The sequence below is a fragment of the Dermacoccus abyssi genome (assembly GCF_003515945.1).
Classification (GTDB): domain Bacteria; phylum Actinomycetota; class Actinomycetes; order Actinomycetales; family Dermatophilaceae; genus Dermacoccus; species Dermacoccus abyssi.
Window position 1 is genome coordinate 1 of record NZ_QWLM01000010.1, and the last position, 57,671, is coordinate 57,671.

The 57,671-nt window shown below is 68.9% G+C and carries 51 protein-coding genes (1 of these 51 running past the window's edge); 30 read left to right on the top strand and 21 right to left on the bottom strand.

Annotated features, from left to right (window positions below):
- Nucleotides 1–553: 553 nt before the first annotated feature.
- From D1832_RS09330 to D1832_RS09350, 5 genes are all read left to right on the top strand, one after another.
- Entirely contained in the window at nt 554–1,021 is a 468-nt protein-coding gene (locus tag D1832_RS09330) for a hypothetical protein (protein ID WP_147362662.1), read from the top strand.
- Nucleotides 1,022–1,068: 47 nt separating this feature from the next.
- Entirely contained in the window at nt 1,069–1,560 is a 492-nt protein-coding gene (locus D1832_RS09335) for an SMI1/KNR4 family protein (RefSeq protein ID WP_118913626.1), read from the top strand.
- Between the two features lie 68 nt (nt 1,561–1,628).
- Entirely contained in the window at nt 1,629–3,131 is a 1,503-nt protein-coding gene (locus D1832_RS09340) for a MinD/ParA family ATP-binding protein (RefSeq protein ID WP_147362663.1), read from the top strand.
- A 477-nt stretch (nt 3,132–3,608) separates the two neighbouring features.
- Entirely contained in the window at nt 3,609–4,643 is a 1,035-nt protein-coding gene (locus tag D1832_RS09345) for a hypothetical protein (protein ID WP_147362664.1), read from the top strand.
- A 392-nt stretch (nt 4,644–5,035) separates the two neighbouring features.
- A complete protein-coding gene (locus D1832_RS09350; RefSeq protein ID WP_118913629.1) occupies nt 5,036–6,220 on the top strand; it encodes a serine/threonine-protein kinase in 1,185 nt (394 codons plus the stop codon).
- Nucleotides 6,221–6,319: 99 nt separating this feature from the next.
- Here D1832_RS09350 and D1832_RS09355 read toward each other — a convergent pair whose 3' ends face one another.
- The 5 genes from D1832_RS09355 to D1832_RS09375 all read right to left on the bottom strand — a co-directional run bounded on the left by D1832_RS09355 (nt 6,320) and on the right by D1832_RS09375 (nt 13,556).
- Entirely contained in the window at nt 6,320–7,636 is a 1,317-nt protein-coding gene (locus D1832_RS09355) for a hypothetical protein (protein ID WP_118913630.1), read from the bottom strand.
- Between the two features lie 62 nt (nt 7,637–7,698).
- The gene (locus tag D1832_RS09360) at nt 7,699–8,361 is read right to left on the bottom strand and encodes a Maf family protein (protein ID WP_118913631.1); all 663 of its coding nucleotides are present in this window, start codon (nt 8,359–8,361) and stop codon (nt 7,699–7,701) included.
- A 21-nt stretch (nt 8,362–8,382) separates the two neighbouring features.
- Entirely contained in the window at nt 8,383–10,131 is a 1,749-nt protein-coding gene (locus D1832_RS09365) for a Na+/H+ antiporter (protein WP_241510957.1), read from the bottom strand.
- 205 nt (nt 10,132–10,336) lie between these two features.
- Nucleotides 10,337–11,716 (bottom strand): carboxylate--amine ligase, encoded by a 1,380-nt coding sequence (locus D1832_RS09370; RefSeq protein ID WP_147362665.1) that lies wholly within the window; start codon nt 11,714–11,716, stop codon nt 10,337–10,339.
- A gap of 154 nt (nt 11,717–11,870) precedes the next feature.
- Complete coding sequence (locus tag D1832_RS09375) at nt 11,871–13,556, bottom strand: DUF885 domain-containing protein (protein ID WP_118913700.1); 1,686 nt, start codon at nt 13,554–13,556, stop codon at nt 11,871–11,873.
- Nucleotides 13,557–13,616: 60 nt separating this feature from the next.
- On the opposite strand from D1832_RS09375, the gene D1832_RS09380 reads away from it, so the two are divergent.
- On the top strand, nt 13,617–14,303 hold the full coding sequence (locus D1832_RS09380; RefSeq protein WP_118913633.1) for an MOSC domain-containing protein: 687 nt from the start codon (nt 13,617–13,619) through the stop codon (nt 14,301–14,303).
- 87 nt (nt 14,304–14,390) lie between these two features.
- On the opposite strand, the gene D1832_RS09385 is transcribed toward D1832_RS09380, so the two are convergent.
- Both D1832_RS09385 and D1832_RS09390 read right to left on the bottom strand, forming a co-directional pair.
- Nucleotides 14,391–14,666 (bottom strand): acyl-CoA carboxylase epsilon subunit, encoded by a 276-nt coding sequence (locus D1832_RS09385; RefSeq protein ID WP_206609382.1) that lies wholly within the window; start codon nt 14,664–14,666, stop codon nt 14,391–14,393.
- Nucleotides 14,663–16,291, bottom strand: coding sequence for an acyl-CoA carboxylase subunit beta (locus D1832_RS09390; RefSeq protein WP_206609383.1), 1,629 nt, complete (start codon nt 16,289–16,291; stop codon nt 14,663–14,665). The genes D1832_RS09385 and D1832_RS09390 overlap by 4 nt, the downstream gene beginning before the upstream one ends.
- A gap of 77 nt (nt 16,292–16,368) precedes the next feature.
- Here D1832_RS09390 and D1832_RS09395 point away from each other — a divergent pair, with 77 nt between their 5' ends.
- The 6 genes from D1832_RS09395 (at nt 16,369) to D1832_RS09420 (ending at nt 22,120) form a co-directional block, all read left to right on the top strand.
- Nucleotides 16,369–17,181, top strand: a complete 813-nt coding sequence (locus D1832_RS09395; RefSeq protein ID WP_118913634.1) for a biotin--[acetyl-CoA-carboxylase] ligase — start codon at nt 16,369–16,371, stop codon at nt 17,179–17,181.
- Nucleotides 17,181–18,182 (top strand): adenylate/guanylate cyclase domain-containing protein, encoded by a 1,002-nt coding sequence (locus D1832_RS09400; RefSeq protein ID WP_118913635.1) that lies wholly within the window; start codon nt 17,181–17,183, stop codon nt 18,180–18,182. The genes D1832_RS09395 and D1832_RS09400 overlap by 1 nt, the downstream gene beginning before the upstream one ends.
- Nucleotides 18,183–18,271: 89 nt before the next feature.
- Nucleotides 18,272–19,042: a winged helix-turn-helix domain-containing protein gene (locus D1832_RS09405; protein WP_118913636.1), complete on the top strand. Its 771-nt coding sequence runs from the start codon at nt 18,272–18,274 to the stop codon at nt 19,040–19,042.
- A gap of 38 nt (nt 19,043–19,080) precedes the next feature.
- Nucleotides 19,081–20,277 carry a 5-(carboxyamino)imidazole ribonucleotide synthase gene (locus D1832_RS09410; protein ID WP_118913637.1) on the top strand — a complete coding sequence of 399 codons (1,197 nt, stop codon included), beginning with the start codon at nt 19,081–19,083 and terminating at the stop codon, nt 20,275–20,277.
- A complete protein-coding gene (purE, locus tag D1832_RS09415) occupies nt 20,274–20,813 on the top strand; it encodes a 5-(carboxyamino)imidazole ribonucleotide mutase (RefSeq protein ID WP_118913638.1) in 540 nt (179 codons plus the stop codon). Before D1832_RS09410 ends, purE begins: the two co-directional genes overlap by 4 nt.
- A gap of 137 nt (nt 20,814–20,950) precedes the next feature.
- Complete coding sequence (locus tag D1832_RS09420; protein ID WP_047311874.1) at nt 20,951–22,120, top strand: acyl-CoA dehydrogenase family protein; 1,170 nt, start codon at nt 20,951–20,953, stop codon at nt 22,118–22,120.
- Between the two features lie 124 nt (nt 22,121–22,244).
- On the opposite strand, the gene D1832_RS15815 is transcribed toward D1832_RS09420, so the two are convergent.
- Entirely contained in the window at nt 22,245–23,804 is a 1,560-nt protein-coding gene (locus D1832_RS15815) for an LCP family protein (RefSeq protein ID WP_241510958.1), read from the bottom strand.
- 171 nt (nt 23,805–23,975) lie between these two features.
- Here D1832_RS15815 and D1832_RS09430 point away from each other — a divergent pair, with 171 nt between their 5' ends.
- The 3 genes from D1832_RS09430 to D1832_RS09440 all read left to right on the top strand — a co-directional run bounded on the left by D1832_RS09430 (nt 23,976) and on the right by D1832_RS09440 (nt 26,749).
- Nucleotides 23,976–25,016, top strand: a complete 1,041-nt coding sequence (locus D1832_RS09430; protein WP_338067314.1) for a glycosyltransferase family 2 protein — start codon at nt 23,976–23,978, stop codon at nt 25,014–25,016.
- An 88-nt stretch (nt 25,017–25,104) separates the two neighbouring features.
- A complete protein-coding gene (locus D1832_RS09435) occupies nt 25,105–25,971 on the top strand; it encodes an ABC transporter permease (RefSeq protein ID WP_118913640.1) in 867 nt (288 codons plus the stop codon).
- A gap of 1 nt (nt 25,972) precedes the next feature.
- Nucleotides 25,973–26,749, top strand: a complete 777-nt coding sequence (locus D1832_RS09440; protein ID WP_118913641.1) for an ABC transporter ATP-binding protein — start codon at nt 25,973–25,975, stop codon at nt 26,747–26,749.
- A gap of 59 nt (nt 26,750–26,808) precedes the next feature.
- On the opposite strand, the gene D1832_RS09445 is transcribed toward D1832_RS09440, so the two are convergent.
- From D1832_RS09445 to D1832_RS09460, 4 genes are read right to left on the bottom strand one after another with little or no spacing between them, the layout of a single operon-like run.
- Nucleotides 26,809–27,561 (bottom strand): TIGR03089 family protein, encoded by a 753-nt coding sequence (locus D1832_RS09445; RefSeq protein ID WP_118913642.1) that lies wholly within the window; start codon nt 27,559–27,561, stop codon nt 26,809–26,811.
- A complete protein-coding gene (locus D1832_RS09450; RefSeq protein WP_182434738.1) occupies nt 27,558–27,983 on the bottom strand; it encodes an aldo/keto reductase in 426 nt (141 codons plus the stop codon). Before D1832_RS09450 ends, D1832_RS09445 begins: the two co-directional genes overlap by 4 nt.
- Complete coding sequence (locus D1832_RS09455) at nt 27,923–29,092, bottom strand: cytidylyltransferase domain-containing protein (RefSeq protein ID WP_118913644.1); 1,170 nt, start codon at nt 29,090–29,092, stop codon at nt 27,923–27,925. Before D1832_RS09455 ends, D1832_RS09450 begins: the two co-directional genes overlap by 61 nt.
- 47 nt (nt 29,093–29,139) lie before the next feature.
- Nucleotides 29,140–30,222, bottom strand: a complete 1,083-nt coding sequence (locus D1832_RS09460; RefSeq protein ID WP_118913645.1) for a PseG/SpsG family protein — start codon at nt 30,220–30,222, stop codon at nt 29,140–29,142.
- A gap of 172 nt (nt 30,223–30,394) precedes the next feature.
- On the opposite strand from D1832_RS09460, the gene pseB reads away from it, so the two are divergent.
- Together pseB and D1832_RS09470 are read left to right on the top strand one after the other, a co-directional pair.
- Nucleotides 30,395–31,384, top strand: coding sequence for a UDP-N-acetylglucosamine 4,6-dehydratase (inverting) (gene pseB / locus D1832_RS09465; protein WP_118913646.1), 990 nt, complete (start codon nt 30,395–30,397; stop codon nt 31,382–31,384).
- Nucleotides 31,385–31,394: 10 nt separating this feature from the next.
- Nucleotides 31,395–32,525 (top strand): DegT/DnrJ/EryC1/StrS family aminotransferase, encoded by a 1,131-nt coding sequence (locus tag D1832_RS09470; protein WP_118913647.1) that lies wholly within the window; start codon nt 31,395–31,397, stop codon nt 32,523–32,525.
- A 75-nt stretch (nt 32,526–32,600) separates the two neighbouring features.
- On the opposite strand, the gene D1832_RS09475 is transcribed toward D1832_RS09470, so the two are convergent.
- On the bottom strand, nt 32,601–34,493 hold the full coding sequence (locus D1832_RS09475; protein WP_118913648.1) for a glycosyltransferase family 2 protein: 1,893 nt from the start codon (nt 34,491–34,493) through the stop codon (nt 32,601–32,603).
- Between the two features lie 193 nt (nt 34,494–34,686).
- On the opposite strand from D1832_RS09475, the gene D1832_RS09480 reads away from it, so the two are divergent.
- Both D1832_RS09480 and D1832_RS09485 read left to right on the top strand, forming a co-directional pair.
- Nucleotides 34,687–35,526 (top strand): hypothetical protein, encoded by an 840-nt coding sequence (locus tag D1832_RS09480; protein WP_118913649.1) that lies wholly within the window; start codon nt 34,687–34,689, stop codon nt 35,524–35,526.
- On the top strand, nt 35,526–37,163 hold the full coding sequence (locus tag D1832_RS09485; protein WP_118913650.1) for a class I SAM-dependent methyltransferase: 1,638 nt from the start codon (nt 35,526–35,528) through the stop codon (nt 37,161–37,163). The genes D1832_RS09480 and D1832_RS09485 overlap by 1 nt, the downstream gene beginning before the upstream one ends.
- Before the next feature lie 73 nt (nt 37,164–37,236).
- On the opposite strand, the gene D1832_RS09490 is transcribed toward D1832_RS09485, so the two are convergent.
- The 5 genes from D1832_RS09490 to pseH are packed head-to-tail and all read right to left on the bottom strand — an operon-like array spanning nt 37,237 to nt 43,509.
- Nucleotides 37,237–38,784 (bottom strand): hypothetical protein, encoded by a 1,548-nt coding sequence (locus tag D1832_RS09490; protein ID WP_118913651.1) that lies wholly within the window; start codon nt 38,782–38,784, stop codon nt 37,237–37,239.
- Entirely contained in the window at nt 38,777–39,532 is a 756-nt protein-coding gene (locus tag D1832_RS09495) for a hypothetical protein (protein ID WP_118913652.1), read from the bottom strand. Before D1832_RS09495 ends, D1832_RS09490 begins: the two co-directional genes overlap by 8 nt.
- Entirely contained in the window at nt 39,532–41,883 is a 2,352-nt protein-coding gene (locus tag D1832_RS09500; protein ID WP_182434739.1) for a glycosyltransferase family 2 protein, read from the bottom strand. The genes D1832_RS09495 and D1832_RS09500 overlap by 1 nt, the downstream gene beginning before the upstream one ends.
- Before the next feature lie 19 nt (nt 41,884–41,902).
- On the bottom strand, nt 41,903–42,967 hold the full coding sequence (gene pseI, locus D1832_RS09505; protein WP_118913654.1) for a pseudaminic acid synthase: 1,065 nt from the start codon (nt 42,965–42,967) through the stop codon (nt 41,903–41,905).
- A 47-nt stretch (nt 42,968–43,014) separates the two neighbouring features.
- Nucleotides 43,015–43,509: a UDP-4-amino-4,6-dideoxy-N-acetyl-beta-L-altrosamine N-acetyltransferase gene (gene pseH, locus D1832_RS09510; protein WP_047311886.1), complete on the bottom strand. Its 495-nt coding sequence runs from the start codon at nt 43,507–43,509 to the stop codon at nt 43,015–43,017.
- A gap of 266 nt (nt 43,510–43,775) precedes the next feature.
- Between pseH and D1832_RS09515 the strand changes: the two genes are divergently transcribed.
- The 7 genes from D1832_RS09515 to D1832_RS09545 all read left to right on the top strand — a co-directional run bounded on the left by D1832_RS09515 (nt 43,776) and on the right by D1832_RS09545 (nt 49,926).
- The gene (locus D1832_RS09515; protein ID WP_118913655.1) at nt 43,776–44,030 is read left to right on the top strand and encodes a phosphopantetheine-binding protein; all 255 of its coding nucleotides are present in this window, start codon (nt 43,776–43,778) and stop codon (nt 44,028–44,030) included.
- A gap of 2 nt (nt 44,031–44,032) precedes the next feature.
- Entirely contained in the window at nt 44,033–45,319 is a 1,287-nt protein-coding gene (locus D1832_RS09520) for an AMP-binding protein (RefSeq protein ID WP_118913656.1), read from the top strand.
- Nucleotides 45,312–46,064 (top strand): SDR family NAD(P)-dependent oxidoreductase, encoded by a 753-nt coding sequence (locus tag D1832_RS09525; protein WP_118913657.1) that lies wholly within the window; start codon nt 45,312–45,314, stop codon nt 46,062–46,064. The genes D1832_RS09520 and D1832_RS09525 overlap by 8 nt, the downstream gene beginning before the upstream one ends.
- A 424-nt stretch (nt 46,065–46,488) precedes the next feature.
- Complete coding sequence (locus tag D1832_RS09530; RefSeq protein WP_118913658.1) at nt 46,489–46,971, top strand: hypothetical protein; 483 nt, start codon at nt 46,489–46,491, stop codon at nt 46,969–46,971.
- A 69-nt stretch (nt 46,972–47,040) separates the two neighbouring features.
- Nucleotides 47,041–47,943, top strand: coding sequence for a glycosyltransferase family 2 protein (locus D1832_RS09535; protein ID WP_118913659.1), 903 nt, complete (start codon nt 47,041–47,043; stop codon nt 47,941–47,943).
- Between the two features lies 1 nt (nt 47,944).
- A complete protein-coding gene (locus D1832_RS09540) occupies nt 47,945–48,949 on the top strand; it encodes a polysialyltransferase family glycosyltransferase (RefSeq protein ID WP_118913660.1) in 1,005 nt (334 codons plus the stop codon).
- Nucleotides 48,946–49,926 carry a DNA-3-methyladenine glycosylase family protein gene (locus D1832_RS09545; protein ID WP_118913661.1) on the top strand — a complete coding sequence of 327 codons (981 nt, stop codon included), beginning with the start codon at nt 48,946–48,948 and terminating at the stop codon, nt 49,924–49,926. The genes D1832_RS09540 and D1832_RS09545 overlap by 4 nt, the downstream gene beginning before the upstream one ends.
- 61 nt (nt 49,927–49,987) lie before the next feature.
- On the opposite strand, the gene D1832_RS09550 is transcribed toward D1832_RS09545, so the two are convergent.
- Nucleotides 49,988–50,830, bottom strand: a complete 843-nt coding sequence (locus D1832_RS09550; RefSeq protein ID WP_182434740.1) for a 2-phospho-L-lactate transferase CofD family protein — start codon at nt 50,828–50,830, stop codon at nt 49,988–49,990.
- Nucleotides 50,831–51,168: 338 nt separating this feature from the next.
- Between D1832_RS09550 and D1832_RS09555 the strand changes: the two genes are divergently transcribed.
- The 3 genes from D1832_RS09555 to D1832_RS09565 are packed head-to-tail and all read left to right on the top strand — an operon-like array spanning nt 51,169 to nt 56,120.
- Complete coding sequence (locus D1832_RS09555) at nt 51,169–51,429, top strand: WhiB family transcriptional regulator (RefSeq protein WP_182434746.1); 261 nt, start codon at nt 51,169–51,171, stop codon at nt 51,427–51,429.
- Between the two features lie 4 nt (nt 51,430–51,433).
- Nucleotides 51,434–54,706, top strand: a complete 3,273-nt coding sequence (locus D1832_RS09560; protein WP_118913663.1) for a glycosyltransferase — start codon at nt 51,434–51,436, stop codon at nt 54,704–54,706.
- Nucleotides 54,707–54,719: 13 nt separating this feature from the next.
- Nucleotides 54,720–56,120 carry a DUF5719 family protein gene (locus tag D1832_RS09565; RefSeq protein ID WP_147362667.1) on the top strand — a complete coding sequence of 467 codons (1,401 nt, stop codon included), beginning with the start codon at nt 54,720–54,722 and terminating at the stop codon, nt 56,118–56,120.
- 52 nt (nt 56,121–56,172) lie between these two features.
- Here the strand turns inward: D1832_RS09565 and D1832_RS09570 are convergent, their stop codons facing one another.
- Both D1832_RS09570 and D1832_RS09575 read right to left on the bottom strand, forming a co-directional pair.
- Nucleotides 56,173–56,991 carry an SDR family oxidoreductase gene (locus D1832_RS09570; RefSeq protein WP_118913665.1) on the bottom strand — a complete coding sequence of 273 codons (819 nt, stop codon included), beginning with the start codon at nt 56,989–56,991 and terminating at the stop codon, nt 56,173–56,175.
- Nucleotides 56,988–57,314, bottom strand: a complete 327-nt coding sequence (locus D1832_RS09575) for a metallopeptidase family protein (protein WP_047311896.1) — start codon at nt 57,312–57,314, stop codon at nt 56,988–56,990. Before D1832_RS09575 ends, D1832_RS09570 begins: the two co-directional genes overlap by 4 nt.
- Before the next feature lie 234 nt (nt 57,315–57,548).
- Here D1832_RS09575 and D1832_RS09580 point away from each other — a divergent pair, with 234 nt between their 5' ends.
- On the top strand, nt 57,549–57,671 hold the 5' portion of the coding sequence (locus D1832_RS09580; protein ID WP_047311897.1) for a DUF3499 domain-containing protein. It continues 315 nt past the right edge of the window; the window shows 123 of its 438 coding nt (coding positions 1–123); the start codon lies at nt 57,549–57,551; the stop codon falls past the right edge of the window.

Below are 57,671 nucleotides of genomic sequence, written 5' to 3' on the forward strand. Positions count from 1 at the left end.
GCGTCAGCGCAATCTCTGAGGTGGCCCATGAGTGCTGGGGTGTTGTGTGCGTTCGCTCTCGATCGCCCGCGTGATGTGCAGGTGGGCGGCTTGGATGATCCGGAGTCGAATATGCAGTGGTTGGAGCGTTCGGTGAATCGTAGTGTTGGTGCGCAGTTGCGTAATCAGGGGCGGCGAAATGTCCAATCCCCTTCTTCAGGAGAAGAGAGTACCGAGGGCGGGGGAGAGGACCCGTTCAGCGAACGGCATTCGAGGTGGAGGTGAACGCTCGTGCGACGAGTGGCCGGCTCAACGCGGGAAAGATCCGATTGCTTCCTTGGTCCGGTCGGGCGGCGAATCTGTCCCGGCGTGTGGGTGCCACCCTGCTAGTGTCGGCTTTCCGGCCCAGCGGCGTTCCGAGTGCGCCCGGCCGACCCAACTGCCCGCAACACGAGAGGTTCTCATGTCGTTGACACTCACGGCTACCGACGCCGACACGCGACCTTACGAGGCGACTCTCCTCGACGGGGTTCTCTCCGAACGCAACGTTGCTGGAGCGACGTTCAACAACGGGTTGCTCCGCTTCCACAACGCGGCGTCTGCCGAACTCGCGCAGCAGAACCTGTACGAATTCTTCGGCGATCGCGCGAGTGAGCTCACCCCCTTCGCCTTCGACTGGCGCGGCCGTCACTTCTGCCGGGTGCAGCTCGACGGCGAAGACATGGCGCTGCGGGCGGACAGTGCGTTCAATGAAGCGAGCCCCCTCACCGACTACGCCGGTACCGTCGCTTTCCTCCTCGACGACCCCGGGGCCGTCGAATTCCTTGAAGAAGCAGTGATGCAAGAAGCCTTCGCAGCCCTGCAGATCTTCGGCCTGCGATTCACCGACTGCATCGGCCTGAAGGTTCCTGCGTTCCTCGGAGGCGAAGAAACCATCGCCAACATGGAGGTCAACGACATGGACGTCTACTGGAGCTTCAACGCCCAGGTGTACAACCAAGTGAAAGACACGCCTCCCGGAACGCCGATCCGCCTCGGGTGACCGGCGCTCCAAATGCCCACACATCACGTCGACGAGGAGATACCAGCATGACCGACGACCAGCAGCTCCTGGCCAACCTTGAGCGGATCGCGACGCGCGAGGAGCTCGTCTGGAACGATGCTGCCGATCCGGATGAGCTCGAGAGCCTGGAGGCATCCCTCGGAATCGAGGTTCCGAGCGCGTACCGAAGGGTTCTGGAGTGGCACGACGGCACCGACGATCGTGAATTCTGCTCGATCGAGGAGTCCGTGGAGGCAGCCGAAGAACTCCTCGAGTTGTGGGAAGACGTCGTCGAGGAGGGCAACCTCGACCCGAGCGAGCGCAACATCGAACCCGGCACCGGACGCGTCAAGGACGGTGACTTCGTCAAGGGGTGGGTGCCGTTCTACGACTACGGGACCGGAGCGTTCGACCTGCTCGACTGCAACCCCGGCCCGAACGGCTCACACGGTCAGGTCATCCACTACGACCCGGATGGCACGAACGCTGTCACTCACCCTACGCTCGCAGCCTGGGCAGCTGAGCGCGCCGCACACTGACGGCGACCCCCACCTGCGCATCGCCCGTGCTTCGTGGCGATGCCGTCACCACACTGGAGAACTGCACCATGGCGTCGCACCACCTAACCGTCTTCGGTAACGAGGTTGCCCTCGACGGCCGCTCCATCGATGTTCCCGCGGGAGCCAACCCGCACACCATCGCCGTGCGAGCCGCCAAGGAGATGGCGAGTGCTGAATCGAAACCCGGCGAGAGCGTGCACATCGAAGTACGCAACGATCAGGGAGTGTTTCCCCTCGTCATCACGGATGGTGAAGTGAGCGCAGGCCGCGTCGAACCGACCGCGTCCGACGCAGGGTCCGCGGACACGGGCGAACCTGCCAACTCGCGCGGGATCGAATCTGCCATCGAGCCTTCCCGAGCAGAGCCAGCCGCCGGCACTATGCAGAGTCTCCACTCGGCCGAGGGCGCGAGTACGCCAAGAGCACCAGAACCGGCGGATGATGACGCGCCGGCGGCCACTGGCTGGAAGGACGGTGGCGACATCGTGACGTCCCTGCGCTCGGCGTGGGCGGCCAACGCCGAAGTCCGCCCCCTGCCAGGCCCGCAGCCGGCCGCGAAGGCGTCCGACGTATCTCAAGCGACACCTGTGTTCGCTCCGCCAGAGCCGCGCGCGCCTGAGGCACACCAGCCCTTTGAGCACACGTTCATCGAGAAGCACCGCACCGAGACGCCCACCCCAGCCCCCGTCGGCGGATTCGCGGGCGTGCTCGCCCAGTTCGGCATTGGTGGCCCGAGCCAGGCACAGCAGGCCGAGGAAGCGGACAAGATCGCCGTCTCGAAGGTGTGGACCCGACCCAAGGGCATTGCCGTCGCCAACGGTAAGGGCGGCTCAGGCAAGACGCCGACATCGCTGTACCTTGCTGCGATGTTTGCTCGCCTCGGGGGCGGCATGGTGTTGGTCGACGACAACAACACCTTCCGCGGTGCCGCCGGCTGGCAGACGGAGAACGCCGCGCACGGTGCCACGAAGGAAGACCTCATCGCCGCGCTACCCACCTTTGACGGGTCGGAGCGCGCGGCTGACATGGCGCGCTTCACCCACCACCAGACGACGGACCGTTACGACGTTCTGCAGTCCCGCCCGCAGAAGCTGGCGCGCGACCAGGCGCTCGACGACGCTGAGTTTGATGCGATCCAGGAGTTGCTTCGTCGTTTTCATCGGGTTGTCGTGTTCGACTCCGGCAACGACGAGTCGGCACCGAACTGGCTGCGCATGATCCATCACAGCGACGCGCTCGTCGTGCCGACTGCCACCACGCCGAAGCACTGCGAATCAGCGAAGCTGCTGCTCGAGGCGCTCACGGCCGCCGGCGGGCACGGAGCCGAACTGGCGCGAAACGCGGTCATCGTCGTGTCGCACGCCTCGACGAACGACCCAGCACCCGAGCAGGTCGCCCCGCGGTTCGAGGGCATGGCCCGTGAGGTGCTGACCATCCCGCACGACCCGGCGATGGCGCGCGAATGGTTGAGGTGGGACGACCTGGCTCCGCGCACGCAACGCGCGTGGCTCGCCGTTGGTGCAGCAATTGCCCGTGGCCTCGAGGATTGACCTGTGACGCGTCTCGACCTGGTCGTCGAGGGCGGGCGAGCCCTCGTTGACGGAACACCGCTTGAGCTTCCTCCCGGCGCGGATCCAGCCGCGGCCCTCGTGGCTCACGCGCAGGACCGAGCTCGAATCGAGGGGCCGGTGTTGGCGCACCTGCGCGACGGAGCGGGCACGGATGTGTGGGTGAACGTGGGTGCGGACGGTGCAGTGACTCCGGCGGAGGAGCCGAACCTGGACTCTGACCCGGTGTCGGCACCCCCGACAGCCCTGAGTGCGTGGAGCACCGAGCCGCGGCAGCCGGGCGGGCGTGGCTGGAGCAATCGGTTCAAGCGCGATGACGTGGCACCTTCGCGGCGCGCCCTGCTCGTCGGCGGCAGCGCGATCGGTGCGCTTGCACTGGCAGGCGGTGGGTGGGCACTCGCCACTGCAGGCGATGACGAGCGGCCCCCGGAACCAGCCTCGTCGACACCCTCTCGCTCGGTGGTACTTCCTAACGGGCAGAACGCACCTGCGGGATGGCTGGAGCAGGCAGTTTGGTCGGTCGAAGATGTCGCCGATCCGAAGCCGCAGGTCGATGTGCGTGACGGCATGTTCGCCGTGCTCACCCAACCTCCGGGCACCGGAGCCGTCGAGGTCGTGGTGGCAGGTGCGCGCGATGGCCGCAGACGGTGGAGCAAAACGCTCGAAGTAGGCGAGATCGTCACGGACGGCCCGTTCATCCTGAACCGGGACGGCAAGCTCATCGTCTTCGTGGCGACGCCGAAGCGCCTTCTCGGCTGGGAGCTTCGAACCGGTGTTTCCTTCGCGGATCACGCCTTCACCACGGAGGACGCGAGTGTCGGTTTCGGCTTGTTGGGTGCCTGGATCGGCACCGGCGGACGGCGGTTCTACGGGTTGACGAAGAAAGGCCTGGCTCCGTTCGACATCCCGGACAAGGCATCGTGCTTCGGCACAATCGGTGACCGCATGTTGGTGGTCGATTCCGGGGCGCAGGCATGGAAGCTCGAGTCCGGGAAGCCAGAGCCCGAGCCCGTCAAGTTGCAGGGCCCCAAGGACGCCACGCCCGGCGGGGTGGTCGCTGTCACGGACGAAGTGCTCGTTCTGGCGTGGAACACGTGGCGGAACGTAGCGCTGCGGGCGTACGACCTCGAGACGCTCAAGCCCCGCTGGACGACGCCGTCGGAGCCGCGCTGGGAGGCATACCTCGGTACGGCTCGGATTGCGCCTGACCAGACTTGGGCCACTGTGGGAAACCGCCGTGTTGATCTCACCTCGGGCAAGGCATCCGTCATCGCAGCCAAGTGGACGCCTGTCGCCATCTCGGACGGCTTCGCGTGGGGTGACGATGGTTCATACATCCTCGCCTGTGACAGATCGGGCGAGCTCGTGTCGGGGAAGCCGACACACCGGTCCAACGAGACCGTCATCGTTGTGGCCGGGTACGGCGATCAGGCGTTCGCCACGTCCGCTGCATACGGAACGCCGACGTTGTATTCGTTGAACCGCGCTGTGTGACGGGTCGATGCGTGCGTCGGCCGACTGATGGCGCAGACAAGTTTCCAGCTCCCGAGTCCATCGATGGGTTCACGAGAGCTGGGACGGACCCGGCGTTGGAGACGTCTCCATGCGGCGAAAGGTAACTCGGTCGTCGCGTGCACCAAGCCACCGAGACGTAATTGACCGACGCGAGGGGCGTGTCCGGCACCGATCGGTTCGTCAGCTTACGTTTGGTGGTGAACAAGCACGGCTCGACGTGAGCAGCATCTGTGCCACACCGCAGCATCGCTCAAGGGAACCCCGCCGCGAGCGACGACGTCGTAGGTCGAGACCGCAAGGAGAATCACAGCTGCGCTGCACGCCCGCGCCCGTGATCCGTATCCTTGACTCGACGCAGGGGAGGAGTAGGCATGGGTGAGATGTTCGCGGGCCGGTACGAGCTGGTCGACCAGATCGGCGAAGGCGGCATGGGGTCCGTCTGGCGCGTCCACGACCACAAGTCGCGCCGTCTCGTCGCCGCCAAACTGCTGCGCCAGTCCGACGCCGGCTCGCTCCTGCGTTTCATGCGCGAGCAGGGCATGCGCATCGAGCACAGCCACGTCGTCACGCCGCTCGGCTGGGCCGGTGAGGACGGGCGCGTCATCTTCACGATGCCCCTCATCGACGGTGGCTCCATCTCCGACCTCATCAAGGATCACGGCGCGCTGCCGTACCCGCTCGTCGCCGAACTCATGCGCCAGATGCTCGACGGCCTCGACGCCTGCCACAGCGCCGGCATCGTCCACCGCGACATCAAGCCCGCCAACATCCTGCTCGAAGCCACCGGAATGGGCTTGCCCTCGGCCTGGATCACCGACTTCGGCATCGCCGTCAGCGTCGACGCGCCCCGCCTCACGAGCAACGAGATGGTTCTCGGCACACCGGGCTACATGTCGCCCGAGCAGGCCACGGGCGACGATCCCGACCCCCGTCAGGATCTGTACTCCGCCGGTATGATGGGCATCCACATGCTCACCGGCGTGCGCCCGGGCAACACCACGCGCACCCGACGCGACGACCTGCCCCCTCGCCCCGCGGGCGTGCCGGACTCGCTGTGGAACGTCCTCGTCGCACTGGCCGACCCCGTCGCCAGCAGGCGTCCCGCCAACGCTCGCGACGCCATGTCCTGGCTCCTGCTCCCCGAGAACGCCTGGCACGACGCGGCCGCCCGCAACATCCCCGACCGTCTGCCCCCGATGGAGTCCTCGGGCGACTTCGTCCAGCTCCACGCCGAAGCCGCAGCCCGCGCCCTCGATGGCTTCACTGACTCCTCCGCCGCGCCGCAGACGCTCATCGACGGCGCGCCGGTGCCGCAGCGCCGCAAGGTCAAGACGTGGATGGCGGCGCCCGCCGGCCTGCTCGCCGCCCTCGTCGCCGGCTTCGCGCTCTGGCAGCCCTGGGGTGCCGGCGACGGCGCGTACGACGCCAACCACGCCAGCACCGGGGGCACCTGCTACTTCAGCGACGCAGGCTCCGTGGCGACGACATCCAGTGGCAACGAGCTCACGTGCACCTACCAGGACGACGGCTCGTACACATGGCAGAAGGCCGACTGATCGCGCGCACCGCACGCATCACGGGACCCCATCGACCACACGGAAACGGCGCCCGGGGTGAGGACTCACCCTGGGCGCCGCCGTTCGTGAGGGACGTCGTCAGGCGCGCTCGCGACGCCACAGGACGTAGGCCAACCCGGCCACCGCGCCGAGGCCGAGCACCAGCGCTCCACCCCACAGCAGGGGATTCGAGCCGGATGTTCCCTCGGTGCTCAGCGTCGCTGGATCAGGCTGCGCGACGTCCATCGCCGGCCCCTGGTTCGCGGTGCCCTGCACACGTACCGAGACCGCCGACGGAATCGTCTTGGAGTCGTCGAGCTTGTCCGACGACGACGATGGCGTGATGTCGAGTGCCACGTAGTACCAGCCCGGCATGGCCTGCCACTGGACGCCGTCATCGCCGCTCGTCTCCCGATCGGCGTTGCCGTAGTCGATGGGGGCCGTGTACGCGCCGAGCTGCTTCGGGTCGGTGCCCGAGGAGGTCGACTTGAACAGGTACCCGGTGTTCGAACCGGAGCCCGAGACCGTCACCTCGGTGAGCGCGGGGTTGTAGACCTGCAGATCGAGGTTCATGTCCTGCGTCGGGTTGTAGCCGCTGCCGTTCTTCGGCACTTCCCAGACCACGGACATGCGCTGGCCCCAGCTGAGGTGAACGCGGAAGAACATGCGCCGCCCGGGCTGCGCCTCCACCGTGTACCCGCCGTCGGAGCTGGGAAGCGTCGTGGCGTTCGCGAAACCGGCGCCCGGTTCCATCGCCTGCGAGGCGTCGAGCGGCTGGGTGGAGAGGGCCTCGACGTCACCGCTCGGTGTCTTGACCTCGCCGTTCACCTTCGGGGTGCGAACGACCGCGATCTGCACCGGCATCGGGGTGGAGTTGTCGCCGCTGTTGGTGCGCTTCACCTCGAGCCGGTAGGACGTGGCCTTGCGGCACGCGTCGGCCGAATCGCCCGAGTCCGTGATGCGCTTCGTGGCCTTGGGGTCGACGGCGACGTTCGTCTTGAGCAGGCCCGGGGCGCCAGTGGTGGAAAGGGAGTCGGCGGACGTGGCGCAGGTCGTCTCGCCGTCCGGCGTCGTCAGCTTGATCTCGAGGCCCTGCGAACCGTCGGAAACGCTCCACGCGTCGTTCTTCCAGGTGGCCGAGCCGAGCACGCCGATCTCAAGCCGCTCGCCCTCGCCGCGGGAAATGGCCGCGTAACGCGAGGTCTCGTCGACGGGCAACGTCGTCTGGTACATGCCCGGGTCGAGGGGAGTGCCGTCGCCGGAGGCCACTCGGAGGTCGATGCTCTTGCCGCCCGTGGCAAAGCCGTTGCCGTCGGCCAGCTTCGGCGCGCTCCACGCCGGTGCGGCGCTCGTCGTGGCGAGCCCGACGGTGACGGCGGTCGCTGCGAGCGCCTTCCTCGCGCGTGATGTCGTCATCCTCGTCCTCCCCGAATGTGCTGGTGACAGTGTGCCAAACCGGCGGGCCCGCCTGGGACGTTTCAGCCGCGCGGTCGGTTCCACAGGGTGTGCCACTCGACGCCGATCTCGGCGAACATCTCACGAAGCAGCGGCAGACCGATGCCGACCACGGTGTGCGGGTCGCCCTCGATGCGTTCGATGTACGGGCCGGCGAGGCCGTCGATGGTGAAGGCGCCGGCGACGAACAGCGGCTCACCTGTCGCGACGTACGCCTCGATCTCTGCGTCGGTGATCTCCGCGAAGTGCACCCCGGTGCCGGAGACCGCCCCGAACGTGGCGCCCGTGCCATCGGCTCGGTCGTCGATGACCCAGTGCCCCGTGTAGAGGGTTGCGCTCTTGCCGCGCATCGCGCGCCAGCGGGCCGTGGCGTCATCCGCGTCGAGGGGCTTGCCGAGCGTTTGCCCGTCGAACTCGAGCACGGAGTCACAGCCCAGCACGAGCGCGTCGTCGGGGGCGTCGTCCGGCACCTCGCCGGCGGCCAGCCGGGAGGCCACCGCCTGAGCTTTCGCGTTGGCGAGCAGAAGGGCGACGTCCTCGGGCGCCAACTCACCGTGAGCCTCGCATGCCGCGGCGAGGGCAGCGTCCTCGTCCACCTCGGAGACGAGGACGTACGGCTCGACACCGGCCGACCTCAGGGTGGCGAGACGGGCGGGCGACTGCGAAGCGAGGACGAGTTGGGTCATGCGGCCAAGGCTATCGGGCGCTCAGCCGGGCAGGTTGTCGACGAAGCACCAGCGCCACTCCTCGCCAGGTTCGAACGAGCGCATCACGGGGTGGCCCGTCTCGCGGTAGTGGGCGCTCGCGTGTGCTCCGGGGGAGGAATCACAGCAGCCGACGAACCCGCAGGCAGTGCACATGCGCAGGTGCAGCCAGGCCATGCCCTCCTCGAGGCAGGCCTGACAGCCCTCGTGGGACTGGGGGGCAGCGCAGGAGTTGTCGGCCTCGACGAGGTGCTCGCACCCGCCACGGCGGGCCTCCGGGGTAAGGAGGGGCTTGGCCTCGCCGAGAGCTGCGTCGCGATCGTCCGCCGTGAGAAGCATTGACTCCTCGATGTCGAGCTGGTACAGGATGTTGTCGATCACCTCGTGGTCGACGAGGCCGTGGTCGCGCATCTCGAGCACCTTGTTGCGCTCCGCGGCGAGCATCTGCTGACGGATCTCGCGGTACTGCTGCGTCGGGCCGAGAACATCGCTGCTGCCCAGGCGCTCCCACATGAGGTTGGCGCGGCGCATGCCTTGCTTCTCGAGCGACTTCACGATCGGCTCAGGGGTGTCGGCGAGTCGCGGATCCTCGAGTGCCTTGCGCATCGCCACCTCACCGGCGTCGATGGAGGCCTGGACGACCTGGGCCGCGGCGAGGGCGTCCTCGCGAGGATCGGGGGCGTGCAGCTTCATGGCCTTCGCCACCGTGCCGAGCGTGAAGCCCTGGAGGACGAGGGTGCCGATCGTCACGGTGAGCGCGATGAAGATGAGCGTCTCGCGATGCGGGGTGGCGCCCTCGGGGAGCAGGAACGCGGCGGCGAGCGTCACGACGCCGCGCATGCCGGCCCAACCGGCGACCGCACCCTCACGCAGGGAGAGGGGACGCGAATCCCATCTCGCCACGCGGCCCAGCCACGCCGCGAAGATGATGAAGACCGGCCGGATGAACATGACCGTCGCGAGAACGGTGAGCGCGTAGGCGCTCGTACGGGCCAGGCCGATGTCGGACTCGATGACGTCGGTGATGATCGTCGCCGCCTGCAGACCGATGAGCAGGAAGACCATGTTCTCGAGGATGAACTGAACCGAATCCCAGTTCATCCGCTCGGAGACGCGAGCCTGCGCCGTCTGGATGTAGGGCGCCTTGTAACCCAGCAGGACGGCCATGACGACGACGGCGATGACGCCCGAGCTGTGGATCTCCTCGGCGGGCAGGAAGGCCACCCACGGAGAGATGAAGCTCAGCGCGACGCTCGTCGGGGTGTCCTTGACGTGCTTTTGGATGAACGCCATGACGAGGAACGCGACGACGCCGATCGCGATGCCGCCCACCGTCGCGACGAGGAAGTCGACCCCGACGCTCAGCGGCGTGACGGACTGCTGCAGCGCGAGCGTGGCCGTGGACACGGTGACGAGGGCCGTCGCGTCGTTGAAGAGGGACTCACCCTCGAGGACGGCGACGAGCCTGCGTGGCAACCCGATGCGACGCGCGACGGCGGTGGCCGCGACGGCGTCCGGGGGAGCGACGACACCGCCCAGGGCCAGTGCCGCCGCGAAACCGATGGGCATGAGCCACCAGGAGACGAGCCCGACGACGATCGCGGTGAAGAGTACGAGCAGCACCGACAGCTGGATGATCTGGTACACGTCGCGCCGCAGATCGACGAGCGAGATGCGCAACGCCGTCGCATACAGCAGCGGCGGCAGGAAACCGAGGAGAACGACCTCGGAGTCGAGGTGGACCTCGCCCACGCCGGGGCGTAGGAGAGCGCGACCCCGACCGCCGTCAGCAGCAGAGGACCGGAGAGCCCGACCCGCCGCGCCACGAGGCTTCCGAGAATCGTCGTGGCGACGAGGAGGACGATGGGGAGGGCGACATGCACCCGGTCATTATGACGGCTGGACGCGACCCGTCCCGCCGGTGTCCGGCGGGGGAGTCACGCGCCGGTGCGGCCGGTCAGCCGCCGATGACGCGCGGTGCACCGCGGTAAGCACGGGCGTGGTGCCAGGCCGCGGCGTGTGCATACGCCTTGTGCTTCGGGTTTCGCTCGCCGCCGTACTTGAGCGGGTCGGCCCAGTGGCCGGCCTTGACGAGACACTCGACGAGGCTGCGGTCGCTGCCCTCGGGCAGCAGGCGCTGCAGGGCACGCGGCGGAAGCACGGTGTAGACGAGTTCGTTCTCGAGTGCAGGTGCCGCCATCGGTCGGCCCTCGACGAGATCGGTCACGAGCTGCTCGGCGATGTTCGCGCCCGATCCCGTGGCGTAGTAGCAGTTGCGTCCGTAGCGCGGGTTGACCTCGAAGAACTTGACCGAGCCGTCACGTGGATCACGGATGGCGTCGAGGTTCGCGAAGCCGTAGTAGTCGGCCGTCTCGAGGATGCGGACGGAGGCGTCGACGACGTCGGGCATGTCCTGCACGACCTGGACGTCCGGGATTCCGAGGTACGCCGGACGCGGATCCTGCAGGAGCACCTTGGAGGTGCGCGCGAGCGTCACCTCACCGTTGCGTGCGCGGTAGATCGTGACGGAGAGGATGTCGTCACCGGGGATGCGGTCCTGCGCCAACATCTCGCCGCTGAAGCCGGCGGCGTGAAGCCGGTCGATGAGGTCCTCGAGGGCCGCGGAGTCGTCGATCTCGTAGAGCTTGCGCTTGCCCTGCATCGTCAGCTTGTTGTGCAGCGCGGAGTCAGCAGGCTTGACGATGATCGGGAACGGGAACGTCACCTCAGCTGCGCTGGGACGCCCCGCACCGAAGTCGAGCACAGCCGTGCCGGGGGTGAGGACGCCGGCCTCGGCGCAGACAGCGTTGAAGTGGTTCTTGTCCGAGATGCGCACGAGCATCTCCGGGGACTCGTGCGGGACGACGACGTTCGCGCCGAGCGAGTCGCGCTGGGCGGAGAGCATCTGCACGTAGCTGTCGTTGTTCGTCAAAGGGATGACGGTGAGGTTCGGGTGCGCTGCGGCCACACGAACGAGCTCGTCCATGACGAGCTGATGGTTCGTCAGAGCCTCGTGACCGAGCACCCGCATCTCGTGGAAGAGGCTCGAGTCACCGACAGCCGGGGTGTGGAGCGGCACGATGGCGACACTCGTCAGGTCGTAACGCTCGTGCAAGGCCCGCGCCAGCGCGTACCCCGAGAGCGTGAAGTCGAGCACCACCGGCAGGACGGGCGGTGTGCCACCTTCACCCGGGGTGCGTCCGCGCGCCGGGGCGACCTTCGCCGCAGCCGTCGAACTCACCCGCTCTGCCATCGACATCGCCGAACGCAGACCACCCTTCACGAGGGAGACGGGCGACGTCGACGAGGTCGAACCGGACGTGGGTGCAGGCGACATGCAGTCGTCCTCCTTGGCCGAATGGTGAGGGAAGCCGATTGACCGGCGCTTCTCGAGATCCGGTTCAGTTTACCCGCGGCGCTCCGCTTGGTATCGAGGGCGCGCGGGCGTGCTGAGCTGCGGGCGACGGTTGACGCAGCCGTGCGAACGAGCCTCAGGCAGGGGGCAGGAGCGCATCGCGCAGGACATCGAGGCCGACACTTCCGACGTCGAGCGCGCGACGGTGGAAGGCCCTGAGGTCGAAGTCGGCTCCCTCGCGTTCGCGGGTCTTCTCGCGCAGGTCGAACCACAGGCGCTCGCCGACCTTGTACGACGGCGCCTGCCCCGGCCAACCGAGGTAACGATCCAGTTCGAAGCGCAGGAAGCCCTCGGCCATGTCCGCGTGGGCACTGAGGAAACTCCATGCCTTGTCGTAGGTCCACTCGCCGCCGCCGACCTCGGCCGGCGCCTCGAAACCGCAGTGCACACCGATGTCGAGCACGACGCGGGCCGCGCGCAACGACTGCCCGTCGAGCATGCCGAGACGGTTGCCGTCGTCGTCGAGGTAGCCGAGCTCGGCCATGAGGCGTTCGGCGTACAGCGCCCAGCCCTCGCCGTGCCCGGACGTCCAGGCGCCAAGGCGCCGCCAGCGGTTGAGCAGCCCCGAGCGGTACATCGTCTGCCCGATCTGCAGGTGATGGCCGGGTACGCCCTCGTGGTAGACCGTCGTCAGTTCGCGCCACGTGCCGAACTTCTCGACGTCTCGCGGTACGGCCCACCACATGCGGCCGGGGCGCGAGAAGTCCGCACTCGGACCCGTGTAGTAGATGCCGCCCGAGTTCGTCGGCGCGATCATGCATTCGATGCGGCGCACCGGATCCGGCACGTCGAAGTGGGTGTCGGCGAGGGCGGTGACGGCCTCGTCGGCCCTCTGCTGCATCCACTCCTGCAGCGCGTCGGTACCGTGCAGCGTGTAGGCGGCACTCTCGTCGAGCGCCGCGATGGCGCCCTTGACGCCGGCCCCCGGGGCGACGCGCTCTGCGACCTCCTCCATCTCCGCCGTGATGCGCGCCAGTTCCTCCTGGCCCCAGCGGTAGGTCTCTTCGAGGTCGATGCGCGCACCGAGGAACTGCCGGCTGTGCAGCGCGTATCGCTCGGCGCCGACGGCGTCGGCCTCGCGAGAGTCAACGAGCACCTCCTCGCGCAGCTTCTCGGCCGTCTCCTCATAAGCCCGGGCGGCCTCGTCGATGGCGTGACGCAGCTCGTCGGCGAGTGCCTCGTCCTCGGTTCCGTCGACGGTCTGCTGTGTCAGCGCGTGGAAGTAGCCCTCGGAGCTGATGTGGTCAGCGCACTGCTCGATGCAGCGCTCCACCTGACGGCGCGCGGGGCGGTTGCCGGCGTCCGCTGCGACGCGCAGCGACTGCAGCCACCCGGTGAGGGCCTCCGGCACCGCGCGCATGCGCGTGACGATGACGGCCCAGTCCTCGTCACTGTCGGTGGGCATGAGGTCGAACACGTCGCGCACGTTCTGCAGGGGCGAGGCGATGACGTTGAGGTCGGCCAGGTCGTACCCGGCCTCGTGGATCTCCTCGGCGAGCTCGAGCCGCTCCGTCATGGCGGCAATCGTGACCTCGTCGACGTCGTCCTCGGCCGTGACCGTGCGCAGCGCGGACAGCGTCGTGCGACGCAGTTCGCTGATGCGCTCATAGCCCTCGGGGGAGAAGTCGTCGAGCATTTCGTCCTGGCCCGGAACTCCCAGGCTGGTGGCTTCGATGGGAGACAGCTCCACCGCGGAGTCGAAGTACGAGTCGGCCAGTTCGTCGACACGGGTCGTGGCGCGAGGGGACGCGGAGGTGTTCATGCCACGACTGTAGGCGAGAGGTTCGACCTTGGGCCCGATCACCTTCGGTAGTCTCGCGCCATGGCTGATGACGGGGTGCGTGAAACCTCAGCGGCGGGGCCGAACGTGCTCTCGGTGAACGTGGGGCGCCCGGAGGAGTGGGATCCGAAGCAGCACCGGACGGGCATCCACAAACAGCCCGTCGGGTACCTCGAGGTGAGCGACCCCGGCCCGCGCGAGGGCGGCGGGCGCAGTGGTGTCGCGGGCGATTTCGTCGGCGACGAGAAGCATCACGGAGGCAGCGACAAGGCCGTCTATCTCGTCTCACGTGAGGAACTCGACCACTGGGAGCGCGAACTCGGCCGCTCCCTACCGAACGCCTCCTTCGGTGAGAACGTCACCACCTCGGGCATCGACCTCGACGGGGCCCTCGTGGGCACACGCTGGCGCGTCGGTACCGCAGTGCTCGAGGCGAGCCTGCCGCGTATTCCGTGCCGCACGTTCGCCTGGGCCATGGACGTTCCGGGGTGGCTCAAGCGCTTCACCCAGCACGGGCGGGCGGGGACGTACACGCGCGTCATCGAACCCGGGCGCATCAGCGCCGGCGACGACATCGTCGAGGTGTACCGGCCTGCCCACGGCATCACGGTGGCCGACGTGTTCAGCGCCCGCACCACCGGTGGGCGAGACGTCCTTGCGCGGGTCGTCGAAGCCGGTGTTCTTCCGAGCGTCTATCAGCGTGACTACGAGGCCCGCCTGCGTAAGTGACGGTCCGCCCGACGCTCGTCCGGGCCGACGCCAAGGGGGGCTGTCACCGGCCTCGGTGACAGCCCCCTTGGCACTGTTGACGTGCGCTCAGCGCGGCAGCGTCGATTCGGCCCAACTGCGCGGACGGCCGTGACGCACGTGCGCCGGGCGACCCCAGTAGGCGACCTCGCGGGGTGGTTCGACGGAGGCTGCTGCAGCCGCGGCGCGAGCGGTGAGCACAGCGACCACGGCGGCCAACTCCTCATCCGTCGGTGCACCCGAGACGACGCGGATCGTCGGCGCGGCAGCAAGGGTTGCGTCCGGGGTTTCGGAGGCAGGAGCCTCGTCGGTGCCCGGCGTGGGTTCGGTGTTCTCGGCGCTCACAGCGGGATGTTCCCGTGCTTCTTGGGCGGCAGCTCCTCGCGCTTGTGGCGCAGGGCGCGGAGCGCCTTCGTCACCTGGACGCGCGTCTCGTGCGGCGGGATGACGGCATCGACGTACCCGCGGTCGGCCGAGATGTAGGGATTGGCCAGGGTGTCCTCGTACTCGGTGATGAGCTCGGCGCGGCGTGCCTCGACGTCCTCGCTCGCCCCCTTCTCCGCGACCTTCGCCAGCTCCTTGCGGTACAGGATGTTCGCCGCGCCCTGGGCGCCCATGACGGCGATCTGAGCCGTGGGCCACGCGAGGTTGATGTCGGCACCGAGGTGCTTGGACCCCATGACGTCGTACGCACCGCCGTACGCCTTGCGCGTGATGACGGTGACGAGCGGCACCGTCGCCTCCGCGTAGGCGTAGAGCAGCTTCGCGCCGCGACGGATGATGCCGCCCCACTCCTGGTCCGTGCCGGGCAGGAAGCCGGGCACGTCGACGAGCGTGACGATCGGGATGTTGAACGAGTCGCAGAAGCGGATGAAGCGCGCGGCCTTCTCGCTCGCGTTGATGTCGAGCGTGCCGGCGAGCTGGGCCGGCTGGTTCGCGACGATACCGACGCTGTGGCCCTCGACGCGGGCGAGGCCGCAGATGATGTTCGGCGCGAACAGCGGCTGCACCTCGAGGAAGTCGGGGCCGTCACCGGCGTCGTCGACGATGTGCGCGATGACGTCGTTCATGTCGTACGCGAGGTTGGCCGAGTCGGGCACGAGCGTGTCCATCGCGCGGTCGTCGTCGTTGATCTCGAGGTCGGCCTCGGCGTCGAACGTGGGCGCCGCGTCCATGTTGTTGCTCGGCAGGTAGGACAGCATCGACTTCACGTACTCGATGGCGTCGTCCTCGTCGGTGGCCATGTAGTGCGAGACACCCGAGCGCGAGTTGTGGGTGTGCGCGCCGCCGAGCTCCTCGAAGCCGACGTCCTCACCGGTGACCGTCTTGATGACGTCCGGGCCGGTGATGAACATGTGTGAGGTCTGGTCGACCATGACGGTGAAGTCGGTGATGGCGGGGGAGTAGACCGCGCCGCCGGCGCACGGGCCCATGACGAGCGAGATCTGCGGGATGACACCGCTGGCGTGGACGTTGCGCCGGAAGATCTCGGCGTACATGCCGAGGGCGACGACCCCCTCCTGGATGCGCGCGCCGCCGGAGTCGTTGATGCCGATGACGGGCGCACCCAGCTTCATCGCGAGGTCCATCACCTTGCAGATCTTCTCGCCGAAGACTTCGCCGAGGGAGCCGCCGAAGACGGTGAAGTCCTGGCTGAAGACGCAGACCGTACGGCCGTCGACGGTGCCGTACCCGGTGACGACGCCGTCACCGTAGGGGCGCGACTTGTCCTGACCGAACTGCGTCGAGCGGTGACGGGCGAGGGCGTCGAGTTCGACGAACGATCCCTCGTCGAGCAGCCGCTCCACGCGCTCACGCGCGGTGAGCTTTCCCTTGGCGTGCTGCTTCTCCACGGCGCGAGCCGAACCGGCGTGAACCGCCTCTTCCGTTCGGTTGGCCAGGTCCTGCAGACGACCGGCCGTGGTGTGCAGGTCCATCGAGGTGTCCGGGGGCACGTCTTCCAAGGTCATGGGCCACACCCTAACCTGGGGTCGTGACCTCGGAAGAGAACTTGTCAGTAGGCTTTTCACCCCGCCTGGCGCGGAATTTGAGTCGCGCGGGGTGGGCCGTCGAGTTGCTCGACGAGGTCGACTCGACGAACGCCCGAGCCATGGGGAAACCGCAGCCGTGGGCCCTCGTCGCGGCCCATCTGCAGACCTCCGGCCGGGGCCGTCTGACCCGTTCGTGGCAGGCGCCGGCGGGTTCCGCCGTCACGATGTCGATGACGCTGCCGCTCCCGGCCGACGTCGCCACCTGGGGGTGGGCTCCGCTGTTCGTGGGTGACGCCGTGCGCGAGGCCCTCGTCGACCTCCTGGGGGACAAGGGCGTCGGGCGCGTCGGAACGAAGTGGCCCAACGACCTGCTCGTGCGCGACCCCGACGGCACCTGGCGCAAGGTCGGCGGCATCCTGTGTCAGATGACGCGTTCGGCGGACGGTACGCCGCTCGTCGTCGCGGGCGTCGGACTCAACGTCAGCCAGGAGCGTGAGGAACTGCCCGTCGAGACGGCCACGTCGCTGCGCTGTGCCGGGTACGACATCGGGCGCGAAGCCGTCATCGCGGCCGTGGCCGCCCACGTCATGGCGTCGGCTGTGACGTGGGGGAGGGCTTCTGGCCACGAAGTCGCCGCGCTGCGGAAGCGGATGCGGGATCACTGCCTCACCATCGGTGCCGACGTCGACATCCACACCCCCGACGGGGCGGTGCATCGCCGGTGCGCCACCGGCATCGACGACGAGGGCCGGCTCGAGGCCGTGCCGCTCGGCGAGCAGGCCGACTCGCCGAATAGGATGGCGTACTCGGTGGCCGACATCGTCCATGCGCGGCTGCACCGCAGCGACGATCTGAGAACGGGCCAGTGATGAGCGAGATCCCCCACCAGTTCACCGCCGATGACTCCACGTTCATCGACGGCATCGAGCGCATCCTCATGGGAAGCTCGCGTCGTTACCGACGTCGTGAACTCTCCGAACACGCGGGCGTCGACCCAGAGGAGACACGCCGCGTCTGGCGCGCGCTCGGCTTCGTCAACTCCCGCGAGGGTGACGTGGCCTTCAGCGACACCGACCTTCGCGCCTTGCGCGCCGCGATGTCCCTGACGGCGACGCATGACCTCGATGTCGACACGCTGCTCGGCCTGGCGCGGGCCCTCGGCCGCACGACCGATCGCCTCGCGATGTGGCAGACGCAGCTCGTCGCCGACATGATCTCCCAGCGTCAGGACGCCCCACCGGAGGGCAAGGAGCTGGCCAAGGCGACCGCGCGCACGATGGCCGACCTCGCCGACGACCTCGAACCGATCATGAACTACGTGTGGCGGCGCAACCTCTCGGTGGCGCTGTCGCGACTGCTGGCCGACGCGCAGCCCGAGAGTCACCTCGGCGTCGTGCGCACCGTCGGGTTCGCGGACCTCGTGTCCTTCACCCGCTTGGCGCGCAGCCTGAGCGAGAGCGACCTCGCGGCCCTCGTGACGCGGTTCGAGGCCATGGCCTCCGACATCGTGAGCGAGCACTCTGGCGCCGTCGTCAAGATGGTCGGCGACGAGGTGCTCTTCTCCCACCAGGATCCGGCAGGCGCGTCCCGCATCGCTCGGGCACTCAAGGAGGCCTCGGAAACCGACGACGTCATCCCACGCATGCGCGTCGGGCTGTCGACCGGGCGCGTGCTCGCGCGCCTCGGCGACGTTTACGGCACGACGGTGAACCGCGCCGCCCGCCTGACCAACGCCGCGGAGGCCGGGCAGATTCTCATCGACGAAACGACGGCGGACGCGTTGCGTCACGACCCCCAGTCGACGCTTCGGGCGCACGAGGCACTCGACCTCGCAGGGATCGGAACGTCGCCGACGTGGGTACTCTTGTAGCACATAAGTGAACAGGCCGCTTGGTTGTTGAGAAATCAACCGGTTTCTTTCACCCCGCTGCGCCGGAAAGGTCCATATTCTCGGTCGACATGACCGATGTTCTCCTCGCGCGCGGCGGATTTGGCGACGATACGACGCTGTTACGGCTCCATCAGGCCGCCGACCTGTCGGTTCGGACGGTCGCCGGTTCGCTCGTCGACATCCGCTCCGACCACGTGGCGCCCACGCATCGCAGTGCTCCCGCGTGTGTGCTCTTCGCCGCAGGCCGTGCCGATGAGCCCCTCGATGCCGACGTCGTCGAGGCTCTCTGCCGTCTCGCCGAACGGCACCCGGAGACGGCCTTCGTTGCCGCCGTCGCGTTCGGTGACGCTACGGCGCAACGCTCCGGTGTCGTGGCACAACTCCTGCTCGCGGGAGCCGACGACGTCGTCCTGCTCGACGGTGACCCAGCCGAACTCGGGGCACGCGTTGCCGCGCGGGTACGCCGGGTCACGCGTGAGCGTGGCGAAGCGCTCACCGCCTCCGCGCGCCCGTGGGTCGACGTGCGGCGTCGGGAGGCCGTAGGAGGCCGCGGCCGCGTCGAGCTCACCGCCAAGGAGGCCATGGTCCTCGAGATGCTGACAGCGTCCGACGGCGTGGTCCTGCGCGACGACATCGGGGCGGCGCTGTGGACCGGGCACTGGAGCGGTACGCCGAAGGCCATCGACATGCACGTGGCAAACCTGCGCCGCAAGTTGCCGCAGGTATGTGGTGAGGCCTGGCGCATCGAGACCGTCAGGGGTGCGGGCTTCGTCCTGGCGCCCGGCGATGCCGACGCCGACCACGGCGGTGGCGCGACGGTGTGGTCCGTGACGGGCTGAAGGCTGATTCCTGCGAGCCGCCACGTACCCTTGGGGCCGTGACGCGCTCCACGACCCAAGCCCCCACCGCGCCCGGCGGATTCCCCGTCGTCGGCATCATCGGAGCGGGCCAGTTGGCCCGCATGTGCACCGCTCCGGCGGTCGAGCTGGCCCTGACGCTCTCGATCTTCGCCGAGTCCGAGGACGCGGCCGCAGCCCTCGTCGTACCGCACTCGCCGGTCGGCGACTACACCGACGCCGAGGCCGTGCGCGAGTGGGCCCGGGGCTGCGACGTCGTCACGTTCGATCACGAACACGTGCCGGCCGACGTCCTCTCGGCCCTCGAGGCGGACGGTGTGCCGATGCATCCCAAGCCCAGCGCCCTGCGCTTCGCCCAGGACAAGCTCGCGATGCGTGAGCGGCTCGAAGGTCTCGGCGTGCCGTGCCCGGCTTGGCGCGCGGTCGTCGACGTCGACGAGCTGGCAGCCTTCGGTGACGAGCACGGCTGGCCGGTCGTGCTCAAGACGCCGACGGGCGGCTACGACGGCAAGGGCGTTCGCGTCGTGAAAGCGGCCGAGGACGCCGCGGATTGGTTCGCCAAGGCCGAAGGCGCTCCGCTGCTCGTCGAGGAGGCCGTCGACTTCACACGCGAACTGTCGGTCATGATCGGTCGCAGCCCCAGCGGCCAGGTGGCGGTTTGGCCCGTCGTCGAGACCGTGCAAACCGACGGCATCTGCACCGAGGTGCTGGCCCCTGCACCGAACCTGGACGACGCACTCGCCGGCCGCATCGCCGAAGCCGCGGTGACGATCGCCCGGGAGCTCGACGTCACCGGTGTCATGGCCGTCGAACTCTTCGAACGTGTCGCCGAGAACGGTTCGGGTCAGAGCGATTTCGTCGTCAACGAGCTGGCGATGCGTCCGCACAACTCGGGCCACTGGTCGATGGACGGTGCCGTCACCGGTCAGTTCGAACAGCACCTGCGCGCCGTACTCGACCTGCCGCTCGGCGACGTCACCGCGCGGGCTCCGTGGACCGTCATGGGCAACGTTCTAGGCGGTTCCTACGAGGAGCTGTACCCCACGTACAAGCACCTCATGGCGCGCGACCCCGCACTCAAGATCCACCTGTACGGCAAGGGCGTGCGCCCCGGCCGCAAGATCGGGCACGTCAACGTCAGCGGCACCGATCTCGTCGGTCTGCGCGGGCGTGCCCGCCACGCATGCGACTACCTCGAGGGAGTGGTGACGGAATGAGCAACGACATCGACACGAAGCAGCCCGTCGTCGGGCTCGTCATGGGCAGCAACTCGGACTGGCCGACGATGTCGGCCGCCGCCGACGTCCTTGACGAATTCGGCATCGCCTACGAGGCCGACGTCGTCTCGGCGCACCGGATGGCCCACGAGATGGTGGAGTACGGCGCGAGCGCTGCGAAGCGCGGGCTCAAGGTCGTCATCGCCGGAGCCGGGGGAGCGGCGCACCTTCCGGGCATGCTGGCGTCGGTCACGACGCTGCCCGTCATTGGTGTTCCGGTGCCGCTGAAGTATCTCGACGGCATGGATTCACTGCTGTCCATCGTCCAGATGCCTGGCGGCGTGCCCGTGGCGACCGTGTCGATCGGCGGCGCCCGCAACGCCGGCCTGCTCGCCGTACGCATCCTCGCCTCGGGTGACGGGGAGGAAGCAACGCGCCTCGCGGCGGCGATGGAGCGTTTCCAGGTCAGCCTTCGCGACGAGGCCCACGCCAAGGGCGAGGCGCTGCGCGAGGACGTCGCCCGCCGCCAGGGCTGACGCTCAAAGGACGCTGGCAGCAGGGCAAGCGCCGCCCGCCTCGAGAATTCTCCTCGAGAACCCGAGTCCGCTCCCTTCGCCGCGGTAACTTCCGGCCGGGCCCACCTCGACGGCGTACCGACGCGTAGCATGCGGCTATGGCTGGTAACCCTGACTTCGACCTGTACACGATCTCCGAGGAGCACGAGGCTCTTCGTGAGGCGATCCGCCCGGTGTGCGAGAACAAGATCGCTCCGCACGCGGCCGACGTCGACGAGGAATCCCGTTTCCCGAGCGAGGCCCTCGACGCCCTCGTCGAGGCCGGTCTGGCCGCCCCACACGTCCCCGAGGAGTACGGCGGCGCCGGCATCGACGCGCTCGGTACGTGCATCGTCATCGAGGAAGTGGCGCGCGTGTGCGCGAGCTCCTCGCTCATCCCCGCCGTGAACAAGCTCGGCTCACTGCCCGTCATCCTCGGCGGCGGCGAGGAGATCAAGAAGAAGTACCTGCCGAAGCTCGGCGCTGGCGAGGCGATGTTCTCCTACGGCCTGTCCGAGCGCGAGGCCGGCTCGGACACCGCGTCCATGCGTACCAAGGCCAAGAAGGACGGCGACAGCTACGTCCTCACGGGTCAGAAGTCGTGGATCACGAACGCCGGCGAGTCGGAGTTCTACACGGTTCTCGCCGTCACCGACCCCGACGGCGAGCGCGGCCGCAACATCTCGGCGTTCGTCGTCGAGAAGGGTGACGAGGGCTTCAACTTCGGCGAGAAGGAGCGCAAGCTCGGTATCAAGGGTTCGCCCACGCGTGAGCTCCACTTCGACAACTGCCGCATCCCCGCCGACCGGCTCATCGGCGCCGAGGGCGAGGGCCTCAAGATCGCTCTGCGCACGCTCGACCACACGCGCGTCACGATCGGCGCCCAGGCTGTCGGTATCGCCCAGGGCGCACTCGACTTCGCCGTCGGCTACGTCAAGGAGCGCAAGCAGTTCGGCAAGGCCATTGCCGACAACCAGGCCATCCAGTTCATGCTCGCCGACATGGCGATGAAGGTGGAGACGGCCCGTCAGATGGTCTACGTCGCCGCCGCCAAGTCCGAGCGCGAGGACAAGGACCTCACGTTCTTCGGCGCGGCAGCCAAGTGCTACGCCTCCGACATCGCGATGGAGGTCACGACCGACGCCGTCCAGCTGCTCGGCGGCGCCGGTTACGTGCGCGACTTCCCAGTCGAGCGCATGATGCGCGACGCCAAGATCACGCAGATCTACGAGGGCACCAACCAGATCCAGCGCCTCGTCATGGGGCGTCAGGTGCTCAAGGGCTACTGAGGTTCGAGGCAGACGAGAAAGGGCCCCGGCGTCATGCCGGGGCCCTTCGCCGTGTCCACGGGCAGGGCCGGGACGTCAGCTGCGGTGAGTGCGCTCGGGCACCTCGTCGCCGACCTGTTGTGGATCAGTTGGTCGCCGCGGGCGTCTTGACGACGAACTTCGATGTGTCGCCGCTCTCGCGGATCGCCTTGAACAGCTCCCGGGACTTTTGCTGATCCCACTCGACAGCCTCACCGACGGCAGTCGGCAGCGCGTTGTTGCTGATGGGCACGACCACCGAGTTCCCGCCGTCACCGGAGAGCTTCTTGAGCGTCAGCATGACGCGGGCCGCCGTGATCATCCCCATGTCCTTGTCGACGGCGAGCCCCTGCGCACTGGACTCTCCGAGACCCTTGAGGCGCCACGGCACGAGGATGTTCGCGGGCGAGGAAACCTTGCCCATGAGGGCACCGAGGAACTGACGCTGACGCTTCGCGCGCCCGATGTCGCCCTCGGGGTCGGAGTAACGCGCTCGGACGTAACCGAGCGCCGTCGCGCCGTCCATGTCCTGGCAGCCCTTCTTGAGGTTGATGTGTGCCTTCGGGTCGTCCATGTCGTTCTTGACGCAGATGTTGACGCCACCGACGGTGTCGACGACCGACGCGAAGCCGCCGAAGCCGATCTCCATGTAGTTGTCGATGTGGATGCCCGTGTTCTGCTCGATCGTCTTGACGAGCAGCGGCGCGTCACCGAAGGAGAACGCCGCGTTGATCTTGTTCTTGCCGTAGCCGGGGATGTCGACGTAGCTGTCCCGGGGGATCGACATGAGGGTCGGCTTGTCGCCGCCCATGTGCAACACCATGATCGAGTCCGTGCGCTTGCCCTCGGCGGTGCCGGTGCCGAGCTTCTTGCGCTGCTCCGGCGTCAGACCTGTGCGGGCGTCGGAACCGACGAGCAGGATGTTCCTGCCCTTGCCGTCTTCCGCGAGATGCTGCGCGGGGACGGCGTCGAGCTTCTTCACCTTGCTCCAGGCCGAGTTGCCGGCCCAGACGAGAGTGCCGACCCAGAGGATGAGCAGGGCCAGGACACCGGCGAGAATCTTCTTCCCCCGACGCCGCGGGCGGCGCGGGGGCTGCCCTGAGCCGTCACCGTCGAACCGGTCACCCGGGCGCGGGCCGCGGGGCGGACGCCCGCCGTTGCCGTCGTGGGCGTCGAAACCGTCACGCCCGGCGTCAGCGCCGTACCCACCCGCGGCGCCGGCGGACGCGTAGGCCGCGTCCGTGGAGCGGCCCCGGACGGGCCGCTCGGGGCGTCCCGAGGTGGGTATGACGCGTGTGCTGTCGTCACGCGGCGCGGCAGCCGTAGGTCGCGCCCCGTCCTGCGGTCGCTGAGGACGCCCGCCTTGCGGCGCGCCCTGGAGCGGACGAGACGTCCGTCCGTCGCGCGGGGCGTCCGGAGGGACCTCGCCCTGCTTACGACGCTTGCCCTGGCGGGGAGCGTCCCCCTCGCCTCGAACCGGAATGGCCTGCGCGCTGCCCTCGTCGGGGCGGCGGGGACGCTGGGGCAGGGCCCGGCGGTTTCCCTTGGAGCGGCGGGTGTCGATGACGAACGCGTCATCGTCCGCGGGCACTCCGGACGGCCCGGCGCCAGGCTCCTCGGGACGCGGCGTGCCGGACGGGCGGCGGGGGTCATTCGGGTGAGGCACCCTCCGAGGGTAGGGGGTCGCTTCCGGGATTGGGCTGACATCGCATTCGCGCGGCGTGTTAGCACGAGCGTCATGGAATGGGCGTCGGTGTGAGGCGCGTGAGGTGTCTTCTGCGCGAGGGTAGGCTGGGGCGACGTTCACGAGCCCACGACTTCAGGAGCGATCATCACCGTGACGAGCGAGCCCGTGTCGAGCGCCCCGACGCCGCCGATCGACCCGAGCATGCGCCGCGGAATCTCGGTGTTCATGCCGATCCTCAACGAGGAGAAGCACCTCGAGGAAGCCGTCACCGCGATCCTGGCCCAACGCTACGACGGCCCCGTCGAGGTCGTGCTCGCCATCGGCCCCTGCACCGACCGCACATGGGACGTGGCCCGTGCGCTCACCGAACGTGACGAACGCATCACTCTCGTCGAGAACCCGACCGGACGAACCCCCGACGGACTCAACGCGGCCCTGGCCGCCACCCACCACGACGTCCTGGTCCGCGTGGACGGGCACGGCATCCTCTCGCCCGGGTACTTCGCCACCGTCGAGCGTCTTCTGCGCGAGACCGGTGCGGCCAACGTCGGCGGCATCATGGACGCCGAGGGCACGACGCCCTTCGAGGAGGCCGTCGAGTGCGCCATGAAGTCCAAGATCGGCGTCGGTGGAGTGAAGTTCAAGCAGGGCGGGGAGGCCGGCCCGGTCGAGAGCGTCTACCTCGGCAACTTCGCGCGGGAGTGGATCGAGAAGGTCGGCATGTACGACCCGCGCTACACCCGTGCCCAGGACTGGGAACTCAACTTTCGGATCCGCAAGGGCGGCGGAACGGTGTGGTTCACCCCTGACCTGCGCGTCACCTACCGCCCGCGCGCCACGCTCAAGGCGCTCGCCAAGCAGTACTTCGAATACGGCACCTGGCGGCGGGTCGTGGCTCGTCAACACAAGGGTTCGATCAACCTGCGCTATCTCGCCCCGCCGGTCGCCGTCGCGGGTGTCGTGGCGGGCAGCCTGATCGGTCTGAAGTGGCGGCCCGCGCTCGTTGCGCCGCTCGGTTACGCGGCCCTGGTCACAGCAGGCGGTGTCCGTGCGGCCTCGGGACGTTCGCCGCAGGTCATCGTCCGGATGCCTTTCGTCCTCGCCACGATGCACATGGCCTGGGGCACGGGGTTCATCACCTCGAACGTCGAGCTCGAACCGGCCGAACCAGGCGAAGCGCCGCGAGCCTGACGGAACTCCCAGGATGTGCTCGCTAGGCTGAGGTGCCGCGTAGCGCGCGGCAAGGTTCGCGGGCGAACGCAGGAGCACGAAGGAAACCATGAACTCACACAACCGTCTTGCGCGGATCTGGGCGCATCGAGCCACGCTCGACACGCTCGTCCGACGTGATCTTCGCGTGCGGTACGCGCGTTCCGTGCTCGGCTATCTGTGGACGCTCATCGATCCGCTGGCCATGGCGCTCGTCTACGCGTTCGTCTTCGGCTTCATCTACGGCGGCCACGGCAAGCCCGGTCTGTCCTCGTCGTCCGACCAGAAGTGGGCGAGCACCGACGGTGTTCCGATCGTGCTGTTCCTCGTCGCGGGTCTGCTCGCCTACAACTGGTTCAGCAACGTGATCAACGAGAGTTCGCGCGCGCTCTACGCCGAACGCCTCCTCGTGCGCTCGACCAACCTGCCCCGCGAGCTGTGGGTCATGCGCGTCGTCATCTCGAAGGGCATCGAGCATCTGCTCTCCCTGCCGATCCTGTTGGGCTTCCTCGTCTTCTACATGCTCCGGGGGGAGGTGAGCCTGAGTTGGGAAATCGTGTTCTGGATCCCTGCCCTCATCGTCCAGTTCATCCTGCTCACGGGTATCGGCCTCGTCATGGCGCCCGTGACCGCGCTCGTCGACGACTTCGCCCGCATTACGCGCATCGGCCTGCGCGTGCTGTTCTACGTCACCCCGATCGTGTATTCACTGCACTTCCTCGAAGCGAAGCTGCCCGAGGGCTGGGGCTGGGCCAAGGTCCTCATCCAGCTCAACCCCCTCACGGGTATCGCCGACATGTACCGGGCCGGCTTCGTCACCGAGTACGGCCCCGACTGGATGGCGTGGCTGTATGCCCTCATCGTGTCGCTCGCGTGGCTCGCGTTCGGTTCGTGGGTGTTCCGCAAGCTCGAACCGGCCATCCTCAAGGAGATCTGACATGGCAGTGGAGTGGAAGACCCCCGAGGGTGAACCCGTCATCCAGGTCCATGACCTCGGCATCGAGTTCCTCAAGGGACGCAAGCGCAACCTGTCGCTGCGCGAGCTCGTGTACCGCCGACGCACGACCTACGAGAAGGAGACGTTCTGGGCGCTGCGCAACGTCAGCTTCGACGTCGGGCGCGCGGAAGCGGTCGGCCTCGTCGGGGCGAACGGTGGCGGCAAGTCGACGCTGCTCAAGATGATCGCCGGCACGCTCCTGCCCGATGAGGGCTATGCGGAGGTCACCGAGGGCGTCGCCCCGATGATCGAGCTCACCGGTGGATTCATCGGCGAGCTGTCCGCGCGCGAGAACATCTACCTCATGGCTGGACTTCACGGCATGAAGAAGGAAACCGTCGACGCGCGGTTCGACGACATCGTGAAGTTCGCGGGCCCCCAGGTGGAACGAGGGCTCGACCTGCCGTTCCGTCACTTCAGTTCGGGTATGCAGGTGCGCCTGGGCTTCTCCGTCATCACCCAGCTCGACGAACCGATCATCCTCGTCGACGAGGTGCTCGCCGTCGGCGACCGAGCCTTCCGCGAGCAGTGCTACAAGCGCATGGAGGAGTTGCTCGCCGAGGGGCGCAGCATGTTCCTCGTGAGCCACTCCGAGGGCGACCTCAAGCGTTTCTGCACGCGCGGGCTGTATCTCTCGGGCGGCACACTCGTCGACGACGGACCGATGAAGGACGTCCTCGACCACTACAACAAGGACCTCGACGCCGGCATCTCCTGATCCCGGAACGACGAAGCCGCTGCCACTCCCGATGAGGGGGGCAGCGGCTTCGGTCGTCGTCAGGGGGCGTGCACGCCCTCCTGGGCGAGGAGGGCGTCGAGTTCGCCCGGGGCGGCATGGCCTCGGACGACGACGACGCTTCCGCCTCGCGCCCAGCAGCGCAGCATCTGCGCCGGGTCGGGTGCCGGAAGGTAATGGCGTGCCGCCTCAGAGCTACCGGTGTCGTCCGATTCGCTCGCAGCGCCCGATCCGCTGGGGGAGACGAGATCGCGGAAGGTGACCTCGTCACCCGCCCTGATCCAGGCCACGTCGCTGCCCGAGGGGACGTCGAACGGCTCGAAGTGGTCGGGGTAAGTGCTCAGCTCACGGGCGTCGTCGAGGGCGCCGGCAGGCACCGCAACGGACGCGCCGCGGGCGAGCATCTCGAGGGTGACGACGACCTGGCCCCCCGCGAAGTCGGGGGAGGGGACGTTCGTCACGAGGACGTCGAAGCCCGCCTCGTCGCGGACCTCATCGGTGTCGCTGTCGGTGAAGACGACGCACGCGCCGAGTGACCAGGCGGCCAGACACCAGTACGCCGTGCGCCAGTGAGCGGCAGGCAGATCGATGCCGACCCGCGTGCCGATCTCGACGTCGAACTCCTCCGCGAGCAGGCCCGCTCCCTTGCTCACCCAGTTCGTCAGCACCTTGGCCGAGAGCTCGATGCGCTCGCCGCGCGTCTCCTCGTCGCTGCGGTCGTAGAACGTCAGCCGCGGCGCCGTGGCGTCGCGGCGGGTCATCGTCTCGAGCACCTGCCAGGGAGTCGTGGTCATGACGTGAGCACCGAGGCGAGGCGGTCGTCGACGAGCGCGACCTCGTCCGCCGTCAACGGCGCATTGAGGCAGTAGGCCAGGTCGTCGATCATCTGCTGGTTGCTGCGCGTGCCCACGGCGATCGAGTCGACGAAGGGGTGGCCGAGGCTGTACGCGACGCACAGGTCGGCGACGTTCGCGCGACCGAGTTCGTGCGCGAGCAGGACGAGCTGCCGGTTGAGTTCGGTGGGTTCGAAGACGGTACCGCCCGCGAACGTCGCGTGCGTGGTGACGACGACGTCGCGATCGGCCAGCACCTCTCGCGCGCCGCTGAGGGCACGGTCGGCGACACCGAGCGGGAACTGCACGTAGCCGAGATCCGTCAACTCCAGAGCGCGGCGCAACTCTTCGAGGGACTCGACGTTGACCCCGATCCGGCCCACCTCTCCCGACTCGCGGTAGTCGCGCAGTCGTGCCAGCCCGTGCCGTCGGCGCTGTGCGCCTCATCGACGTTGGCCATGAGCACGGCCGAGGCCTTGCGCCGTCCGAGTTCGGCGAACGAGCGCTCGAGCTGGGCCTCCACCGTCGCGGCGGCCAGACGCGGGTCGTTCGTGCGGATCTCGCGCAGCCGAGAGATGAAGTGCAGACGCTGGGTGAGCTGCGGTTCACCGCACTTGTGCAGGATCTCCTCGGCGTTGTGATCGCCGCGGCCCACCTCGACGTGGTTGACGCCGCGGTTGACGGCCGTGGCGAGCATCGCGCGGATCTCGGTGGAGGAGGGGGCCTGCGGGCCGGCGAAGGCCTGACCGCCGAGGATCATGACCGACTGGTCGAGTTCGCTGTCGTCACGGCGCGGCACGCTGGGGCCGGCGGTGAAGGCGCTGCCGCCGATCTCGTTGATGAGATCGACCCACGGCACGCTCACCGGGTCGCTCTTGTCGGCGAACAGGCGACAGACGCGGTCGTAGTCGGACAGGACGTCGACCGTGCAGCGGAATCGCTCGGGATCGCCCGGGTTGTCCTTCGGCACGTAGTCGAGTGTGCTGACGTTGCGTCGCAGCCACGGGGTGACGTGCTCGCGGTCGTAGAGCTCGTCGGTCTGGGCTGCGGCGCGACGCAGGTCGCGCACGCGGAAGACTTCGCACCCGAGCCCCTCCGGCATGCGGGAGACGTCGTTGCGCCCGTACTCGAAGCCGCCTTCGTCCATCGCCTCGATGAGCTCGTCGATGAGGCTCGAGTCGCCGACGGGGTTGTCGCCGGTGAGGCGCACGACGCGGTCGTCGTCGTCGAGATCCTGCGTCGCCGCGACGAAGCGTCCGAGTACGTCGTCGAGCGATCCACGCATCGCGGGGATGCCCACGCGGTGCAGGTGGTCGACGATGCGCGTGTCGTACTGCTCCTCGCTCGTGGCGACGATGACCTCGTGTCCGTCACGCGAAGCGCGTCGGGCGACGAGTTCGATGAGCGGCATCCCGGCGATCGTCATGAGGGCCTTGCCCGGCAGACGACTCGAGTTGAGCCGGGACTGGACGACGACACGGGTGCGGGTCACGGGGACCTCCGGGAGAAAGCAGGGACGAGAGCACGTGCGCTCTCACCCTAGCGACGAAGCGCCTCGATGGCGTCAGCGACGCGGCGGCGGCCGTCACCGTCGAGCAACTCCCGCCCCCGCTGCGCGCGGGCCTCCCGGGCGAGGGGGTCGCCAAGAGCACTCGCCAGTCGGCGTGTCGCGTCCTCACGGCTCGTGTCCACCGCGTGCAGTTCGTCGAGGTGGCCCACGCCGAGCGCGAGGTCGGCTTCGATCACCATGTCGTAACCGAGCCGTTGGTTGTCGATGACACACACGACCGCCGTGGGCACCCCCAGACACAGGAGTTCCCACACGGACGAGCCGCTGGCGGTGACGACGAGATCGCTGCGTGCAGCACGGGCCGCCAGATCGGTGACGGGGCCCGTTGTCGTCAACGTGACGTCGACGGGCAGGTCGTCCCGCAACGGCGCGGCCCAGGCGTCGTCGGGCGTGACGACGGTGAGATCCATCCCGACTCCGGCGGCCGCAGCGGCCCGCAGGATGATCGGAGCGACGAGCGGAGCGGCGCCCATGGGGTCGCTTCCGCCGAACACGGCGAGGACGCTGAGTCGCTCCTGCGCTCCGGGCCGTGCCCGCCCGGCGACGTCCTCGCGCAGGGCGAGGACGTCGTCGCGAAAGAGCGTGTAGGGCGCGCCGGCCAGGGCATGCCGCCCCGCCTCGACCTTCCTCGGAGTGGCCCCGGGATTCTGGTCGACGTACAGGTCGGCGTCCTGATCGGCGCCGAAGCGACCGTCGACCATGGCCGTGACGGGCAGCCCGTGCCGCCTGAGATGAGCGCCCCACGAAGGGCCGAAGTGGTACCCGTCGATGACGACGAAGGACGCGGCGAGCCCGTCGGCGAGATCCCCCAGGGCCGCCGGGTCGTCGGGCCGCGTGTGCAACGTCACTCCGGCGTCACGGTAGGAACGTTCGACCCAGTCCAGGGCCAGTTCGCCCGCGAGGTGGACGGATCGGCCGCGAGCGATGAACTCCTGCGCCAGCGCGAGCAACCGCATGGCGTGACCCACTCCGATGGACGCAGTGGCATCGGTGCGAAGGACGATGGCCGAGGTTGCCCGATCGGCGCCGGTGGGGGAGGGCTGCGTCGTCATGGCGCCATGGTGGCACGAGCGCCACGGGAGGTGACCCGCCGCGACGTGTCGAGTCCCTGAAGCCTCGCGCGCTGGTGCTAGCCTTTCGGGGAATGTCAAGAATCGGGCAGAGTTCCGCCGACGTGCCGAACGTCAGCCGCCCGATGCACGAACAACGCAATGGGAGCCCCGAGTGAGCATTCTTGAAGGATCGTCCATCCTCGTGACCGGTGGTACCGGTTCTTTCGGTAAGGCCTTCATCTCGAAGCTGCTCGCAGAGCACAACCCGAAGCGCGTCGTCATCTACTCACGTGACGAACTCAAGCAGTGGGAGTGCCGATCGCTCTTCAAGGACGACCCGCGTCTGCGCTGGTTCATCGGCGACATCCGTGACCTCGACCGCCTGCGCCGCGCCATGCACGGCATCGACTACGTCGTGCATGCGGCGGCGCTCAAGCAGGTCGACACGGCGGAGTACAACCCGTACGAGTTCGTCAAGACCAACGTCATCGGCTCTCAGAACGTCATCGAGGCGTGCATCGACGCCGGCGTCAAGAAGGTCGTCGCCCTGTCCACGGACAAGGCCTCGAGCCCGATCAACCTCTACGGCGCGACGAAGCTGACAGCCGACAAGCTGTTCATCCTCGGCAACCACTACGCCGCCGCCTACCCGACGCGCTTCGCCGTCGTGCGCTACGGCAACGTCATGGGCTCGCGTGGTTCGATCATCCCGAAGTTCAAGGCGATGCACGAGGCCGGCGAGTCGCTGCCGATCACCGATCTGCGCTGCACCCGCTTCTTCATCACCCTCGACGACGCCGTGCAGATGGTGCTCGACACGTTCGACCTCATGCAGGGCGGCGAGCTGCTCGTGCCGCGCATCCCGTCGATGAAGGTCACCGACCTCGCGCAGGCCATCGCGCCCGGCGCGCAGATGCACGACGTCGGCCTGCGCCCCGGCGAGAAGCTGCACGAGGAGATGATCTCCCCGGAGGAGGGCCGCCGCGCGGTGATCGTCAAGGACGGCAAGTACTTCGTCCTGCAGCCCGACTTCGCGACTTGGGGCTACGAGCCGCCGAAGGACGGCAAGCCCGTCGAGGACGGCTTCCACTACTCCTCGGGCGACAACGACCAGTGGTACACGATCGAGCAGCTGCAGCAGATGCTCGCCTCGGGCATCTGAGGGCGCGCGGATGCTGCCCTACGGCCGTCAGTCCATCAACGACGCCGACATCGCCGCCGTGCAGGAGGTGCTGTCGGGTGACTGGCTGACCACCGGCCCGTACGTCGAGTCGTTCGAGAAGCAGATCGGCGAACTGGCCGGCGTCGCCGAGCCGGCGGTCTCCGTCACCTCCGGCACGGCTGCGCTGCACGTCGCGTACGCCGCGGCCGAGGTCGGCCCGGGGGACGAGGTCATCACGACCCCGCTGACGTTCCTCGCAACGGCGACGACGGCGGCGCTGCTGGGCGCCAAGATCGTCTTCGCCGACATCAGCGAGGACACGGGCAACCTCGACCCCGAGGCCGCCGCCGCCGAGGTCACCGCCTCGACGAAGGTGATCGCGGGCGTCGACTACGGCGGCCACCCCATCGACGCCCCCGCGCTGTCGAAGGTCGCGAAGGATGCGGGCGCGTACCTGCTCGAGGACGCGGCGCACTCCGTCGGCGGCTCGCTGGACGGCGTGCCGGTCGGTTCCCTCGCGGACATCACGACGTTCTCGTTCTTCCCGACGAAGAACCTCACGACCGGTGAGGGCGGTGCCGTCGTGGCCAAGGACGCCGACGTCGTCGAACGTGCTCGCCGTTTCAAGGGCATCGGCATGGTCCGTGAACCCGAGCAGCTGCGCACCACGGACGAGGGCGCGTGGTGGTACGAGATGCCCGAGCTCGGGCTGAACTACCGCCTCAACGATCTGCAGGCTGCGCTGGGCACGAGTCAGCTGACGCGCCTCGCTCAGTTCAAGGCGCGGCGTCAGGAGATCACCGACCGCTACAACGAGGGGCTCGCCGGCATCAAGCAGCTGCGCCTGCCCGCTCACCGTGACGGTGCGGAGCCGGTGTGGCACCTCTACCCGTTGCGTATCACCGACGGCCGCCGTCGCGAGCTGTTCGACCACCTGCGCGGGCAGGGGATCGGCGTGCAGGTCAACTACATCCCCGTCTACTGGCAGCCGTACTACGCCGATCTGGGCTACAAGCGCGGCATGTGCCCCACGGCGGAGGCCTACTACGAGCAGGAGATCAGCCTGCCGATGTTCCCCGACCTCACCGACGGCGACGTCGACCGGGTCGTGGAGCTCATCAGGAGCTTCTGCGGAGCCTGATCCGTCACTGTGACTGCTCCGTGCCACGACGGTCGCGCCCCAGATCGGGGGCGCGGCCGTCGCGTCATGTCGAGGTCAGTCCGCCAGTCGGCGCAGCACGGCCCGGGCGTCCTCGTTGCGGCCGATCTCGACGCGACGCCCGTCCGCGAGGGCGCTCGCAAGTGGTGGGCCCGTGAACACGACGGCGGTGGGACCGCCGGGGGTGAGCGCCATGATCTCCCGCTCGAAGACACCGCTGATCGGATCGTCGGGCACATCGTCCGGGAGAACGATGGCGGGGTCGAGCGCGGCTCTTGCACCAGGTGCCTCGTTCGCGTCGACGGGCACGTCAACGTCGGGTGTGGGGTGTGGGCGCAGCACCCTGAGCGCCGTGACGTCGCGTGGCAGGTCGAACTCGAACAGCGGCCCTCGCGTCGTGACCTCAGCCATGACGAAATCGGCGCGATCGAGCGTCGCGACGGCCAGATCGGGTGCTGCTGTCACGACGAACGCCGTGGCGGTTGCGAGGTATGGCGCGGGAAGGTCGTTCGGGTCGCCGGCGACGGGCCCCTGCCACCGCAGGGGAGTGCCCGGCACGGCCAGCGAGAGCGTGATGACGGCGGGCTGCGGCGTCGACGGCAGACCGCCCGGGGCCAGTGCGACGTCGGCCGTGAGGCCCCACGGCTGCGACGTGACCCGCTCCACCGCCACGGGGTGACGCTCGCCGGCGATCTCGACACACGCCTCGAGCCGTGCACGTCGGGCGAGTGAGCCGCGCAGGCGCGTCTCGATCGTGAGGCGCAGGGTGGCGTCGTGCCACGTGGCGTCGACGAACGTGGAGCGCAGCCGGCGCGGGCGCAGAGGGTGCTGAGGTGCCTTTGCCACGACCACGGCGCGCGCGACGGCGGCGAGGGACAGCGGATTGCGTGTGGCAGCGACCTCGCGGATGAGCTGCGCGTTCGACCCGCCGGTCCGCCAGCGCGCCATCGCGCGGGCGAGGGGGAGATCGCCGTCGCGAAGAGCCCGGTGCATCAGCCGTGACGACTCGATCTGCTCGGTCGCCTCACGCGGGTCGATGATGCGGGCCAGCTCACGAGCCATCGCTTCGACGCCGTCGCGATCCTCCGGCGCCGCCGCAACGGCCGTCCCCATGAGAGAACCGAGATCGACGCGGGCGAAATAGCTGGCGACTCTGCGCGTCACCTCAGCGGGAGCGTCGTGGCTGTGCAGCACGTCCATGACCATGCGGGCCGATTCGAAGCGCTCCGCAGCGTTGCGGACGTCGGCCGTCTGCTGGGTGATCGAGGTGCCGGACTCGCGGTCACGCCAGAAGTAGACGTGCTCGCTCAGGATGTCGACGCTCGTCGCCTCGAGGTACGCCCGCAACGTCACCGGGTAGTCCTCGTAGCGGATGGGGGGAAAGGCGAAGGAGCCCTCCTGCCAGAACGAGCGACGGTAGAGCTTGTTCCAGACCATGCGGTCCCGAATGAGATCCGGTCGGGCGGCCAGGGTCGTGCGTCGTACGGTCGTCGCGAAGGGCTCCTCGTGGGTCCACGACTGATAGGAACCCCGCTCCCGGTTGAAGCGCTTGGCGTTCCCGGCCGCGAACTGCGAACCGGTCTCCTCGAGGGAGTCGACCATCGCGACGAAGCCGCGCGGCGCGACGACGTCGTCACTGTCGACGAACGTGATGTAGCGCCCACGAGCGTGCTGCGCCCCCAGGTTGCGGGCCGGGCCGAGGCCGGCGTTCTCCTGACGCAGAAGGCGGAAGCGAGGGTCCTCCTGGACGAATCGCTCGGCGATGTCCACGCAGCCGTCGGGGGAGCCGTCGTCGACGAGAAGGAACTCCACGTCCTGGAGGAGTTGGTCGCGCAGGGAGACCAGACACTCCTCGAGGTAGTCCTCGACGCCGTAGAAGGGCACGACGACACTCAGTGTCGGCGCGGACGCGTCGTCACGATCCGGGCGGGGGGAGAGGGCTGTGGCCATGATCGCTCCTGGGCAGGGGTGGCGAGGACGCCGGGGCGCCGATGAGTCTATCGACGCCCTGGGGCGCCTACCTTGGGCCGCCGGTCGCAGTGTGGCACGATGACGTGTCGGACTGCGGTGCCCCGGCGGGGCGCCCACGCCCTCTCGGTGCGAGTGCCGACGTCGACGACATCACCCACGAGGAGTTGCCACAGTGGATTCGAGCAACCACTGGTACGGGCACGCGCACGTGCTCGCCGAGTACTGCGGACTCGACGCCGAGCACCCGCCACGCATCAACGGCGTCATCCAGCACGGATGGACGTTCGTGCACGGTTTTGGGTACGGCCACAACCCGCCCGGGGGTTTCGCCAAGTACGTGTGGGGTGACGTCAACCGCCGTCGCGGCCAGGCGATCGGATGGCGCGACTACGTCACGATCGGTGCGCCCTTCCTCTACCTCGACCGGCTGCGTCCCCGAGCTGAGGACGCACCCGAACCCGAGGGGACGATCTGGTTCCCCTTCCACGGCACCGTCGACTGGGAGTCCGTGCACGGCGACCACGACCGGCTCATCCGTGAAATCCAGGAGGTCGAGGACGGCCCCGTCACGATGTGCCTGTACTACGTGGAGTACGAGCAGGACGAGATCCGTGAGCGCTACGAGGAGGCGGGCTTCCGCGTCATCACGCTGGGTCAGCGCGGAACCTTCTACCAGGGTGGCACGACGAACTTCCTCGAACGCCAGCTCGACGAGCTGCGCAAGCACAAGCGGGTCGCCTCGAACCGGCTGTCCACCGCCATGTTCTACGGCATCGCCTCCGGCCTCGACCCGGCCGTCTACGGAGACCCCATGGACATCCCCGGCATCAAGCAGGGATTCGACGGCACCCATCTGCTCGAGAAGACCTTCCCCGAACTTCACGGTGTCCATCTCGACCTCGAGCAGGCGCGCGCGGTGTGCGACGAAGAACTGGGCCGCGACTACCTCATGTCCCCGACCGAACTCGGCCTCGCACTGGGCTGGGCAGACGAGATGGAACTGCTGCGATGATGATTGACCTCGAAAACACCGGCCTCATGCGTCTCGACCGGGGCGCCATGCAGAACTGGTCGGACCTCGACGAGGCGGGCGCCCCTGCGGCTCCTGCGGTGCGAGACGTCGTCGTCTCCCTCGTCGATGCCGGTGACCGGGTGCTCGTCGTCGGCCCCACGGGAATCGACGTCGTCACCGAGCTGGCCGACATCGCGGGTCACCTCAGCGTTCTCACCCGCTCCATCCCGGACGGCTCACGCTACGCGCACGCCGTGGTGAATCGCACGAACGTCGACGTCGTGTGCGGCGATGTGCTCAATCTCGAGACGCCTCTCGGCACCTACGACATCGTTCTGGTCCTCGACGACCTGGCCCGCGTGCCCTCGCTCGAGGACGTGACGCCGAGCTGGCGCTCCGTCTTCGACGCTGTCGTCGCGTGCGTCGCCCCAGGAGGCCGTCTGGCGCTCGCGGTGGAGAACGAACTGGGGCTGCATCGCATCACGAGCCTGCGCTCGCGCTACACGAAGAACGACAACGGAGCGTGGGACGTCGTGGCCACCTACGACGCGTCACGGCCGCGGACGAGCGAAGCGCTCGACGAGGTGCTGCGCTCGACCTGCCTTGTGGCCCCCCGCGTGGCGGGCGCCTACCCGACGTGGGACGAGCACACCCTGCTCGCCTGGAACCTCGAGCGCGCCTCGGCGTCCGCCGGTCGCGTCCTCGACGCGCTCACCCTGTCGTCTCCGGCCCTTCGTCGACTCGGCGCGGACCCGACACGCGTCACGCGTGCTGCGGTACTGGCCGGACGGATCCGCGACCTGCCCGCGGGTTGGTTCGTCGTGGCGGGCCGTGACGTCGTCGCCGACGACGCGATGACGATCGTGGCGTCGGTCGACGGGTCCGTCATGACGTTCGCGGACACGCCGGAGGGTGTGCTCACGGACGACGGCCGAACCCTCACGGGCCCGGAGCACGGTGAGCTGTTTGGGGAGCTTGCCCTCGACGCCTGCGCTTCCGGCGACGCCGCACGCTTCCGCGCTCTGGTCCAGCAGTGGTGGCGCCACACTCAGGAGCAGGCCGTGGGTGACGAGCTTCCGGGGGTGTCCGCCGACCTGCGACTGGACAATCTCCTCCTCGTCGATGACGTGCTCGTCCCAGTCGCTGCAGGTCGCGCCTCCAGCCGGCTCGACGTCGCCGCCTGGACGGCGATCGTCGACTTCGTCGCCGTCCTGCGGGCACGTGGTGCGCGTCATCTGTGGCCCGCGGCCATGGACGACCGGACGATGGCCGCCACGATCGGCGCGATGGCCGGGCTGCCCCTGAGCGTCGATCTGAACGCCCTCATCGGCGAGCGTGCGACGCAGCTCGATCTGCCCGCGCATGACGTGGCCGGCCTGCTCGCCGTCATCGAGAGGCTCGAGGAGAAGAACGCTGCCCTCGCGTCGCGAGCGAACTGGTTCGAGAGCCGACTCAACATGCGCGAGAGGGAGCTGCGTGGACGCGCCAAGCGGCAGGCCGCGGAGCTCGCACTCGCGGCGCGTCAGCAGGAAACGCTGCGCAAGTCGGCCGAAGACGTGCGCAGGTCGCTGTCCTACCGCCTCGGCAACGCCGCTCTCGGCCCCCTCAAGGAGGCCAAGAAGCGCGTCATGCGCTGACGATTTTCCTTTCCACGTCTCGAGAACGACGCCGGAGCGAGTGCCTCCGCCGTCGTTCTCGTCATGGTGAGGATCAGCGGAGACGGCGCAGGCTGCGCACGCGCTTGTCGGCCGCCTTGCCCACCTCACGCACGAGCGTCTTGGGGCGCGTGACGAGGGCTGCCTTGCGGAACTGAGCGGCCAGCTTGAACGATGCGGAACTCTTGATGTCGGCGTTCGCCTTCACCATGAGGTCACGGTTTCTCGAGGCGGACAGAACCTGCCCTCGCAGGGAACGGATCGCCTTGGCGCGCACGGCCAATTCACCGTCACGTCGACGCAGGGTCTCGTGCAGAGCCGCCACCTCGTGTTCGAGGGCGACGATCCGGTCGGAGGCCTCCTCGAGCGCATAGCGCTGGGTCCAGGCGTCCGTTGCGGGTGCGGGGGAGTCCTCGCTCGTCAGCTCGATCAATTCGGGGGCCCGCTCGTCGGGGACGCCGCTCATCGACAGCCACAGGCGCAGGAGCTCGTCGTCGCTCAGGGTGGCCGGCCACGGCATGGTCGGCTCGAGCACACGCACACGCGCGGCGAAGCGGCGCCATCCCCGGGCGAGCAGCACGTCGCGCTCGATGCCCTCCTGCCCGCTCTCGTCGATGCCCGTCGTCCAGAGTGCGGCCACGCGCTCACCGTCCCACGCGATGTCGCGCCAGTCGATGTCGCGTCGCCCGTTCAGCGAGGACGACTCCATGACCCACGTCCCGATGCGTTGCGCGGTGAGGCGGAAGTCCGCCGTGTCGGCCGCAGCGATGTCGCGCAGCAGCTGGGCTTCCAGGCTGCGCGCCACGGGCACGTTGAAGGGGCGTTCGCGGGCGTCGATAGCGTCGCTTCCGCCGCCGACAGCCCACGACGCGTCGTGGATCGAACCGTCGAGCCACTGCACGTGGCCGGCGCCGTCCTCGGCGTAGAGTGCCCGGCCACGCCCACCGCAGACGGCGACGAACGACGTCGCGGCGGTGGAGAGCGCGTCGGCCGCGGCGAGACGCCCGACGAACTGCTCGACGGGGACGACCGGTTCGAGCCTCAGGTCGGCTTCGATCGCCCGGCTGACGAAGCGGCGCAGCACGTCGATCTCACGCGTCATCGTGGCCGCTTCGGGCCCCAGAACGCACCAGCGTTCCTCGCCGCCGTAGATCTCGTGGACGTTGACCACGGCGTGCCCGAGCTGTTCGAGGGCGACCCGTAGCGCCGACGCGGAAGCGGGCCGGGACGTGTCGTAGGAGACGCCGTCGGCGTCGAACACACCACGACCCGCCGGGGCTGGAGTGAGCAGCTCGGCGCTCGAGTGGACGTTGGCCACCGACACGACGAGGGTGCCGCCCGGGCGAAGGGCGACGTCGAGGCGAGCGAGCCGATCAGTGAACGTCGTCGAGTCGAAGCCCGTGAACGCCGCCTCCCACGCGGGGCCGGCGAGGACGACGTCGAGCGCGTCGCCGAGTGCCTCCGCGTCGTCGAGGAAGGTGAGGTGGGCGGCGCCGGCGAGGCGCATGAGGTTCTCGCGCTCGGCGGCGTCGAACCCGATGGCGTACGCGGTGGCGTTACGCGGGAGGACATCGCTGAGGACCGCGCTGAGAGCGTCAGACATAGGAGCTCCAATCGAAGAGGGCGCGAAGTTCGGCGGGCGGGACGACGGCGCCGGTGCCGAGATCCGCGCGGACGTGGCGGCTGAGGACAGGCTCCGCGACACCGTCGACCGGCAGCCCGGCCGCACGGGCGTAGAGCGCGAAGACGGACAGGGCATCGGCACGCACGCCGCGATGAGCGCGCATGAGCAGCAGCAGGCGTTCGAGGTAGAACGGCTCCGTGGACCCGACCTCCTCGATTGCCGAACCGAGGTCGACGACGCGGGCGCCGACCTCCTCGTAGGGGCGCACCGTGCCGGGCGACGCGGCCTGCTCGTGGGTGAGTGCCACGGTCACGCCGCCGCGTTCCACCTCGGGGCGAAGAGCCAGCGCCCGTTCCCGGGCGACGAGGTCACCGCCGAGGCCGTGGTGGGGGAAGTAGAGGAGCCGTCCGGGCTCGGGCAGGGGCGTGCGCAGATGCTCGGCCAGCGGGGGCTGGGGGATCTGGTCGCGCTTCTCGAGGTCGAGAAGATAGAGCCACGGCGCGCCCAGAGGCGTGTGATCCCGCAGGCCCGCCCGGTGGCGGTTGATCCGCGCCGACGGTCCCCAGACGAAGGCGGGAACGCCCACGAGGGCGTCGGAGGTCGGGATCTCGGCGCCGATCCAGGGCTGGACATAACCGGGAACGGTGGGGGGGAAGAGCGGCTCGTCGAGTCCGGCGTAGGCCGCCAGGACGATCGCGTTCCCGTAGTAGGCATTCGTGGGGTACATCAGCGCACCTGCACTCGGGTTCCACCCGCGACGCTGGTCGCGAGGATCGTCCGCCCACCGGTGAGGTGCTCGATGGGCAGGTCTGCGATGGCCGCGGGCTGTGCGGCCACCGGGTTCTCGTGCTCCTCGTCGACGAAGAACAGCGTGTAGTCGGCGGCGGGGGCGCCGGGCTGGGTGGGAAGATCCTCGGTCGGCACGAGATCGACGAGTGTCGTCGTGGCGACGAAGTCGGTGCCTTGGCGCGTCACCTCGACCGGGAGGTCGACGTGATCGTCGGAGCCGGGAAGGTATTTGCGCCACACCAGATGGTCGACGACGGGCAGACCCAGGTGCTCGCCGCGCAGGGTGAGGACGCCGTCGGCCTCGCTCACACGGCGAACGCTGGGCAGGACCGGCCCGGAGATGAGGGTGGCGTTGCCGAATCGGGATCGGGTGATGGCGACAGCCACGTCGTCCTGTCTCGTGATGACGTCGCCCGCGTGATCGACCCACGTCAGGTCGAAGTCGCCGAACTCGGTGCGCAACGCCAGCCGGCGCGTGGCGGAGTGCAGGAAGGGGTCGTCGGGGGAGTCTCCGGCGAGCACGGCGGCCGCGTCGAGAGTGGCTTCGAAGTGAGCGAAACCGTCCTCACCCTCGCTCACCGTGGCGCGGAACTCCACCTCGCCCCCGGGGCGGAAGACGACGATCGACACCTTGCGCGCAGGGTCGGAGAGAGAGCCCCGCAGCGTCAGAGACGAATCGTCGGCCGTGACATCCGTCAGGACGGTGGGGAAGGCCACACGGTGCAGGCAGTAGACGTTGCCGGCCGTCAGCCCGGGCTGCATGTACTGCTCCCGGGTGAGGAAGCGGCCGCGGGGGAACTGGGGGGAACCGGCGCCCGCGCCCGTGAGCATCGTGGTGCGCCGGACCCCGGCGGTCGTGCGCGAGACCTCGAAGCGCAGGGGCCACACCGTGGCACCGAGCGACGCGATCTGCTCGCGCTCCACGCGGAAGCGCAGGCCGACCGGCCCGCGGTGGCGCGACGCGTCGATCGTGTGGAACGTCTCGACGTCGAGCGGTACGCGCTCGATGCCGTTGACGAGGGACACGGTGACCGCGTCCCCGTCGGTGGCCTCGAGGTGCCCGATCTCGGCCGTGGCTTCGATCTCGAGGGCGTCGTGCGCAGCGTGATCCTCGCGGGCACCGTGAGCGTCGCTGACACCGTCGACCCACCGCACGGACGTGACGAGGGAGCGGAGCGTGAGCGAGGTGAACGGCAGCTCGTACAGCTTTGAGGGCGTGGCCGCGTTCTTGCGCCCCGGGTAGTTGAGCGTCCAGCGCCAGGGCTTGACGCGGTTGCGGCTGACGGTGGTGCCACCGACGAGGCCACCCTCGTCACGGAAGCGGGCCAGGTCGCGCAGGAGATCGGCGTCCCCGCTGCGCAGGGCGTGGTACTGCAACTGGTTGTAGCGGGTCTCCCCGGCGTGCGGGGGTTCGAGCCGGTCGACGAAGCGCTTGGACAGGGCGAGGAGCCGTTCGACGTCGTCGTCGTGGGCGACGGCGAAGGCTTGCGCGACGGCGACCATGTCGATCTCCATGAGGTGGCGGTTGGCCATGGAGCGCACCGCGGACGAGGCCTGGCGGTCGAGGACGTCGAACACCATCTCCGCGCTCACGACGCGGTCGAGGAGGTTGTCGTACTTGAAGACCTGCTGGGTGATCGAGTCACCCGATTCTCGCTCGCGCCAGTAGTACGTGGGCGTCTTGAGGACGTCCACGGTGAGGGCGTCGAGGTGGGCCCGCATCGTGACCGGCCAGTCCTCGTACTTGATCGGCGGGAACGCGTAGGCGTGATCGGTGTAGAAGTCGCGGCGATACACCTTGTTCCACACCATGCGGTCGTACGCGAGGACGGGGCGCTCGAGGATGTGGGTGGCCACGGCGTCGCGCGCACAGGGCCGGGCGTGGGCCCAGGACTGGCGGACTCCGGAGGTGCGCGAGAAGCGTCGAGCGTTACCGACGGCGAAACTCGATCCCGTGCGTTCCAGGGAATCCACCATGGACTGGAACGCGCGGTGCGGCACGATGTCGTCGGAGTCGACGAACGTCAGATAGGTGCCGACGGCGTGCTCGAAGCCGGTGTTCCGGGCGGGTCCGAGACCTGCGTTCTTCTGCCGGATGACCTGGAAGCGCGCATCGTTCGCGGCGACCCGCTCGGCGATCTCGATGCTGTTGTCCGGGGATCCGTCGTCCACGAGGACCACCTGCATGTCTCGCAGCGTCTGGCTCTGGATCGACTCGAGACATTCGAGGAGGTAGTCCTCGACGCCGTAGAAGGGCACGACGACGGACAGGATCGGGGTCGAGCTCACGATGGGCGCTTTCCGTCGTTCAGACCAGGTCCCAGGACACGGCCGTGCCCTTGGCGGCGTCCCGGGTGAAGGTGCGTCCTTCGAGGGTGGAGAACGCATCGGGTGACAGGCCGTTCGCCGGGCGGATCGAGCGGACGTTCGCGGACGTGACGGTGTCGCCGGCCTTGACGTCCTCGACGACGTAGAGGCTGCGGCGGAAGCGCAGGCCCTCCTTCTCCTGGGCGCGCGCCCCGATACGCGGTTCGCCGAGGCACTGCCAGGCGACCTTCGTCTGGGTGACGAGCTGGTTCAGCTCGTCGGGCTCCGACGAGAACGCCGAGTCGACCCCTCCACCCTCACGGCTGAGCGTGACGTGCTTCTCGACGAGCACGGCACCGAGGGCGACCGAGGCGACGGCGGCGCCGATGCCCATCGTGTGGTCGGAGTAACCGATGAGGGTGCCGAGCGCGTCCCGCATGACGGGAATGCCACGCAGGTTGGACTCGCTCGGGTCGGCCGGGTAGTTCGCGGTGCACGCCAGCACGACGATCTTGTCGTTGCCGACGCTGCGGGCCGCCTCGACCGCGGCGTTGATCTCGCCGAGCGAGGCCATACCCGTGGAGATGATGATCGGCTTGCCCTTGCTCGCCGCGTGCCGGATGAGGGGGAGGTAGACGATCTCACTGCTCGCGATCTTGTACGCGGGCACGTCGAACTGCTCAAGGAAGTCGACCGCGGTCGGGTCGAAGGGGGAGGAGAAGGCATGGATGCCGAGCTCCTTGGCGAGCGCGAAGATCGGCTCGTGCCACTCCCACGGCGTGTGCGCCTCCTCGTACAGGTCGTACAGGTAGCGGTCGGCCCACAGTTCGTGACCGGAGGAGATCTTGAAGTCGTCGGTCTTGACGTCGATCGTGATCGTGTCGGCCGTGTACGTCTGCAGCTTGATGGCGTGGGCGCCCTGCTCAGCGGCCATGCGCACGATGTCGAGGGCCTTCTCGAGGCTGCCGTCGTGGTTGCCCGACATCTCGGCGATGATGTACGGCTCGGCGTTCGGGCCGACCTCGAGGTCACCGATGCGGATGTTCTCGTGCGGGTTCTGGCTCATGCTTGGGGCTCCTCGCTCGTCTGCGATTGGCTGGGTGACGCTCTGCGTCAGGACGTGCGCTCGCGGCGCACGTGGATGACCTGCGTCGGCTTGCCGCCGATCTCGCGCGTCTCGGTCTCCATCTCGACGAAACCGTTGCGCTTGTTGAAGCGACGAACGCCCTCGTTCACCTCGAGCACCTCGGCGTCCAAGGTGTCGATATCGAGCTGCGCGTCAGCGTACTTGACCGCCTCGCGCTGGATCTGGATCCACGCAGGCAGCAGCTCGCCTCGCTCCGTGAGGCCGTCGTTGTCGAGGTAGTAACCCCACCAGGAGGTCTTCGCCTCGGCGTCGTAGTCGAAGAACGTGACGACACCGGCGGGCACTCCGCCGCGCTCGTACATGAGCACGCGTCGGCTCGGGTTGTCCTTCGTGTTCGCCCACCACGCCGCATGCTCGTCGGGCGAGATGACGTGCTGGGTGAGAGAGACGGCGCGTACCTCGTCGTGATTGCGCCAGGTGCGCACGTTTTCCTGGTCGGCGTCCGTGGCGGGGCGAAGCATGCGAACTCCCGTTCTCAACTCGGTGACTCGGACCGTCAGGGCCCGACTCACCACGATACCGGCCGCAGGTGTGGCCACGCGACGCTGACGCGTTCCCGCGCGTCTCGGCGACGAAGAGCGTGTGGGCGCACCGCAGCGCACCCTTCGTGCGTCGCGCGATCTCACAGGTGAGGCGAAGCCCTAGACTGTCGTCAGCACACGTGTCTGCGTCGACGGCGGTCGCCCCACCGAAGGCGCGGGTCATTTCGCACGATGAAGGAGAGTCCATGAGCACGCTCAGCCGCGAGCAGGTCCGCACGATGATGGGTGAGGTTCTCACCGCGCAGGGCAAGGAGCTGCCGTCCGAGGACTCGGCTCGTCTCGACGCCATCGGCTTCCGCTCGCTCGACTTCTCCGAACTCGCCCTTCAGGTCGAGGACGAGCTCGACACCGAGCTCAACTTCGACGCGCCCGGCCTGCGTTCCATCGAGACCGTCGGCGACGTGCTCGACTTCATCGACGAACTGCAGAAGGCCTCCTGATCTTGGCGTCACAGGCCAACGGCGCTCCAGCGGGCGCGAACAACCGCGTCGTCGTCGGAGACTTCGACGGCACGTGGGCCGAGCTCGCCGAGTCGAGCTTCGGTGCGAGCAACGACACGCTCTCGGCACCTCTCGCCGCAGCGTTCCTCGTGAGCGGCCACCGCGGCGCAGCGCAGGCCGCGTGGCTCGCCGCCACGGAGGCGAACCGCGAGACCCTCATCGCCACCGCGGCACGCATCGACGACGAGCAGGCCGAGGGCTTCCGCGAGTTCGGTCTGTCCCTCGTGCGCGACGGCGCGGGCGGCGTGGACGTCGCTCCCGCCACCAACGAGCGCGACGCCGAGGACGGTCGCGTCTGGCTGCTGACGTCCGGTTCGACCGGGCGCCCCAAGCAGGTGGCGCACACCCTTGCCTCCCTCACGACCGTCGCCGGCGACCAACCCGCGCGCACCTGGCTGTGCCCCTACACGCCGGGCGCCTACGCGTGGTGGCAGGTCGTCACCCTCTCGATCGCGCTGCCAGGTCAGGACATCGTCTTCGTCGACCCCGCGCAGCTCGCCGAATGGCCCGAGCAGGCGCTCGCCGCCGGCGTCACTGCCGCCTCGGGTACGCCGACGTTCTGGCGTCAGGCCCTGTGGCGCAGCGGCGACGTGCTCGCGCAGCTGAAACTCGAGCAGGTCACCCTCGGCGGCGAACCCGTCGACCAGGCCATCCTCGACCGCCTGCGTGAGGTGTTCCCGAACGCCCGCATCTCGTGGATCTACGCGAGCTCCGAAGCGGGCGCCGCCATCGCCGTCCACGACGGCCTGGCCGGCTTCCCCGAAGCCTGGCTCGAACGTGACGTGCCCGGTCGTCCGCGCCTGTCCGTGGAGGACGGTGAGTTGCTCATCGCCTCGCCCAAGGCCGCCGAGGGCATGGACGCCGTCATCCGCACCGGCGACACCGTCGACATTGCCGACGGCCGCGTCGTCATCACCGGCCGGGCCGCGAGCGACGAGATCAACGTCGGCGGGTCCAAGGCCTCCGCCGGCAAGGTGCGCGCCGCGCTCCTGGCCCACCCCGACGTCGCCTGGGCCGCCGTCCGCGGCCGCAAGGCGCCCCTCGTCGGCAACGTCGTCGCAGCCGACGTCGTCCTGCGTGACGGCCTCGACAAGGCCTCCGACGACGCGCCCACCCAAGCCGATCTGCAGGCATGGTGCGGCGAACGACTCCCCGAATACGCGGTACCCCGCCGCATCCGATACCTCAGTGAAATCCCGATCAAGGAGAGCTTGAAGAGCGATGTCTGAAACCACCAAGACGCCGATCCCGGCCGCCACGTGCGTCCTCATCTCCGGCGGCTCGCGCGGCCTCGGCCTTGCCTTCGTCGAAGACGTGCTCGCCCAGGGCGCCAAGGTGGCCGCGTTCGCGCGCAGCGTCACGCCTGAGCTGCAGAAGCTCATGGACGAGCAGCCCGAGCGCGTCTACGTCGGCTCCGTCGACATCACCGACCCCAAGGCCGTCACCACGTTCATCAAGGACGCCTCCAAGGTGCTCGGCCCCATCGACGCGCTCGTCAACAACGCCGCCATCGGGCAGGACTCGCTCCACCTCCACACGACGCCCGAGCGCATCGAAGACATCATCTCGACGAACCTCACCTCCACGCTGCTCGTGACGCGCGCCTTCATGCGCCACGCCATGGCCAAGGTCGGCAAGGGGCGCATCGTCAACGTCACCAGCGTCTGTGCCCAGCGCGGCTACGCCGGCCTCGTCGCCTACTCCGCCACCAAGGGCGGCCTCGACGCCGCCACCCGCTCCCTCGCCCGCGAAATGCACGGACGCTTCCTCGTCAACTCGATCGCGCCCGGCTTCTTCGCCTCCGAAATGAGCTCCGTGCTCGGCACCGAACAGCTCTCCACCATCACCCGACGCACGCCCACCGGCCAGCTCGTCGAACCGGAGAACATCACGCCCACCCTGCGCATGCTGCTCTTCGAAGACACCAACATCAACGGCATGGTGCTGACGATCGACGGTGGCGGGAGCATCTGATCCGTCCCTAGCTGCGTCTTCCGGCGAATGACTTCAGGGCGCGAGCTCGCTCGCGCCCTGAAGTCATTCGCTCGGTGCGACACAGCGATTTCCCTTGCTGCATCTTCCGGCGACGGGCTTGACGCCACGAGCAAGCTCGCGACGTCAAGCCCGTCGCTCGGTGCGACACAGCTGCGGGCGCTCGACCTTCACGCGGCATGTCCCACGGCTTCGCAAGCTCAGCCGGGGACATGCCGCGTTTCGGTCTCGCGGCGTCCACTTCCAGCGTTGTTGCGTTGGGACAAGAGGGCGCGGCTCGTTCGCGTGGCGGGGGAGCCGCCGCGGGCACGGTTGGTCTGCGTCGTGGGTACCGGCCTGTCTCGACGATCGAGGGTACTCATCTGAGACGCTGTGTTGAGGCTCGCTGTTGGGAAGGAACGGCACGGTGAACGCTGCTGATCTGCTGGCCGCCGCGGTGCGGGACGGGCAGCTCGAACGGTCGTCCGGGGTCTCGCCTCACGAGCACCCCCTCGCGGCGCGCAGCTACCTGTCCGACGGCACCGGGCTCGCGTGGCACGTTCCCTCCGCGCTGCGCAGCCACGGCACCTTCGTCCTCGACGCCGAAATCCCACGGCCCGTGCGTTCAACTCTCGTGCGGCGCTACGGCGTCGACGACCCCGACACCTTCGCCGAACGCTGGACCCGCGCAGAGGCTCTCGCCAAACTCGCCGACCTGCCCATCATCACCTGGCTCAGCCGCCACGGACTCACCGTGCCCGAACACGTCGGCGCACTGCGCGATGTCGGCGAGACCGACTGGAGCACCGAGCGGTTCGGCGACGTCATCGTGACCTTTGCCGTCACCGCACACGCTCAGCGGGCCGACACGAGCGAGGAGCGTTCTCCGGCTGTCGGTGGCACCGTCTAGCCTGGGACGCATTCCAAAAAATCGAGCAGTGCCATCGAAGGCGCGGCAACGGACGACGAAGGAGAAGGCATGACGCAGGAGCCGCAGACGGGTGCCACCCCGCCTCGCGTCGGCGTCGTCCTCATGACGATGGGCAACCGCCCCGACGACCTCGAACGGGCCATCTCGTCCCTGAACCAGCAGCGCGGAGTCGAACTCGACATCGTGCTGCTCGGCAACGGCTGGAACCCGGCCGAGAACCCGTGGCCGTTCCCGGCGAACGTGCGCACCATCCACTCGCCGGAGAACCTCGGCATCCCCGAAGGCCGAAACGTCGGTGCGCGGGAAGCCCGCGGCGACTACCTGTTCTTCTACGACGACGACGCCACCCTCCCCACTGACCACGTCCTCGCCGACATGGTGGCCGAGCTGGAGAAACGGGCCGACAACGCCGTCATCGGCCCGCTCGGGCAGGACCCCACGGGAAAGCCGACGCCACGCCGCTGGATTCCGCGCCTCAACGTCAAGAACAACGGAAAGCCCGGCCCGGCCACCTGGTTCCTCGAAGGCATCCACCTCTCGCGCCGCACCGCATTCGATCAGGTCGGCGGCTGGCCGGGGCACTTCTTCTACGGTCACGAAGGCATCGACCTCGCCTGGCGACTCATCGATGCGGGCTGGGTCATCCAGTACGTACCCAGCATCACTGTGAACCACCCGGCCACGTCTCCGGCACGGCACGCCGTCTATTACCGGATGAACGCGCGAAACCGCGTGTGGGTGGCCAAGCGCAACCTACCGGCGCCCCTCGTGCCGCTGTACATCGGTAACTGGGCGGCCATCACCCTGCTTCGCGTCAAGGACAAGACCGCACTCAAGGTCTGGTTCGCCGGCCTTGCCGAGGGCCTGCGCACCGACGCGGGGGAGCGGCACGTCATGTCGTGGCGCACGGTCGCGAAGCTCACCCGCCTCGGCCGGCCCCCGGTGATCTGACATGAGCGAAACCCACAACGACCACGTCCACGCCGTCGTCACCGGGGCCAAGAGTCGCTCGCACGTGCTCTACATCGCCTCCTACCTTCGCCGCGTCCTGCAGGATCTTTCGGACGCCGGCCGCCTGCGCGTCTCGTTCGTCCCGGCAGCCGCGTTCCTCACCGCGCCCGCGGTCGGTGTCGAGGACGCGCGAGCCCTGCTGCCGGACGACCCACGCCTCTCGCTCGAGGAAGGCATGGCGGGATGGCGTTTCGCCGAGGGCGCGCGGGCCCTCTACGTCAGCGTGGGAACGCCCGGCCTGAAGGCTCTCGTCGCGCTTCGTCGCGCGAACGGCGTGCGCCCCATCCACGTCGTCGTCACCGACGAAGGCATCGGCACCTACGGTTCGTGGACGACTCGCCGTGACGCCATCCGCCGGCAGGGCGCCACGCTTGTCACGGCCACGCTCAAGGCAGGTCTCATCGCCGCGACGGGCAAGGCGTTGACGTCCGAGCGGTGGCCCGCGTATCGGCGCACCTCCCACGGCTGGGAGGTCACCGAGGCCGTGCGTGCGGAGTTCCGCGCCCACACCGAAGGTGCCTCCCGATCGGTGCGTCGCAGCGCCGTCATCCTCACTCAGCCCTTCGTCGATCTGGGGCTCATCGACGAGAAGCGGTACGTCGACTACGTCCGCGGCCTGGTCGCGAGTTGCGCGGACGCGGGACTCGAACCACTGGTGCGCGCGCACCCTGCTGAGGACGTGCGCCGCTACGACGAGTTCGAGGTCATGCGCTCGCGCGGCACCGCCGAGCTCGATCCGCTCGTCGTCGGCGCCGACGCCGTCCTCGGAGGCCCCAGCACGGCCCTCGTCAACCTCAGCGCGATGTTCGGCGCCAACGTCGTCTGGGTGAGCGAACCCTCTCTCACCTTCCTCGACACCGATGTCTCCGAGGCTCAGCGGCATATCTTCGCGGCGTTCCTCGGCCGACCCGTCCGTCCGGTCGACGTGGCAACGCGACTCGCGTGAGTACCCGGCCCGACCTCGTCGAACAGTGGGAGCCCGGACGCAGCGTTCCGGTGGCTTCGATCCTCGGCGCTCTTCGTCGGGGATCGGGCGATCCGACGATGGTCGTGCGTCCCAACGCCGTGTGGTGGGGCGTGCACACGCCCGCAGGCCCGGCGGCCACCTGGTGGCAGGTCGAGCTCGCGGAGGGGGGCGAGCGCGTCATCCTGCGGGCATACGGAGCGGGCGCGGCGTGGTTCGCGGGCCGTTTGCCCACCATCCTCGGTGAGGCGGACAGCCTCGACGGCTTCGCTGCCCATCACGAGCCCGTGAAGGCCGCCCTTCGCGTGCGTCAGCTCGCCGATTGGCGCATCCCGCGCACGGGCCTCGTCATCACCTCGCTCGTCCCGAGCATCCTCGAGCAGAAGGTCACCGGTCGTCAGGCCTTCGCAGGCTTCCGCCACCTCGTGCGCATGTACGGCACCCCTGTCACGTTCGACCCGGAGGCGCTGCGGGCGGCGGGCCCTCAGGCACCGGCCGTCGCTCGCCTCATGGCCGCACCCTCTGCTGCACAGTGGCGACGTATTCCGTCCTGGGAATGGCTGCAAGCCGGTGTCGAGCCGCCGCAGTCACGCACCGTCATGCGTGCCCTCGAGCACGCGGACCGTCTCGAGCAGACGAGCGAGCTGCCGATTGCGGAGGCCCACGCGAGGCTGCGCCTCGTGCCCGGAATCGGTGTCTGGACGGCGGCAAAAGTTGCACAGAGCGCGTGGGGCGACCCCGACGCCCCCACCTTCGCCGACTACCACGTGGCCAAGGAGATCGGGCACGCGCTGCTCGGGCGTGACATCGACGACGTGGGTATGGCCGGCCTTCTCGAGCCCTACCGCGGACACCGCTATCGAGCCGAGCGCCTCATCCTCGCGGCCGCTCCGCGGCGCGAACGTCATGGTGCCCGTATGACGTTGCCCTCACACCTGCCCCAGCGCGCGTGGCGCTGAGGCGCAGCGAGAGACCTGCACGGGTGTCCCCGGTGTCGGGTGGGAGCAGGTCGCCGATCGATCAGGCTCCGAGAACCGTGGTGCGTACCTCGCGCGCAGCTTCGACGTCGCCGACCAGCGCTCGCGCGAGCGGCGCACGCGTCACACTGAGACGCCCGGGGTAGCTGCCCTGAGCCTCGTCCTCGTCGATGAGAAGCACGTCGGCGAAGTCCGCGTAGAGCTTGGCCACCTGCGCCGACGTCATCTCGAGGCCCGCCTGCGACCAGGCGCTGCGCTCGGCGTCACCGTTGCGGCTCGTCGGCAGGCCGACCGGACTCATGACGACGACGCGGGCCGCTGTGCCGCGCAGGGCGTCGCGCACGCCGGGCACCCCGAGCAGCCCCGGCCCGTCGAGCACGGGTGACATCGGGGTGAGCACGACGACGTCGCTGCTGCGCAGCGCGTCGAGCACGCCGGGGGAGGGCGTCGACTGTTCGAGCCCGGCGACTCCGAAGCCCTGCGGTTCGCCCCGGTCGGCATCCCCGAGCCACCGGGCGACGGGGCGGCTGCTGCGCTCTCCGGCCTCGTTCTCCTCGATGACGTGAAGTTCGACGGGCTCGTTCGTCGCGGGAATGACGCGAGCCTCCGCTGCGGGGCTCTGGAGCTGGGCACACGTGGCCGCGGTCTCACCTCGAGCGCGCCAGTAGTTGCGGGCGACGGCGAAGGCGACACTCTCGTCGTTGAGAATCGGCCACTCGCCGGGTGCCAGGCCCAGTTCTGCGAGCGTCGAGGAGACGGTCGACGTGGAGGGGCGCGCGGGTGAGGGCGTGAAAGCGCGCAGTGCGGCGTCCGTGTCCGGGGTGAAGCGCAGACCCGCAACACTGAGGTCCCCCGAAGTATTTGTGATGCAGATCACATCATCCATCGGCGTGTCGATGGTCGAACCCGGCGCGAACAGCCCATGTAGTGCTGCAGCTGACTGGGGACCACTAGATAGGAGCGTGAGTTGCATATTGTCAGTGTGACAGGCGAGGTGGTGGAGGCGCCATTCACCCCCGGGGAGGGGGTTACGAGCATTCCCGTTCGGCTTGACTCACTCGAATGACATCGATGTAATTGCCATGTCGCGCTTCGCCGTCCCCCTTGTTGTCGTCCCGCTCCGGTGGGGTTGTCACCGCCGGGTGGTATTGGGCCGAAGTTCGCCGAAGTACACCGACGCCTGACCATGGCACCGACGACGAAAGGACGGACATGCAGGAATTCATGCAGTTGATCAGCCTGCACGACGCCCTGGACGACACGGAGGAAATGTCGTGGCAGGAGCGCGCACTGTGCGCGCAGACCGACCCCGAAGCGTTCTTCCCCGAGAAGGGCGGCTCCACCCGCGAGGCCAAGCGTGTCTGCGTCGGGTGTGAGGTTCGCTCCGAGTGCCTCGAGTACGCGCTGGAGAACGACGAGCGCTTCGGCATCTGGGGTGGCCTTTCCGAGCGTGAGCGCCGCAAGCTGAAGAAGCGCGCGGTCTGATCAGGTGACGGCGAGCGCTCGACTCGGCGTCCACGAGCCCCGCGAGGGCACACCCGAGCATCCTTTCGTCACCGCCGTCCTCGTGGCGCGGGACGGACACCTACCGTGGCTTCGCGCCACGGTCGATGCATTTCTCGACCAGTCGCGACAGGCGGACCGCCTCGTCGTCGTCGACGGCACTCCCGATCAGGACATGCGCGAGGTCCTCGCGCGTGAGTTCCCGGAACTGCGTGAGGTCGACCTCACTGTCGTCAAGGCGAACCACGAGGAAGCCTTCGCCGGTCTCGTCGACCGGGCCGTGCAGGCCATTCCCGCGCGTGGCAGCGACCACGTCGTCGCGCTGCGCGATCGCCGCCGCGCCCGCCGACGCCCCACCCACCCGAGCGACCGCTACCACTGGTTGTGGCTGCTCCACGAGGACTCCGCTCCGACGCCCGACTCCCTGAAGGCGCTCATGCGCTCGGTGGGTCGAAGCGAGCGCATCGGTATCGCGGGCTGCAAGATCAACGAGCTCGACCGTCCATCCCGTCTGATCAACATCGGTATCGACGTCACGCGCAGCGGGCGTCACGTCGCCCGCACCGTCGAGGGCGAACTCGACCAGGGCCAGCACGACGGGCGCCGTGACGTGCTCGCCGTGTCGAGTGCCGGCATGCTCGTGCGCCAGGACGTCTACCTCGATCTGGGCGGCTTCGATCCCGCGTTCGACGGCGACGGTGACGGTCTCGATCTGTGCTGGCGAGCCCACCTCGCCGACCACGCGGTCGTCGTCGTGCCCGAGGCCACCGCACACCAGGACATCGACTCCGCGCACCTGTTGCGCGTCATGGAGGGCCGCGGGACGCGTCTGACGCGTCGCCAGCGCCGCAGCATGACGCGCCGCTCGGGTGACCCCGATCGTCCGGCCGCGCACTCGGGCAGCACACTGCGCCGCCACCGTCAGGTCGCCCTCGCGCGGACCTCCACGCTCCGTTTCCCCTTCGCGCTCGCGTGGGCAACGATCTCGTCTGCGCTGCTGGGTGTCGTGCTGCTCCTGCTCAAGCGCCCGCGCTCGGCCGCGTCGGAGTTCGGTCAGGCCAGTGCAGGTCTCGGACTCGGCCGCATCATGGGCGCGCGACGCCGCTTCCGTGGACGTGCCAGCGTGAGCAACGCCCAACTCTCGTCCCTCTTCGTCCCGGCCGAAGCGGGGCGTGCCGCGGCCTGGGACGCCGCGGTCGCCGCGCTGACACCTGGTGGCTCGAAGCCGGTGCACCAGCCGATCTCCACCGAGACGGGCCCGCAGTCCGAAGAGGCCGAGGAAATGCGGACCCGCGGCGGCGTGCTCAAGCGCATCGTGCGCCACCCCGGTCTCTGGGCCGTACTCGTGCTGTTCGGCATGAGCCTGTTCATCTTCCGTGACGCCTTGAGTGACGGCGCTCTTCGCGGCGGTCACGGCCTCGCGGGTGGCGAACTCCTGCCGTACTTCACCTCGCCCGGCGGTGTCTGGCACGCCTGGCGCGACGCCTGGCAGGGCCCCGGTTTCGGGCACGCCGCCTCGTCGGTGCCCTATCTGCCGTTCATCGCCATCGGTTCCTGGTTCGTCTCGCTCCTGCCGGGTGTGGCCGATTCCACCGCGACCGCGACAGCCATCACATGGCTCTTCCTGGCCGCTCCGGCACTCGCAGGGTGGTCGGCCTACCTCGCGGGGCGCGCGGCGACGAAGCTCGCGTGGCCACGAGCTCTGGCAGCCCTCGCGTGGGGCTCTCTCGCCCCGCTCACGACGGCGCTGCTCGGCGGGCGCCTCGGCCCCGTCATCGCGCATATCGTGCTCCCGCTGGCCCTGGCGGGCATTCTGCGGCTCGGCCGCTCCGGCGCCACCGTCGCAGGCACGGCAGCCACTGCGCTCTCCGTCACGGTGCTCGGTGCCTACACACCGATCCTCCTTCCCGTCCTGGCGATTGCCCTGCTCGTCGTCGCGGTGCTGGGGTCGAGCGCCGCGAAAATCCGCGCGCTCGCCGTGGTCGTGCTCGTACCGCTGTTGCTCGGGCACTGGAGCGTCGAGGCCTTCTCCGACCCGAGCAAGTTCGTCGGCGGCCCCGGGGTCCTGACGGACGGTGACGGCGGCGCGCCGTTGTCCGCGCTCCTGTTCCACCCGGGCGGCCCGGGCTCGACGCCGTTGCTCCTGGCGGTACCTGTCCTCTTCTTCGGCCTGTGGGGCGCGCTGCGCGGCCGGGGTCACGAACTCGCGCGCTGGGCACTCGTGGTCCTCGCGCTCGTCGCTCTCGCTGCCGCGCTGCTCGCGCCGCGTCACTCCCTTGGCGCGCCCACCGGACTGCACGTGTGGACGGGTGTCCCGGAGCAGGTCGCGGCGCTGTCGATGCTCGCGCTCGCGCTCATCGGCGCAGATCGTGTCCACGGTTCTTCCGAACCCGGAACCCGTTCGGCCACCTCGCGCCTCGGGCGCCTCAGCGTCGTCACGATCGCGCTCGTCATGGGTGGGGTCATCGGTCTGACGGCGTGGAACGCCTCGGCCGGCAAGAACGGCGTCCAAGCCATGCGCAACCCGGCTCCTGCCATCACCGTGCACGAGGCTGAGTCGGCGCGAGCCGGCATGCTGCTCGACCTCCAGCCACGTTCGGGGGCCGTGACGTTCACCGTTCGCAGCCGCGAGGCCGGCCTGCCCTCGGTCGACCCGACCCAGCCGGCGATGCAGACGCCGACGTCCGTGACCAAGGCCATTGCCGCGCTCGTCGACTCGGGCGCCGGTGAGCGGGCCCAGGCCGCCCAGACCCTGCGGGACGCCGGAATCGCCTTCGTCGCGGCCGACCGTCGCGCGCAGGAGTCCGACACGCTGTTCGCTGCCCTCGACTCCGCTGACGGACTCGTGCCGATGGCGACGGACTCGACGGCGTCCCTGTACCGCATCGACGGTGCCGGGGGCGGGCGTGCCGCACGGGTCGTCGTGCGTGACGGCGACGAGCGTCACATCGTCCCCGTGCGCGGCCCGCACGCGCGGGTCTCGACGACGTTGCCGAGCGGTGACGCGCAGCGCAGGCTCGTCGTGAGCGCCGGCAACGACTTCGCTCGTGAGGCCGAGGTGACCCTCGACGGACGCGCGCTCGAGGCGGTGGCCGGCACCCAGATGCCCACCTACAGGGTCGGCGCGGACGGCGGCAAACTCGTCATCGAACCCGGCACGGCGTGGCCGGCCTGGCGCGCGGCCCAGCTCGTGCTGCTCGGGCTCGTCGTGTTCCTGGCCGTTCCGTTCGGGTCCGCGCGCGGACGCGGGCGTCAGTGAGGCAGGGGAGGACATGAGCGCACAAGGAATCGCGCGCGGGGTCGTGCTCGCCGCCGCAGCAGCGGGCATGGTGTGGACGGCTCACGCGGCTCCGGTTCGCACGAGCACGGGCGAGCGCCTCGCGACGACGACGAGTGCCGTCGAAGCGGCCTCGCTCGTCTGCCCCGGGGGCGCCGGATCGAACGGCTCGACCGAGGTCAACGCGACGTCGTCGCCTGAGCTCCTCACGCCGTTCGCGCGGGAGGGCGGCGGAGCGAGTGCACGCCTCGAGTCGTCGTCCGACCCGAAGGCGATGTCCCTCGAGCGAGGCGGCGCGACCGTCACCGAGATGAAGGGTGGGCCCCTCGTCGTCGAGGCAACCGGCGGCATGGCTCCTGGTTTTGCCGCAGCGCAGATCAGCGGCGGCGACGGGCAGTCGCCACTCGTCGCACGCACCTGTGCAGCTTCCCTCAACGAGGCGTGGATCCCGGTGGGGCAGAAGGGTTCCTCACGCCTGTCGACCCTCGTGCTCGTCAACAGCGGTTCGCACGGTGCCACGGTCGACATCGACGTCAGTTCACGCGACGGCGACGTAGCCGGTGCCGCCATCACGGACAAGGCTGTCCCCGCGCACTCGCGCGTCGAGGTCAACCTGCCGACCGAGGCCAAGAACCACGACGGTGTCGTCGTCCACGTGCGTAGCGAGAGCGGTGCCGTACAGGCCAGCGTGCGGGACAGCGCGAGCTCGGGTTCGACCAAGGGTGAGGAACTGACGGCCCAGTACGCCGTGCCCGGCACGACTCAGATCGTCCCTGCGGCGCCCGTGACGGACGGCAAGACCAGCGTTCGTCTGGCGGCCCCGGCCGGGCGCGGCGCCGTCGTCAAGCTGTCGGCTCTGTCGACCCAGGGCGAAGCGTCGAAGGACCGTGTCGTCTCCGTGCCGCGCGGCCGGACCCTCGACGTGTCGCTGGAGGGTTTGAAGGGGTCGACCGTCGCGGTGCGAGCCACGTCTGAGGCTGAGATCGTCGCCGCAGCCACCGCTCCTGCGGCCTCGGGCGCCTCGGCGGACTTCGCGTGGGCCCAAGCCGCGCCGGACATCGGACCGGCGGCCGGCACGTCTCTACGTGGCGCGGGGACCGGGGGAGATCTCGTGCTCGCAGCCAGCGCTCCGCAGGTGCGGGCGACCGTCGTCGTGACGACGAAGGACGGCAAGAGCACAACCCAGCACGTCGACGTGCGCGACAACGCGGCTCGACGTATCTCCGTCCCGAAGGACGCGAGCGTGTGGGTGACCGCGCCGACGAAGCAGGGCGAATCGCACCTTCATGCGGGAATCGTGCTCCGCACCGGCGCCAAGTCCTCGGATCGCATCACGACGCTCACCCTCACGGCTGCGCCGTGGATGCGCGAGCAAACCGCACTCGTCGCCCGCTGATCCGCTCATCCCGCCCGGCTGATCGCCGGTCGGACCTGTGGGCCGTCGTGCGTCAGCGAGCTGCGAGCCACTGAGCGTAGGTACGTCCACCGCGCTGGGCCTGTTCGCCCGGCAGATTCGTGCCACGGGCGAAGGAGCGCAGAACACCTCCGAGCGTTGGCACACGCACGGACCGAACGGGTCGGCGGCTCTCGAGGTGAGCTGTCAGTGTGGAGAGTTCACCTAGCGAGAAGGTCTCCGGTCCGGCCAACTCGAGCGGCGTCGCAAGACTCGTGCGAATGAGGGCGACGTCCACGAGCTTGCGCGCCACCCATTCGGGGTCCACCGGGCTGACCCGGACGCGGGATTCGGCTCCCGTGAGCCGTGCCGCGGCGCCGCTCACCACCTCGTGGGCGAGGGTGTGGAACTGGGTCGCTCGCACGATCGACGCGCGCCCCGACCAGGACTCGGCGAGGTTCTCGGTGTCTGCCTTCGTGCGGTAGTAGGCCAGCGGGTTGTTCCAGCACCCCACGATCGAGGGCAGGACGAGGTGGGCGCCGGGTGCCCAGGCATCGAGAGAACGCAGGAGGTTACGTGTTCCGTCGCGGTCGACTCGGGCATTCGACGGATCCGTGGCGCAGTGGATGACCGCCCCCACGCCCGGAAGTGCCTCGTCGAGGCCCGCCCCTGTCAGGATGTCACCGACCGCGCAGGTCACGTCGGTGATCGGGGTACGGTGGACGAGCGCTCGCACCGGGATGGACGAGGCGCGTAGTTCCTCCACCACGGCGCGGCCGAGAACGCCCGAAGCACCCGTCACGAGAACCGGTGCGCGTCCGACGCCGAGCACGTCGGGGGGCAGGATCGGGGCAGCGGTGGGGGTCGTCGTCACAGGTCGTCCTCGTCGTCCAGGGAGCGGCCCAGCAGGCCCGCGAGTTGGGTGCGCACGACGTGTTCGATGAGGGCCTCACGCTCGACCCGGTCGCGTGCGCGTGTCTGAATGGGAAGGCGGTAGAGGACCATCCGCGCCCGATGGCGACCGTCAGCGGGGAAGGCGCGCCCGAGGGGCACCGAGTCCTCCCACGAGCTCGGGTCGGACGGCGGAACCTCTTCGACGCCGATCTCGATGTCGGCGACGCTGACCGACCAGCGCGATTCGCACACCTCGACAGCACGCAGGACGGCGTCGTCGAACGCGGCCGAACGCGATCTCATGGACGGCGTCGCGGGCCAGGCCAGAGGCCCCCGGTAGCGGCGCTCGTGTCGGTCGCGACGGGGCGCGCCCGGGGCGGAGGAAGCGTCGAGGCCGGGCTGTCGGCCAGGGCGCGCTGCTTTGTTCCTCACCGCGTCAGCGTATCGAAGGGCACCTGATCGCGGGCGGGGCTCGATCGGGCGTGTCCCGGTCGCGGCAGACGGGGGCAGCCACCCACTGGCGTAACCTTGTGCAACGTGACGTTGACCAGACAGTGCTCGCGATCCGCCTGCTCGAAGCCCGCCGTGGCGACGCTCACGTATGTCTACGCGGATTCGACGGTCGTGCTCGGCCCCCTGGCCACCTACGCAGAGCCGCAC

Coding starts and splice junctions, on each gene's coding strand:
- D1832_RS09335 (WP_118913626.1), top strand. CDS start 1,069: ATGACCGACGACCAGCAGCTCCTGGCCAACCTTGAGCGGATCGCGACG.
- D1832_RS09340 (WP_147362663.1), top strand. CDS start 1,629: ATGGCGTCGCACCACCTAACCGTCTTCGGTAACGAGGTTGCCCTCGAC.
- D1832_RS09350 (WP_118913629.1), top strand. CDS start 5,036: ATGGGTGAGATGTTCGCGGGCCGGTACGAGCTGGTCGACCAGATCGGC.
- D1832_RS09355 (WP_118913630.1), bottom strand. CDS start 7,636: ATGACGACATCACGCGCGAGGAAGGCGCTCGCAGCGACCGCCGTCACC.
- D1832_RS09360 (WP_118913631.1), bottom strand. CDS start 8,361: ATGACCCAACTCGTCCTCGCTTCGCAGTCGCCCGCCCGTCTCGCCACC.
- D1832_RS09370 (WP_147362665.1), bottom strand. CDS start 11,716: ATGTCGCCTGCACCCACGTCCGGTTCGACCTCGTCGACGTCGCCCGTC.
- D1832_RS09375 (WP_118913700.1), bottom strand. CDS start 13,556: ATGAACACCTCCGCGTCCCCTCGCGCCACGACCCGTGTCGACGAACTG.
- D1832_RS09380 (WP_118913633.1), top strand. CDS start 13,617: ATGGCTGATGACGGGGTGCGTGAAACCTCAGCGGCGGGGCCGAACGTG.
- D1832_RS09390 (WP_206609383.1), bottom strand. CDS start 16,291: ATGACCTTGGAAGACGTGCCCCCGGACACCTCGATGGACCTGCACACC.
- D1832_RS09400 (WP_118913635.1), top strand. CDS start 17,181: ATGAGCGAGATCCCCCACCAGTTCACCGCCGATGACTCCACGTTCATC.
- D1832_RS09405 (WP_118913636.1), top strand. CDS start 18,272: ATGACCGATGTTCTCCTCGCGCGCGGCGGATTTGGCGACGATACGACG.
- purE (WP_118913638.1), top strand. CDS start 20,274: ATGAGCAACGACATCGACACGAAGCAGCCCGTCGTCGGGCTCGTCATG.
- D1832_RS09420 (WP_047311874.1), top strand. CDS start 20,951: ATGGCTGGTAACCCTGACTTCGACCTGTACACGATCTCCGAGGAGCAC.
- D1832_RS09435 (WP_118913640.1), top strand. CDS start 25,105: ATGAACTCACACAACCGTCTTGCGCGGATCTGGGCGCATCGAGCCACG.
- D1832_RS09440 (WP_118913641.1), top strand. CDS start 25,973: ATGGCAGTGGAGTGGAAGACCCCCGAGGGTGAACCCGTCATCCAGGTC.
- D1832_RS09445 (WP_118913642.1), bottom strand. CDS start 27,561: ATGACCACGACTCCCTGGCAGGTGCTCGAGACGATGACCCGCCGCGAC.
- D1832_RS09460 (WP_118913645.1), bottom strand. CDS start 30,222: ATGACGACGCAGCCCTCCCCCACCGGCGCCGATCGGGCAACCTCGGCC.
- D1832_RS09470 (WP_118913647.1), top strand. CDS start 31,395: ATGCTGCCCTACGGCCGTCAGTCCATCAACGACGCCGACATCGCCGCC.
- D1832_RS09475 (WP_118913648.1), bottom strand. CDS start 34,493: ATGGCCACAGCCCTCTCCCCCCGCCCGGATCGTGACGACGCGTCCGCG.
- D1832_RS09485 (WP_118913650.1), top strand. CDS start 35,526: ATGATTGACCTCGAAAACACCGGCCTCATGCGTCTCGACCGGGGCGCC.
- D1832_RS09490 (WP_118913651.1), bottom strand. CDS start 38,784: ATGTCTGACGCTCTCAGCGCGGTCCTCAGCGATGTCCTCCCGCGTAAC.
- D1832_RS09495 (WP_118913652.1), bottom strand. CDS start 39,532: ATGTACCCCACGAATGCCTACTACGGGAACGCGATCGTCCTGGCGGCC.
- pseI (WP_118913654.1), bottom strand. CDS start 42,967: ATGAGCCAGAACCCGCACGAGAACATCCGCATCGGTGACCTCGAGGTC.
- pseH (WP_047311886.1), bottom strand. CDS start 43,509: ATGCTTCGCCCCGCCACGGACGCCGACCAGGAAAACGTGCGCACCTGG.
- D1832_RS09515 (WP_118913655.1), top strand. CDS start 43,776: ATGAGCACGCTCAGCCGCGAGCAGGTCCGCACGATGATGGGTGAGGTT.
- D1832_RS09525 (WP_118913657.1), top strand. CDS start 45,312: ATGTCTGAAACCACCAAGACGCCGATCCCGGCCGCCACGTGCGTCCTC.
- D1832_RS09535 (WP_118913659.1), top strand. CDS start 47,041: ATGACGCAGGAGCCGCAGACGGGTGCCACCCCGCCTCGCGTCGGCGTC.
- D1832_RS09540 (WP_118913660.1), top strand. CDS start 47,945: ATGAGCGAAACCCACAACGACCACGTCCACGCCGTCGTCACCGGGGCC.
- D1832_RS09550 (WP_182434740.1), bottom strand. CDS start 50,830: ATGGATGATGTGATCTGCATCACAAATACTTCGGGGGACCTCAGTGTT.
- D1832_RS09555 (WP_182434746.1), top strand. CDS start 51,169: ATGCAGTTGATCAGCCTGCACGACGCCCTGGACGACACGGAGGAAATG.
- D1832_RS09565 (WP_147362667.1), top strand. CDS start 54,720: ATGAGCGCACAAGGAATCGCGCGCGGGGTCGTGCTCGCCGCCGCAGCA.
- D1832_RS09575 (WP_047311896.1), bottom strand. CDS start 57,314: ATGAGATCGCGTTCGGCCGCGTTCGACGACGCCGTCCTGCGTGCTGTC.